At 45.0% G+C, this 57,671-nt stretch carries 62 protein-coding genes (2 of these 62 cut by a window edge); 18 read left to right on the top strand and 44 right to left on the bottom strand.

Going from position 1 to position 57,671, the window contains the following annotated elements; translation table 11 throughout:
* On the top strand, positions 1-305 hold the 3' portion of the coding sequence (locus R8O10_RS14615) for a Cof-type HAD-IIB family hydrolase (RefSeq protein ID WP_017821691.1). It extends 505 nt beyond the left edge of the window; only the last 305 of its 810 coding nucleotides appear in the window; the start codon falls outside the window, past its left edge; it ends in the stop codon at positions 303-305.
* A gap of 160 nt (positions 306-465) precedes the next feature.
* Here R8O10_RS14615 and R8O10_RS14610 read toward each other — a convergent pair whose 3' ends face one another.
* The 10 genes from R8O10_RS14610 to R8O10_RS14565 form a co-directional block, all read right to left on the bottom strand.
* Positions 466-1,911: a bifunctional NUDIX hydrolase/phosphatase PAP2 family protein gene (locus R8O10_RS14610; protein WP_318191506.1), complete on the bottom strand. Its 1,446-nt coding sequence runs from the start codon at positions 1,909-1,911 to the stop codon at positions 466-468.
* 385 nt (positions 1,912-2,296) lie between these two features.
* On the bottom strand, positions 2,297-3,628 hold the full coding sequence (locus R8O10_RS14605; protein WP_042523747.1) for a trypsin-like serine protease: 1,332 nt from the start codon (positions 3,626-3,628) through the stop codon (positions 2,297-2,299).
* Positions 3,629-3,819: 191 nt separating this feature from the next.
* Positions 3,820-4,299, bottom strand: a complete 480-nt coding sequence (locus R8O10_RS14600) for a GNAT family N-acetyltransferase (RefSeq protein ID WP_005377290.1) — start codon at positions 4,297-4,299, stop codon at positions 3,820-3,822.
* 189 nt (positions 4,300-4,488) lie between these two features.
* The gene (locus R8O10_RS14595; RefSeq protein WP_053350355.1) at positions 4,489-6,366 is read right to left on the bottom strand and encodes a propionyl-CoA synthetase; all 1,878 of its coding nucleotides are present in this window, start codon (positions 6,364-6,366) and stop codon (positions 4,489-4,491) included.
* 77 nt (positions 6,367-6,443) lie between these two features.
* Positions 6,444-7,640, bottom strand: a complete 1,197-nt coding sequence (prpF, locus tag R8O10_RS14590) for a 2-methylaconitate cis-trans isomerase PrpF (protein WP_258470552.1) — start codon at positions 7,638-7,640, stop codon at positions 6,444-6,446.
* A gap of 9 nt (positions 7,641-7,649) precedes the next feature.
* Positions 7,650-10,241, bottom strand: a complete 2,592-nt coding sequence (acnD, locus tag R8O10_RS14585) for a Fe/S-dependent 2-methylisocitrate dehydratase AcnD (protein ID WP_017633775.1) — start codon at positions 10,239-10,241, stop codon at positions 7,650-7,652.
* 156 nt (positions 10,242-10,397) lie between these two features.
* Positions 10,398-11,540 (bottom strand): 2-methylcitrate synthase, encoded by a 1,143-nt coding sequence (gene prpC, locus R8O10_RS14580; RefSeq protein ID WP_005377283.1) that lies wholly within the window; start codon positions 11,538-11,540, stop codon positions 10,398-10,400.
* A gap of 132 nt (positions 11,541-11,672) precedes the next feature.
* On the bottom strand, positions 11,673-12,569 hold the full coding sequence (prpB, locus tag R8O10_RS14575; RefSeq protein WP_005388185.1) for a methylisocitrate lyase: 897 nt from the start codon (positions 12,567-12,569) through the stop codon (positions 11,673-11,675).
* A gap of 12 nt (positions 12,570-12,581) precedes the next feature.
* A complete protein-coding gene (locus R8O10_RS14570) occupies positions 12,582-13,295 on the bottom strand; it encodes a GntR family transcriptional regulator (RefSeq protein WP_005377279.1) in 714 nt (237 codons plus the stop codon).
* Between the two features lie 264 nt (positions 13,296-13,559).
* The gene (locus R8O10_RS14565) at positions 13,560-13,958 is read right to left on the bottom strand and encodes a GFA family protein (protein WP_017633774.1); all 399 of its coding nucleotides are present in this window, start codon (positions 13,956-13,958) and stop codon (positions 13,560-13,562) included.
* Positions 13,959-14,223: 265 nt separating this feature from the next.
* Between R8O10_RS14565 and R8O10_RS14560 the strand changes: the two genes are divergently transcribed.
* The 5 genes from R8O10_RS14560 to R8O10_RS14540 all read left to right on the top strand — a co-directional run bounded on the left by R8O10_RS14560 (position 14,224) and on the right by R8O10_RS14540 (position 19,121).
* The gene (locus R8O10_RS14560) at positions 14,224-15,195 is read left to right on the top strand and encodes a tripartite tricarboxylate transporter substrate binding protein (protein ID WP_005388181.1); all 972 of its coding nucleotides are present in this window, start codon (positions 14,224-14,226) and stop codon (positions 15,193-15,195) included.
* 238 nt (positions 15,196-15,433) lie between these two features.
* Positions 15,434-15,928 carry a tripartite tricarboxylate transporter TctB family protein gene (locus R8O10_RS14555; RefSeq protein WP_262660095.1) on the top strand — a complete coding sequence of 165 codons (495 nt, stop codon included), beginning with the start codon at positions 15,434-15,436 and terminating at the stop codon, positions 15,926-15,928.
* Positions 15,929-15,947: 19 nt separating this feature from the next.
* A complete protein-coding gene (locus R8O10_RS14550; protein WP_172563238.1) occupies positions 15,948-17,474 on the top strand; it encodes a tripartite tricarboxylate transporter permease in 1,527 nt (508 codons plus the stop codon).
* A gap of 279 nt (positions 17,475-17,753) precedes the next feature.
* Positions 17,754-18,269: an adenylate kinase gene (locus R8O10_RS14545; RefSeq protein ID WP_262660094.1), complete on the top strand. Its 516-nt coding sequence runs from the start codon at positions 17,754-17,756 to the stop codon at positions 18,267-18,269.
* A gap of 81 nt (positions 18,270-18,350) precedes the next feature.
* Positions 18,351-19,121: a sulfite exporter TauE/SafE family protein gene (locus R8O10_RS14540; RefSeq protein WP_213871873.1), complete on the top strand. Its 771-nt coding sequence runs from the start codon at positions 18,351-18,353 to the stop codon at positions 19,119-19,121.
* 294 nt (positions 19,122-19,415) lie between these two features.
* On the opposite strand, the gene R8O10_RS14535 is transcribed toward R8O10_RS14540, so the two are convergent.
* The 13 genes from R8O10_RS14535 to sctW form a co-directional block, all read right to left on the bottom strand.
* A complete protein-coding gene (locus tag R8O10_RS14535; RefSeq protein WP_005388171.1) occupies positions 19,416-20,387 on the bottom strand; it encodes a TAXI family TRAP transporter solute-binding subunit in 972 nt (323 codons plus the stop codon).
* 205 nt (positions 20,388-20,592) lie between these two features.
* Positions 20,593-21,597, bottom strand: coding sequence for a type III secretion system translocon subunit VopD (gene vopD / locus R8O10_RS14530; protein ID WP_005377262.1), 1,005 nt, complete (start codon positions 21,595-21,597; stop codon positions 20,593-20,595).
* A 10-nt stretch (positions 21,598-21,607) separates the two neighbouring features.
* On the bottom strand, positions 21,608-22,807 hold the full coding sequence (gene vopB, locus R8O10_RS14525; RefSeq protein WP_005377260.1) for a type III secretion system translocon subunit VopB: 1,200 nt from the start codon (positions 22,805-22,807) through the stop codon (positions 21,608-21,610).
* Positions 22,808-22,814: 7 nt separating this feature from the next.
* Entirely contained in the window at positions 22,815-23,300 is a 486-nt protein-coding gene (vcrH, locus tag R8O10_RS14520) for a SycD/LcrH family type III secretion system chaperone VcrH (RefSeq protein WP_005377258.1), read from the bottom strand.
* A gap of 12 nt (positions 23,301-23,312) precedes the next feature.
* Positions 23,313-25,136 (bottom strand): virulence-associated V antigen, encoded by a 1,824-nt coding sequence (locus R8O10_RS14515; RefSeq protein ID WP_272870541.1) that lies wholly within the window; start codon positions 25,134-25,136, stop codon positions 23,313-23,315.
* 10 nt (positions 25,137-25,146) lie between these two features.
* The gene (locus R8O10_RS14510; protein WP_005377254.1) at positions 25,147-25,431 is read right to left on the bottom strand and encodes an LcrG family type III secretion system chaperone; all 285 of its coding nucleotides are present in this window, start codon (positions 25,429-25,431) and stop codon (positions 25,147-25,149) included.
* 60 nt (positions 25,432-25,491) lie between these two features.
* Positions 25,492-25,905, bottom strand: a complete 414-nt coding sequence (locus R8O10_RS14505) for an LcrR family type III secretion system chaperone (RefSeq protein WP_005377252.1) — start codon at positions 25,903-25,905, stop codon at positions 25,492-25,494.
* Positions 25,905-28,031 carry a SctV family type III secretion system export apparatus subunit VcrD gene (gene vcrD / locus R8O10_RS14500; protein WP_318191505.1) on the bottom strand — a complete coding sequence of 709 codons (2,127 nt, stop codon included), beginning with the start codon at positions 28,029-28,031 and terminating at the stop codon, positions 25,905-25,907. The genes R8O10_RS14505 and vcrD overlap by 1 nt, the downstream gene beginning before the upstream one ends.
* A complete protein-coding gene (gene vscY, locus R8O10_RS14495; protein ID WP_005377248.1) occupies positions 28,015-28,356 on the bottom strand; it encodes a type III secretion system chaperone VscY in 342 nt (113 codons plus the stop codon). Before vscY ends, vcrD begins: the two co-directional genes overlap by 17 nt.
* A gap of 5 nt (positions 28,357-28,361) precedes the next feature.
* The gene (vscX, locus tag R8O10_RS14490; RefSeq protein ID WP_005377246.1) at positions 28,362-28,739 is read right to left on the bottom strand and encodes a type III secretion system protein VscX; all 378 of its coding nucleotides are present in this window, start codon (positions 28,737-28,739) and stop codon (positions 28,362-28,364) included.
* Complete coding sequence (sycN, locus tag R8O10_RS14485) at positions 28,736-29,110, bottom strand: type III secretion chaperone SycN (RefSeq protein WP_005388159.1); 375 nt, start codon at positions 29,108-29,110, stop codon at positions 28,736-28,738. Before sycN ends, vscX begins: the two co-directional genes overlap by 4 nt.
* On the bottom strand, positions 29,097-29,381 hold the full coding sequence (locus tag R8O10_RS14480; RefSeq protein WP_005377239.1) for a TyeA family type III secretion system gatekeeper subunit: 285 nt from the start codon (positions 29,379-29,381) through the stop codon (positions 29,097-29,099). Before R8O10_RS14480 ends, sycN begins: the two co-directional genes overlap by 14 nt.
* Positions 29,362-30,255 carry a type III secretion system gatekeeper subunit SctW gene (sctW, locus tag R8O10_RS14475; RefSeq protein WP_005377238.1) on the bottom strand — a complete coding sequence of 298 codons (894 nt, stop codon included), beginning with the start codon at positions 30,253-30,255 and terminating at the stop codon, positions 29,362-29,364. The genes R8O10_RS14480 and sctW overlap by 20 nt, the downstream gene beginning before the upstream one ends.
* A gap of 185 nt (positions 30,256-30,440) precedes the next feature.
* Between sctW and vscN the strand changes: the two genes are divergently transcribed.
* The 10 genes from vscN to R8O10_RS14425 all read left to right on the top strand — a co-directional run bounded on the left by vscN (position 30,441) and on the right by R8O10_RS14425 (position 38,997).
* The gene (gene vscN / locus R8O10_RS14470) at positions 30,441-31,763 is read left to right on the top strand and encodes a SctN family type III secretion system ATPase VscN (protein WP_005377237.1); all 1,323 of its coding nucleotides are present in this window, start codon (positions 30,441-30,443) and stop codon (positions 31,761-31,763) included.
* Positions 31,760-32,221: a type III secretion protein gene (locus tag R8O10_RS14465; RefSeq protein ID WP_005377236.1), complete on the top strand. Its 462-nt coding sequence runs from the start codon at positions 31,760-31,762 to the stop codon at positions 32,219-32,221. The genes vscN and R8O10_RS14465 overlap by 4 nt, the downstream gene beginning before the upstream one ends.
* A gap of 9 nt (positions 32,222-32,230) precedes the next feature.
* A complete protein-coding gene (locus R8O10_RS14460) occupies positions 32,231-33,436 on the top strand; it encodes a type III secretion system needle length determinant (RefSeq protein ID WP_005377235.1) in 1,206 nt (401 codons plus the stop codon).
* On the top strand, positions 33,433-34,401 hold the full coding sequence (gene vscQ, locus R8O10_RS14455) for a SctQ family type III secretion system cytoplasmic ring protein VscQ (RefSeq protein ID WP_182039226.1): 969 nt from the start codon (positions 33,433-33,435) through the stop codon (positions 34,399-34,401). Before R8O10_RS14460 ends, vscQ begins: the two co-directional genes overlap by 4 nt.
* Entirely contained in the window at positions 34,398-35,048 is a 651-nt protein-coding gene (gene vscR / locus R8O10_RS14450; protein WP_005377232.1) for a SctR family type III secretion system export apparatus subunit VscR, read from the top strand. Before vscQ ends, vscR begins: the two co-directional genes overlap by 4 nt.
* A gap of 13 nt (positions 35,049-35,061) precedes the next feature.
* A complete protein-coding gene (vscS, locus tag R8O10_RS14445) occupies positions 35,062-35,328 on the top strand; it encodes a SctS family type III secretion system export apparatus subunit VscS (RefSeq protein ID WP_005377227.1) in 267 nt (88 codons plus the stop codon).
* On the top strand, positions 35,325-36,110 hold the full coding sequence (sctT, locus tag R8O10_RS14440; RefSeq protein ID WP_182039228.1) for a type III secretion system export apparatus subunit SctT: 786 nt from the start codon (positions 35,325-35,327) through the stop codon (positions 36,108-36,110). Before vscS ends, sctT begins: the two co-directional genes overlap by 4 nt.
* A gap of 15 nt (positions 36,111-36,125) precedes the next feature.
* A complete protein-coding gene (gene vscU / locus R8O10_RS14435) occupies positions 36,126-37,175 on the top strand; it encodes a SctU family type III secretion system export apparatus subunit VscU (protein ID WP_318191504.1) in 1,050 nt (349 codons plus the stop codon).
* Between the two features lie 102 nt (positions 37,176-37,277).
* A complete protein-coding gene (locus R8O10_RS14430) occupies positions 37,278-37,988 on the top strand; it encodes a helix-turn-helix domain-containing protein (protein WP_021707757.1) in 711 nt (236 codons plus the stop codon).
* A gap of 106 nt (positions 37,989-38,094) precedes the next feature.
* Positions 38,095-38,997: a DMT family transporter gene (locus R8O10_RS14425; protein WP_373417447.1), complete on the top strand. Its 903-nt coding sequence runs from the start codon at positions 38,095-38,097 to the stop codon at positions 38,995-38,997.
* Positions 38,998-39,086: 89 nt separating this feature from the next.
* On the opposite strand, the gene R8O10_RS14420 is transcribed toward R8O10_RS14425, so the two are convergent.
* The 20 genes from R8O10_RS14420 to R8O10_RS14325 all read right to left on the bottom strand — a co-directional run bounded on the left by R8O10_RS14420 (position 39,087) and on the right by R8O10_RS14325 (position 55,195).
* A complete protein-coding gene (locus tag R8O10_RS14420; protein WP_025768120.1) occupies positions 39,087-40,565 on the bottom strand; it encodes a hypothetical protein in 1,479 nt (492 codons plus the stop codon).
* Between the two features lie 9 nt (positions 40,566-40,574).
* Positions 40,575-41,033 carry a CesT family type III secretion system chaperone gene (locus R8O10_RS14415; protein ID WP_005377211.1) on the bottom strand — a complete coding sequence of 153 codons (459 nt, stop codon included), beginning with the start codon at positions 41,031-41,033 and terminating at the stop codon, positions 40,575-40,577.
* A gap of 230 nt (positions 41,034-41,263) precedes the next feature.
* The gene (gene vopR, locus R8O10_RS14410; protein WP_206958220.1) at positions 41,264-42,241 is read right to left on the bottom strand and encodes a type III secretion system effector VopR; all 978 of its coding nucleotides are present in this window, start codon (positions 42,239-42,241) and stop codon (positions 41,264-41,266) included.
* Between the two features lie 10 nt (positions 42,242-42,251).
* Positions 42,252-42,698 (bottom strand): type III secretion system chaperone, encoded by a 447-nt coding sequence (locus R8O10_RS14405; protein WP_025768119.1) that lies wholly within the window; start codon positions 42,696-42,698, stop codon positions 42,252-42,254.
* Between the two features lie 255 nt (positions 42,699-42,953).
* Positions 42,954-44,117 (bottom strand): VopS family T3SS effector adenosine monophosphate-protein transferase, encoded by a 1,164-nt coding sequence (locus R8O10_RS14400; protein WP_318191503.1) that lies wholly within the window; start codon positions 44,115-44,117, stop codon positions 42,954-42,956.
* A gap of 3 nt (positions 44,118-44,120) precedes the next feature.
* Complete coding sequence (locus R8O10_RS14395) at positions 44,121-44,552, bottom strand: type III secretion system chaperone (RefSeq protein ID WP_206970891.1); 432 nt, start codon at positions 44,550-44,552, stop codon at positions 44,121-44,123.
* 185 nt (positions 44,553-44,737) lie between these two features.
* Positions 44,738-45,376, bottom strand: a complete 639-nt coding sequence (locus tag R8O10_RS14390) for an HrpE/YscL family type III secretion apparatus protein (RefSeq protein ID WP_318191502.1) — start codon at positions 45,374-45,376, stop codon at positions 44,738-44,740.
* The gene (gene vscK, locus R8O10_RS14385) at positions 45,355-46,020 is read right to left on the bottom strand and encodes a SctK family type III secretion system sorting platform protein VscK (protein ID WP_115386029.1); all 666 of its coding nucleotides are present in this window, start codon (positions 46,018-46,020) and stop codon (positions 45,355-45,357) included. Before vscK ends, R8O10_RS14390 begins: the two co-directional genes overlap by 22 nt.
* Positions 46,013-46,759 carry a type III secretion system inner membrane ring lipoprotein SctJ gene (gene sctJ / locus R8O10_RS14380; RefSeq protein WP_086012989.1) on the bottom strand — a complete coding sequence of 249 codons (747 nt, stop codon included), beginning with the start codon at positions 46,757-46,759 and terminating at the stop codon, positions 46,013-46,015. Before sctJ ends, vscK begins: the two co-directional genes overlap by 8 nt.
* The gene (sctI, locus tag R8O10_RS14375; RefSeq protein ID WP_005387149.1) at positions 46,759-47,103 is read right to left on the bottom strand and encodes a type III secretion system inner rod subunit SctI; all 345 of its coding nucleotides are present in this window, start codon (positions 47,101-47,103) and stop codon (positions 46,759-46,761) included. The genes sctJ and sctI overlap by 1 nt, the downstream gene beginning before the upstream one ends.
* 8 nt (positions 47,104-47,111) lie before the next feature.
* On the bottom strand, positions 47,112-47,747 hold the full coding sequence (locus R8O10_RS14370; RefSeq protein WP_025768115.1) for a YopR family T3SS polymerization control protein: 636 nt from the start codon (positions 47,745-47,747) through the stop codon (positions 47,112-47,114).
* A complete protein-coding gene (locus tag R8O10_RS14365) occupies positions 47,744-48,103 on the bottom strand; it encodes a YscG family type III secretion system chaperone (protein ID WP_005377200.1) in 360 nt (119 codons plus the stop codon). The genes R8O10_RS14370 and R8O10_RS14365 overlap by 4 nt, the downstream gene beginning before the upstream one ends.
* A 3-nt stretch (positions 48,104-48,106) precedes the next feature.
* Positions 48,107-48,355 carry a type III secretion system needle filament subunit SctF gene (gene sctF, locus R8O10_RS14360; RefSeq protein WP_005377199.1) on the bottom strand — a complete coding sequence of 83 codons (249 nt, stop codon included), beginning with the start codon at positions 48,353-48,355 and terminating at the stop codon, positions 48,107-48,109.
* 18 nt (positions 48,356-48,373) lie between these two features.
* Positions 48,374-48,577 carry an EscE/YscE/SsaE family type III secretion system needle protein co-chaperone gene (locus tag R8O10_RS14355; RefSeq protein ID WP_005377198.1) on the bottom strand — a complete coding sequence of 68 codons (204 nt, stop codon included), beginning with the start codon at positions 48,575-48,577 and terminating at the stop codon, positions 48,374-48,376.
* Positions 48,564-49,865, bottom strand: coding sequence for a type III secretion system inner membrane ring subunit SctD (gene sctD / locus R8O10_RS14350; protein ID WP_005377197.1), 1,302 nt, complete (start codon positions 49,863-49,865; stop codon positions 48,564-48,566). The genes R8O10_RS14355 and sctD overlap by 14 nt, the downstream gene beginning before the upstream one ends.
* A gap of 5 nt (positions 49,866-49,870) precedes the next feature.
* Positions 49,871-51,745 (bottom strand): type III secretion system outer membrane ring subunit SctC, encoded by a 1,875-nt coding sequence (sctC, locus tag R8O10_RS14345; protein WP_025768114.1) that lies wholly within the window; start codon positions 51,743-51,745, stop codon positions 49,871-49,873.
* On the bottom strand, positions 51,742-52,170 hold the full coding sequence (locus tag R8O10_RS14340) for a YscB family type III secretion system chaperone (protein ID WP_005377195.1): 429 nt from the start codon (positions 52,168-52,170) through the stop codon (positions 51,742-51,744). The genes sctC and R8O10_RS14340 overlap by 4 nt, the downstream gene beginning before the upstream one ends.
* A 12-nt stretch (positions 52,171-52,182) precedes the next feature.
* Positions 52,183-53,163 (bottom strand): T3SS regulon anti-activator ExsD domain-containing protein, encoded by a 981-nt coding sequence (locus R8O10_RS14335; RefSeq protein WP_005377193.1) that lies wholly within the window; start codon positions 53,161-53,163, stop codon positions 52,183-52,185.
* 148 nt (positions 53,164-53,311) lie between these two features.
* Positions 53,312-54,172, bottom strand: coding sequence for an AraC family transcriptional regulator (locus R8O10_RS14330; protein WP_005377191.1), 861 nt, complete (start codon positions 54,170-54,172; stop codon positions 53,312-53,314).
* Between the two features lie 609 nt (positions 54,173-54,781).
* Positions 54,782-55,195, bottom strand: a complete 414-nt coding sequence (locus tag R8O10_RS14325) for a YscW family type III secretion system pilotin (RefSeq protein ID WP_047102708.1) — start codon at positions 55,193-55,195, stop codon at positions 54,782-54,784.
* 388 nt (positions 55,196-55,583) lie between these two features.
* Between R8O10_RS14325 and exsC the strand changes: the two genes are divergently transcribed.
* Complete coding sequence (exsC, locus tag R8O10_RS14320; protein ID WP_017821349.1) at positions 55,584-56,030, top strand: type III secretion system regulatory chaperone ExsC; 447 nt, start codon at positions 55,584-55,586, stop codon at positions 56,028-56,030.
* A gap of 8 nt (positions 56,031-56,038) precedes the next feature.
* The gene (gene exsE2 / locus R8O10_RS14315; protein ID WP_238969906.1) at positions 56,039-56,344 is read left to right on the top strand and encodes a T3SS regulon translocated regulator ExsE2; all 306 of its coding nucleotides are present in this window, start codon (positions 56,039-56,041) and stop codon (positions 56,342-56,344) included.
* 126 nt (positions 56,345-56,470) lie between these two features.
* Here exsE2 and R8O10_RS14310 read toward each other — a convergent pair whose 3' ends face one another.
* On the bottom strand, positions 56,471-57,671 hold the 3' portion of the coding sequence (locus tag R8O10_RS14310; protein WP_318191501.1) for an aldehyde dehydrogenase family protein. It continues 320 nt past the right edge of the window; 1,201 of the gene's 1,521 nt are visible here — the last part of the coding sequence; its start codon lies off the right edge, out of view — the gene reads right to left on this strand; the stop codon is at positions 56,471-56,473.

Below are 57,671 nucleotides of genomic sequence, written 5' to 3'. Positions count from 1 at the left end.
CAGCTGAAATGCGCGAAGCGTTTACGGTTGTTCAAAGCGCTCCGTTTTTCCTTGAGTTTCTTAACCCTGCGAGCAACAAAGGTATTGGTGTTGCCGCAATTGCCGAGTATCTGGGAATTAAACCGGAAGAAGTTATCTGTATGGGTGACGCAGAAAATGACCACCACATGCTGAAATACGCTGGCCTTGGTATCGCGATGGCAAATGCAATGGAAGAAACCAAGCAAATCGCTGACTACATTACGGCAAGTAATGATGAGCACGGTGTCGCTAAAGCTATAGAAAAGTTCGTGCTCAATGCATAGCCCTTTCCGCCATGTCTGTTGCGTTAAGCTTCTTACGTTTAACACCCCTAGCCGTCCAAGATAGGCAAGCGGCGTTGTTCGTGGACTAAACGTGTAAAAGCCTTGCTGTAATGCAAGGCTTTGTTTTTACTCAAATACTAATAGATAACAAATACAGCCATCAATCTAGCAACGTTTTGCTCGGTTGGTTTTCACAAGTCAGCTTCCTTGCAAGCAGCATAAATAACAACATTAATAATGGATAATGTAACGTCGACAAGACTAATGACCACAAACCGCTAAACGATACGATATTAGCCGAGTACAAATAGAGTTGATCAACAAGCAACAATGCCAGCGTCACAAAGATCATCTGCCGAGTATCTAAATGTGCTTTCGACTCTTTAAATGTCATGACCAACGCTGATGCAGTGATTAAAATTGCTAGCCAGCGACCAAACACAGGTAATGGCCAGATGACGGAGATGACCGCTGTTGCCGCAGTCATAATTAACCAGACGCCTTTTGAGCTTAGAACTTGATCAACGTTCACATCTTGATTTGTTTCCAGTCGAAGAACATGCCAAGCCACCAAGCTGCCTAACAGCGCGCCAAATAACATATCTAAAATAAAGGCACTGCCGAGGAAAAACTTACCTAACACCACAGTAAGAGTGATGAACACGAAGACTGCCGTTGTTCCATTCAAACCAAAATACTGGGTTCTATGAAACAAGAACGTCAGCACACAAAACCACACAGCGATAGGCAAGCTAGGAAAACTAAAGCCAAAGCTGTGCGTTAACTCCATCATTGGTATATAGACATGTGGGCGCGGTAGCGAAAAGCCTTGTTGAGCGACAAGCACCATAAGCGACGTTGTACTAATTGCGAAAAAGAGTCGGTACACAAACCGGCTACCAAAGCGCATCATGGCAAAAGGAAATAGACAGAGTAGTACCGTCGGTTCTATCAGATCTATAACGAGTTTCGAGATCTGACTAGCTACCTCGTAACTCGTTTCTGACAACGCCCCTACCCAACTCTGTAAATCTATCAGCCACGCCAATTCAACCTGACGAAATGAAGGCGCGGATTCGATCAACTGAGTCACATAAGATACTGATTGCTTGGTAGCTTGATCAAAAAACTGAGTGGCTTGTGGCCATTGCTCAGGATAACGATATAAAGATGATGGTAATTCAGATGGGCTAAGCAACATCGCTGACGCAACTTCTACTCCATAATGAGGGGCAAACCAAATAGGCAGTTCATTTCCACCTAAAGAATTATTCATAGAAAAAGCGATAATGTCAGAGTCTGATATACAGTCGTAAAAAACCGCAGTGTCCGTTCTGCCAAGCTCCTCTCCAACCGTAACCACTATACCGGTTTCTTCCCACGTTTCTCGTTGAGCAGCAACTTGTGGAGACTCACCATCAATAATGGTTCCGCCAGGTAGAGAAATCTTATCCGTTAATACTTCATGAACTAGCACTAACTTGTCATCAGCGCGAACAATACAGAGCGCTCCTTTAACTTCGCTCGCAGTGGCTTTAGCCGTAGAAATCGGTGAAACAGGTAACAAAATAAAACAAAGGATGAGTAATAACAGCTGTCTCAACACAAAATATGACCTTAAATAAACATAATGATAACCAATGAATCATGGCAGTTAATCTTATCTTTTTCGACAAAAATTAAGTAACGAGTTATGCCAAACTGAGTTGATCGCGTAAAACCTGATCTCAACGCTCACTGGAGAATAATTTAATGCAAACCTGACAAAAATCAGACAAAACATAAAATGTTGATCGCAATTCTGCCAGTTATATAAAGATAACGTCAGGACAAAGTCATACACATTTTGTGGGTTCTCATAGTTGACACAATAAAAAAGGGCTTATTATTCGCAAACAATAAACCCCAGTTATGGTAACTATGTACTGATCGTTGAAACCAAGAATGAATCTTATCTCATGGTCAACGAATCAAATTCACTGGCCCGATCGTTAGTTAGACGTGCAATTCGCATCGCCGACTTTTTGCCAAACACCCCAAGGCCCTGAGTCTGCTGGATTATCACCTTGAGTCCACCACTGCGCTTGCCAAACTTTACCATTCCAAGTAACCGTATCTCCTTTGAGATACACTAAGCTGGCTTGCCATACAGTTTTACAGCTATCTGTGGGAGGCGTTGTCACCGTTTTCGCTTGAGCGGATACTAACGCTTGGTATTGTGTGCTGGTCTTATCAACGTTGAAGTTCAAAGCCACTCTTGCTTCTCCGCTCTGAGTAGCACCAAATTCAACATCAACACGACAACTTGCATTCATTGCTAACGTCGCCTGAGAGCACTGATCATTGGCAATAACAGCTGCATCAGTAACACCCGAAGCAAACGCGCGAACATTTTCCACAGTGAACGTGGTGTTCCCTGAATTCTGGATAACAAAGCTATGTTGCTGTAACTCCCCAACATTAAATGATGCCAGTGTCTGTTCGGTGGTGTATCCAACAGAAACATTTTCTTTTGGTGGTGTTGCTGTTCCGATAACACCATCGACAAAATTGCGCATAGCAGCGATATCGCTATAAACCCCATACATACCAGGACGAGCACAACCTATTCCCCAACTGACCACACCAAGTTGAGTAATTACACCACTGCGATTAATAACGATTGGACCACCACTATCTCCCTGACAAGAATCTATCCCACCTTGAGGAATACCCGCACAGAATGACACTTCTCCAACCGTTGTGTAGTTGCCACCGGCTTGACGGCAAGTCATATCCGACACAAGTGGGACGTCAACCTCCTGCAATCGAGACGGAGAGCTTCCTCCTTCAGAAGTTCGCCCTAAGCCAGCAACACTAAGCCAATCTCCGATGCTCGCGTATTGCGTTAGACTACCATTCGCAATCTCAACTGAAGAAACACCTTGAGGCACAGAGTCGAGCTTCAATACCGCGAGGTCATGAGAAAGCGTCGCGCGGCGATATGCCGGGTGCATATGGATCTCACTGACGTTTGCACGAACACCATCACTACCGTTATAAACAACGCCACCGATTTTAACCGCAATCTGACTCGGAGAATCACCCTCAACACAATGTGCAGCAGTCAGGACGTAACCATTCCCGATATAACTGGCCCCACAATACGATCGGTTACCATAACGACTAACAATTTGGGTGTAGAATTTCCAGTCACGTGGGTCGGCAGTTACTCCGCCTACGATCTGGGGTTGGATAGTGTGATTTTGCGTCTGAGACAAATCATCAGCACTTGCGAACATTGGCAAAACGGCTAAAGCAAGTAACGATTTTGTTAGTTTCAAAATATTGTCCTCTTGTTTTTGTAAGCACGATCCTCGTGCTACTAATAAACAAGCAGACAAAAACGCCGATACCAATGTGGGTGCATATCAATTTGTTAACATTGCGAGCAACTTATAGAGAAAAGTCTATTGACGAACTGAATGATTTCAATTCGATAGAACCTAAATCACAATATTAAAGTTAAATACGATTATTCGTTCAGCGGTTTTCTTAAATAGTGGATATGATGTGCAAATCCTTGTTTTTCATACAAAGATATTGCGCCCTGGTTAAAATGCCATACTTCAACAAACATCTGTTTTGCACCGTAATCAGAGAACGTTGACTCAATTTTATTAATCAATGCCTGCGCCGTACCTTGTTTTCGATATTCAGGCAGCACATAGAGCTCATCCACACTTCCCATCATAACTGGCTGGCTGACGGTAGAAATAAGTTCACAGAAGTGACCAGAGATAAAGCCAATAATTTCATCTCCTTGTTTTGCTACGTAAACAAGGCACTCAGGGTCGTCAATATATCGAGCAATGCTTTTTTCTTGTTCTATCTCCTCTGCCGTTTTGAAAAGCTCAGGAGATTGAAGATGATGCTCATCATGAAGCTCGAACATAAGATCGTTGAGCAACTCTAGGTCGCTAAAACACGCAGGTTTAATCGCAAACGTGGTCATACAAAGGGTCACTAAAAATGGAATGGCTGTAGTTTGTGAGGAAAACGTCGTATTGGCAAGTCACAAATGCTTTCACGATACGTTTGTACTGTTTGAACAACAAAAAGGCCCCTGCACTTAATAAACGTACAGAGGCAGAACCAACCAACATAGTTCGAGGATCAGGGGTTAGTTAGAATTGAGTTTTTCTCAGCGTCGTAGCACTCGCTCAATTTCGTTCAAGCTACTTGGGTCATCAATCGTTGACGGAACGGTGTATTTTTCACCATCAGCTATTTGACGTATAGTTCGACGCAAAATTTTACCTGAACGTGTTTTCGGTAAACGGTCTACAACCAACGCATGCTTGAAGCAAGCAACTGCACCTATCTCACTACGCACTTTGCCAACAAGCTCACCTTCAAGGTCTAGCTCATCCACTTTGACGCCGTCTTTTAGTACCACAAAGCCAAGTGGAAGCTGACCTTTTAGATCATCGTGGATACCGACCACCGCACATTCTGCAATCGCTGGGTGGCCTCCTACTATTTCTTCCATTTCACCTGTCGACAATCGGTGTCCCGCGACATTAATCACGTCATCAATACGTCCCATAATAAACAGGTAACCGTCTTCATCCAGATAGCCACCATCACCTGACACGTAGTAGCCTGGGAATTGGCTAAGATAACCAGTTTCAAAACGGTCATGATTACGCCAAACCGTTGGCAGACAACTTGGTGGTAGCGGACGTTTTAATGCGACAAAGCCTTGTTGGTTAGGCCCGACAGCCTCTCCAAGTTCATTCAGAATCTCGACCTGATAACCCGGAATGGGCTTCGTCGAAGAACCAGCTTTAACTGGCATCATTTCGACACCTGTCGGGTTGCCAGCGATGGCCCAGCCCGTCTCGGTTTGCCACCAGTGGTCAATAACGGGCTTGTCCGCTTTGCTCTGAACCCACTCCAGTGTCGGAGGGTCAAGGCGTTCTCCCGCCATAAAGATGGTTTTCAGATTCGACAAGTCGTGCTGTTTTAAGTGCTCGCCTTCCGGGTCCTCTTTCTTAATCGCACGAAACGCCGTTGGTGCAGAGAACAACGCATCTACTTTATATTCATCACACACTCGCCAAAATGCGCCAGGATCCGGTGTTCGAACAGGCTTGCCTTCGAATAGGATAGTAGTGCAACCGTGAATCAGTGGAGCGTAAACAATGTAAGAGTGCCCTACTACCCAGCCCACATCAGATGCCGCCCAAAAGACGCCATCTTGAGGAATGTTATAGATTGCGCTCATGGAGTACTTCATCGCGACAGCATGGCCACCGTTATCACGCACAACGCCTTTCGGCTTACCTGTCGTGCCCGATGTATAAAGTATGTAGAGCGGATCGGTTGCTAACACCGGAACACAACCATGTGGCAGCGCTTGTTTGTACTCTCGCTGCCAATCTAAGTCTCTTTCTTGGTTTAGCTCAGCGTCGCACTCTGGACGTTGGAAAACAAACACTTTCTCAGGCTTCCAACGGCTGTCCATAATGGCTTTGTCTACCATTGGTTTGTATGGAATGACTTTGTTGATCTCAATCCCGCACGACGCCGTCATGATCACTTTCGGCTCTGCATCTTCAATTCGTACAGCAAGCTCATTAGGTGCAAAACCACCGAATACTACGGAATGAATCGCCCCCAAACGCGCGCAGGCAAGCATCGCCATTGCGGCTTCTGGGATCATCGGCATATAAATAACGACTCGGTCGCCTTTTTCAACACCTTGAGCAGACAGCATGCCAGCAATTTTTGCTACTTGGTCACGTAGGTCGCTATAGGTGTACGTGGCTTTACGACCTGTCACTGGCGAGTCATAAATGAGTGCAGTATTATCACCGCGTCCTTGCTCGCAATGGTAATCTAATGCTAACCAGCACGTATTCATTACACCATCTGGAAACCAACGTTCTATGCCGTTTTCATCAGATTTCAAGATAGTTTTAGGAGATTCAAACCAATCGATATTCTCCGCTTGAGCGCGCCAAAAACTCTCCGGTTCATTCTTCGCCCATAAGTATTCTTTTTCGTATGAAGACATATTGCTTCCTCCAGTATGTCCTGACATTGCTCTCGTTCTACTCAAAGATCGCTCTTTTAATCCAAAGATCGTCTCTTTTAATCGAAGACATAGAAGGGTACACGCACAAATCCCTCCATCAGTATTCTCGCACTTCGGCTCATAATGGCTTTTTGCACCACCCAGCCCTGCTCAGTTTGCTTCGCTTGTGCCCCAACTTTTAACGTTCCTGAGGGGTGGCCAAAAGTCACTGACTCTTTTTCACCGCCACCAGCAGCCAAGTTAACCAACGTACCCGGTACACACGCCGCTGAAGCGATAGCAACAGCTGCTGTTCCCATCATTGCATGGTGAAGTTTGCCCATCGACAACGCACGAACCAACACATCTATGTCCGACTCATTAACGGCTTTACCACTTGAAGACAGGTAACTTTTCGGTTTAGAAACAAACGCAATTTTCGGTGTGTGCTGGCGTGTTTGAGCTTCTTCTAAATCAGAAATCAGGCCCATTTTTAACGCGCCATATGCACGGATAGATTCGAACATCGCCAATGCGGCATCATCGTTGTTGATATCGTCTTGTAGCTCAGTGCCCTGATAACCAACCGATTCAGCATCAATAAAAATGGTTGGAATGCCCGCATTTATAAAGGTGGCGTTAAACGTACCTACGTCCGGTACCACTAAATCATCGACTAAGTTGCCTGTTGGGAACATGCTGCCTTCGCCATCAGAAGGGTCAACGAAATCGACTTGAATCTCAGCGGCTGGAAACGTCACGCCATCGAGCTCAAACTCGCCGGTTTCTTGGACGAAACCATTAACAATTGGAACGTGAATCAAGATGGTTTTGCTGATGTTCACCTGCCAAACACGCACCGTCACAATGCCATTTTCTGGAATGCAATCTTGTGGAATCAGCCCAGCATGAATGGCGAAGGGACCAACTGCCGCAGACAAGTTGCCGCAGTTACCACTCCAATCGACGAATGGTTTGTCGATCGACACTTGTCCAAACAAATAGTCAACGTCATGACCGTCTTGGCTACTGCGCGAAACAATCACTGTTTTACTGGTGCTGGAGGTTGCACCACCCATACCGTCGATTTGCTTCGCGTAAGGATCCGGGCTGCCGATAACACGTAACAACAGCTTGTCACGCGCGGCTCCAGCCATTTGCGCTTCTTGAGGTAAATCCTCTAGGTTGAAAAAGACACCTTTACTCGTGCCGCCACGCATGTACGTCGCGGGCACTTTTATTTGGCTTGTTTGATTCGGAGTATTATTTGCCATACGCACTCCTTATTGTGCCAAGAAATCTTGCGCGAAACGCTGCAGAACACCGCCCGCGTTGTACACGTGAACTTCGTCAGCGGTATCTAAGCGACAAGTAACCGGAACATCGACTTTATCGCCGTTGCTGCGTGTGATAACCAGCGCTAAATCAGCGCCCGGCTTGATTTCTCCAACCACGTCGTAAAGTTCCGTACCATCCAGCTCTAGCGTATTGCGGTTAACGCCCGACTTAAATTGCAGTGGTAGTACGCCCATGCCAACCAAGTTAGTACGGTGAATACGCTCAAAGCCTTCAGCAACAATGGCTTCTACGCCCGCCAGTCGAACGCCTTTTGCTGCCCAGTCACGGGATGACCCCTGACCGTAATCCGCGCCAGCCACCACGATCAATGGTTGTTTACGATTCATGTAGGTTTCAATCGCTTCCCACATACGAACCACCTGCCCTTCTGGCTCTACACGCGCCAGAGATCCCTGCACGACTTCGCCGTTTTCCTTTACCATTTCATTGAACAGCTTTGGGTTAGCGAAGGTCGCGCGTTGCGCCGTTAAGTGGTCACCACGGTGAGTCGCGTAAGAGTTGAAATCTTCTTCTGGCACACCCATTTTCGCTAAGTATTCACCTGCTGCGCTGCTAGCGAGAATCGCGTTGGATGGTGATAAGTGATCAGTGGTGATGTTGTCGCCCAGAATCGCCAATGGACGCATACCAGACAATGTTCTTTCTCCCGCTAGCGCACCTTCCCAGTACGGTGGTCGGCGGATATAGGTACTCATCGGACGCCAGTCGTACAGCGGGTTGGGATTTTGCTCTTGATCATTCAGCTTAAACATCTGAATGTAAACTTGCTTAAACTGCTCAGGTTTAACATGAGTACCGACAACTGCATCGATCTCTTCATCGCTTGGCCACAAATCATTGAGATAAATTGGTTTGCCGTTTTGGTCCGTGCCCAATGCATCGCGCTCGATATCAAAACGAATCGTACCCGCTAGCGCATAAGCGACAACCAATGGTGGTGAAGCCAAAAAAGCTTGTTTGGCGTACGGATGGATTCGACCATCAAAGTTACGGTTACCAGAAAGCACCGCTGTCGCATATAAATCACGGTCGATGATCTCTTGTTGGATTTTTGGATCCAGCGCACCACTCATACCGTTACAAGTTGTACATGCGTAACCAACAATGCCAAAGCCAAGCTTCTCTAGCTCTGGTAATAAGCCCGCTTCTTCCAGATACAAGCGTGCAACTTTAGAACCCGGAGCAAAAGACGATTTCACCCAAGGTTTACGTACAAGACCAAGTTCGTTGGCTTTCTTCGCCACAAGGCCTGCAGCAACCACGTTTCTTGGGTTACTAGTATTCGTACATGAGGTAATAGCAGCGATGATCACTGCACCATCTGGCAACTCGCCTTCTTTCTCTTCCCACGCTCCAGAAATACCGCGCTGTGCCAACTCAGAAGTTGGTAAACGACGATGAGGGTTTGACGGACCAGCCAAGTTACGGCTAACTGATGATAAATCGAACTCAAGTACGCGCTCGTAAACGGCGCTATCAAGATCGTCTGCCCAAAGACCGGTTTGTTTTGCGTAATTTTCTACTAGAGCAACTTGTTCTTCATCTCGACCAGTTAGTTTCAAGTAATTGATGGTCTGCTCATCAATATAAAACATGCCAGCTGTTGCGCCGTATTCTGGTGTCATGTTTGAAATCGTTGCGCGGTCTCCGATCGTTAGATCACGTGCGCCTTCTCCGAAGAATTCAAGATATGAAGATACCACACGCTCATTACGCAGAAACTCAGTAATCGCAAGGACAATATCCGTTGCGGTAATGCCCGGTTGACGTTTACCCGTCAGTTTGACACCGACAATATCTGGTAGACGCATCATTGATGGTCGGCCAAGCATGACGGTTTCTGCTTCCAGACCACCGACACCTATCGCAATAACACCAAGAGCGTCTACGTGAGGCGTGTGACTGTCCGTACCCACACAGGTGTCTGGGTAGGCAATGCCCTGCTTTGCTTGTACCACAGGAGACATTTTTTCCAAGTTGATTTGGTGCATGATGCCATTCCCAGCTGGAATCACGCTGACGTTTTCAAACGCTGTTTTACACCACTCAATAAAGTGGAATCGGTCTTCATTACGGCGCTCTTCAATCGCGCGGTTTTTGTCGAAGGCATCAGGGTCAAAGCCCGCATGTTCAACCGCTAAAGAGTGGTCAACGATCAATTGTGTCTCAACCACTGGGTTCACTTTTGCAGGATCACCGCCCTGATCTGAAATGGCATCGCGCAGACCCGCTAAATCGACTAGAGCGGTCTGACCAAGAATGTCATGACAAACAACGCGTGCTGGATACCAAGGAAAATCAAGATCGCGTTTGCGTTCAATTAACTGTTTCAGGCTATCTGTCAATGTGTTCGGGTCACAGCGGCGGACCAGTTGCTCAGCTAGCACGCGAGAGGTATAAGGGAGTGTTTCATAGGCTCCAGGAGAAATGGCATTGACGGCTTCGCGTGCATCAAAATAATCCAGTTGAGTTCCCGGAAGCGGCTTACGATATTGAGTATTAATATTTGTGTTCATGGTTTGCTTCCATTCAGTCTTTACATCTTGCCTTCATCAAGGTTTTCCATTGCTCCAGAAACACAGTGATGAGAGGATCTCCTTCCTCTGTTAGAGAGAATGACAAAGGAAGGAGGTGGTCAACCAAAGCATATAATGCCCTCGTTGACCTTCGCGCTAGCGATTCTCGATAGGCACCCATTCTTGATGATCTGGGCCCGTATAATCGGCACTTGGGCGAATAATACGGTTATTGGCACGCTGTTCATAAACGTGTGCAGCCCAGCCCGTTAAACGACTCATCACAAAGATTGGGGTAAATAGTTTGGTTGGAATGTCCATGAAGTGGTAAGCCGATGCATGGAAGAAGTCCGCATTACAGAACAGACCTTTCTCTCGCTTCATCACTGATTCAACACGCTCAGAAACCGCATATAGATGAGTATCACCAACTTGTTTCGATAGCTCTTTGGACCATCGTTTTATTAAGGCGTTGCGAGGGTCACTTTCACGATAAATCGCGTGACCGAAGCCCATGATCTTGTCTTTATTGGCTAGCATTTTCATGATGTTCGCTTCCGCCTCGTCGGGCGTTTGCCAATCTTCAATCATTTCCATCGCCGCTTCGTTCGCACCACCGTGAAGTGGCCCACGAAGCGTACCGATTGCTGCCGTGATACAAGAATGGATGTCTGACAACGTTGATGCACAAACGCGAGCTGCGAATGTAGAAGCATTAAACTCATGTTCAGCATAAAGAATGAGCGAGCAATGCATCACTTGTTTGTGCAGCGCAGATGGCGCTTTGTCTGTAAGTAATCGCAAGAAGTAACCACCGATGCAATCTTCAGTCTGATCCTCGGTGTTGATACGCACGCCATCATGACTAAAGCGGTACCAGTAACAGATGATGGCAGGGAACAAGGCTAGCATACGTTCGGTTGCTTTCAGTTGCTCCTCGAAGCTCATTTCCTGCTCTAGGTTACCCAATACAGAACAACCCGTGCGCATTACGTCCATTGGGTGTGCGCTTGCAGGAATCAACTCTAAAGCTTGTTTTAACTCGGCTGGCAAACCTCTAAGGCTGAGTAGGTGTGTCTTGTACGCATCAAGTTCTTGTTGATTCGGCAAGTGACCGCGTAACAGAAGGTGAGCCACTTCTTCAAACTGTGCGTTGTTCGCAAGATCAGTAATATCGTATCCACGATAAGTTAAACCAGTTCCCGTTTTTCCGACAGTACATAAAGCTGTGCTTCCTGCGCTTTGACCACGAAGGCCTGCGCCACCTAATTCTGCTTTCTTTTCTGCAGTTTGAGACATTGTTTGAACTCCTTTTCTGTCTGACTTTTCCCTCTCTGGGGTGTTTTTAGCCAAACGAATTTCACGTTATTAGATGAGATAAATTCCGATTATCTTTTTCTTGGGCTTCCGTTTATTTTTGCTTTTCCCCCGCTATTTCCCTTCAGAGAATAACTGGTCAAGTTTGTCTTCATAGTCGTGGTAATTCAGGTGCTGATACAACTCTTTACGTGTTTGCATCGAATCAACCAGTGCTTCCTGATTACCCACTTCTAGCAAATGTTTGTAGACCGTTTCAGCAGCTTTGTTCATGGCACGGAACGCACTTAATGGATAAAGCACCATGTCCACTTTTGCTTTCGCTAGCTCATCGCAGCCATACAGCGGTGTCGCGCCAAATTCTGTAATATTCGCCAGAATAGGAACGTGCTTTCCGGTCGCTTGCTCAAGCGCATTTGAGAACTGAAGGTACTGGTCCAGCTTGTTCATCGCTTCGGGGAAGATCATGTCTGCGCCAGCTTCCACACACGCAATCGCGCGCTCGATTGCGCTGTCCATGCCTTCAACAGCTAACGCGTCAGTACGAGCCATAATCACGAAACTTTCATCATTGCGTGCATCAACCGCGGCTTTTACACGATCAACCATCTCTTGCTGGCTGACTATTGCTTTGTTCGGACGATGACCACAACGTTTCTGTGCGACTTGGTCTTCCATGTGCACCGCTGCCGCGCCCGCTTTTTCCATCGCTTTGATCGTGCGAGCAATGTTAAATGCACCGCCAAAGCCCGTGTCGATATCAACCAAAAGAGGCAAATCACATGCGTTAGTAATACGGTCAACATCAACCAAAACGTCGTTTAATGTTGTGATACCGAGATCCGGCAATCCGTATGAAGCATTTGCGATACCGCCACCAGACAAGTAAATCGCTTGGTGACCCAAGTTTTTTGCCATCATGGCGCAATACGGGTTTATAGTGCCGACAATTTGTAGTGGATTATTTTGTTCAATGGCGAGTCTGAATTTCGCTCCCGGTGTTAAGCTCATGACGAATTCCTTCTAGTCTTTGTCTAAACTTTCTGTATGTATAATTTGAGATTGGATGAGCTTTCGACTTCCTGATATGTGTCTTCTCATCAACATTTCTGCAAGCTCTTCATCGCGATTGCGAATGGCTTCCAAAATGAATTTGTGTTCGGTGAGCGCCTCATTCGGGCGAGATTGCGCACGTGGCGACTGGTAACGATACATCCGTAATAAGTGATAGAGTTCATCACACAGCAGAGATATTAACTTACTGTTTCTGCTCGCTTGGATGATGCGATAGTGAAAATCAAAGTCACCATGTTGATGGAAGTAAGACGCGCCTTCCATTTGGTCTATATGCTTGGAATGTGTCGACAATAGCATTTCCAAGCTTAAGAGCTCTTCTTGCGTAATGTGTCGCGCAGCTAACCTTGCCGCCATGCCTTCCAATGCTTCTCGAACGGCATAAAGTTCTATCAGCTTTTCCGGAGAAAAAGTGGTCACTCTAGCCCCAACATGAGGAATTCGCTCGATGAGCCCTAGCCCCTCTAAGCGCATCAATGCTTCACGCAAAGGCCCACGACTGACTTGATATTTCTTTGCTAGCTCAGGCTCTGATATCTTATGGCCAGGCTTCACGTCGCCATTAACAATGACTTCAATGAGTGTTTCGGTCAGCGTTTCGGATTTGGTGTGTTCTTTCTCAGAACCCAGCACTTTATAACGAGCTTTCAACTCAGAGTTCATATTCAGATACTCTTGTTACCGACATCGAAATGTCTACAATTTCTTAACCTGAATATAAAGTAGTCGATCAAAGTGTCGACAATCAAGTAAATTGTCGACAATCTAGACTAAGGTCGTAATTTAAATGGGCCTAAAATGCCCATTAAGTGCCTTTTTTAGCAGAAATAAAGAATGGTGAGTTCATATTGTCGACAACTTATAAACCTTTAAGCTTATGATCTAAAAACTAAAAGCTCAGCTGTCGAACAATAATCGGATAAAAACCTATTCTTTAGGTACAAATTGATCAAAGACTTGTTGCGAAGTCATCTTTTGTGAAGCGGAATTGAGGTCATAATAAGCTGGCTTTTCATCGGTAAAAATCTCTAAAGTGAGTTTGAAATCTGGGTTATCGAACAAACCAGCGGAAAGAATGTACTCACCTGTCGGCAACAAATGGTAGAAAAGGTTTGTGCCACACTCACCGCAAAACCCCCTCACTCCCCAGTCTGACGACTGATAACGTTTAGGTTCGCCACCTTTAAACGTCACGTTAGGCCCACAATGCACCGCATGAAGTGCGCCACTCGACCATTTTCGACACATAGAGCAATGGCACAGGCTAACCTCATTTTTAACCTCAGCGATGACTTCAATTGCGCCGCACAAACACGTCCCTTTCATTCTCTTTTCCTCGTTCATTTCCGTCATTTTATTATGGCCTACCAAAGCGTAAAGCCGCGTGACCTAACACCAACTTCTCGCCGTGAACTTTATGAACAAAATAACCGAAATGCTCAATATTCTCTTTATATCTCTTTTACAGACAGATATTTAACACTTAATTAACCTTTACACCAAGTTCAGCTTTAACGCTTACAAGGCATGACAACTGAGCAAAAACAATAAGGCTCAACTAAATAGAGTCGCTAACATAAGGAACGTGAACATGTTAAAGGTACTCAAACCAACGCTCGCCGCTTCAATCATCGCAGCTTCATTTTCATTCAACGCTCTTGCTGCAGATATTGAAAAAATGCACTTTCTTATCCCTGGAGGTGCCGGTGGCGGTTGGGACATGACCGCCCGAGGTACTGGTGATGTATTAATAAAGTCGGACATCGTTGAAACCGTATCATTTCAAAACCTATCTGGTGGTGGCGGTGGCAAAGCAATCGCACATTTGATTGAAACGGCTGATCGTCAAGAAGATACACTCATGGTGAACTCAACACCGATCGTCGTTCGCTCGCTCAGTGGGATCTTCCCACAATCTTTCCGCGACTTGACTCCTGTTGCCGCAACGGTTGCCGATTATGGCGCCATTGTTACATCAGCCGATTCTCCTTACAGCTCTTGGGAAGATGTCGTTAAAGCTTTTAAAGAAAACCCTCGTAAAGTGAAGGTTGCTGGTGGCTCTGCTCGTGGTTCTATGGATCATTTGGTTATAGCAGCGGCTTTCAAAGGTGAAGGTTTTGATGCGCGCAAAGTTCGTTACATTGCCTATGATGCAGGTGGAAAAGCCATGGCTGCCCTACTTTCAGGCGAAACACAACTGCTCTCTACAGGGTTAGGTGAAGTACTCGAAATGTCTAAGTCTGGGCAAGTGAAAGTGTTAGCGATTACAGCACCAAAACGTTTAGAAGCTGCGCCTAACATTCCAACTCTCACCGAATACGGTAATGAAACTGTCTTTGCTAACTGGCGTGGATTCTTTGCAGCACCAGGCACAAGCCAAGAAAAGCTAGATGAATGGAATGCCGCATTTACTAAAATGTATAACACCGACGAATGGCAAGTCGTTCGAGACCGCAATGGTTGGATCGACAACTATAAAGCGGATAAAGCATTCTTCGCGTTTCTTGAAGATCAAGAGCAACAGATGGGTGACTTAATGCGCGAGTTAGGCTTCCTGAAGTAACTGTCGAATTGGGGTCTCTCAGATACCAACCTCAATGAATAACGTAGGTTGGTATTTCCCCATTGTATTTGCACTCTAAGTTTCACCGCATATGGACATTGTCGACAATCGGCATGCACACTCCTTTGTTTATATACCCAAAGCGGCTCGACTAGCAGCGAAATGCTTAATTGTTAATGGTTTAGTTTATTCATTGACGTCCATATGCGGTCTTTTTTACTTTTGTTAGGAGTTGAATATGCCTCGTTCAACCAACTTTTTCACCAAAGAGTATTTGCTCTGTCGTGACCGCGTCGGCGCAATGATCTTTCTACTCTTCTGTCTTTGCTACGGTTATCAAACCTCGCAGATTCCATTGTTTCCAGGTGATGAGTATGAACCATTCACCGCACGTACTCTGCCAACCATCCTGACTTACGTTGGTGTCGGCCTTTCTTTGCTACTGCTGGTGACAGGACAACCAGATAAACAAAGTGGCGCAGTGCTGACCTTCAATTGGAAGTTACTGATTGCCTTTTTAATTTTAATGGCGCTCTACGGCGTGGGCCTGACTTATCTAGGTTTTGTGATAGCTACTGGCTTCTTTTTATTGGCTGGCTTTTATCTGCTCGGGGAAAGACGTAAACCCGTTCTGTTTGGCGCGTCGTTTCCATTCGTGATCGCGTTCTACTTATTACTCACTCAAGGTTTGGACATCTATCTCGAACCGGGTTTGATTTTCACCACCTGGTAGTCAAAGAAAGGACTGAATTATGTTAGATGGAATTCTACAAGGTTTATCCACCGCAGTAATGCCAATGAACATTATGATGGTGATCGTTGGTTGCTTCGTCGGTACATTTATCGGCATGTTACCTGGACTTGGGCCGATCTCAGCCATTGCTTTGATGATCCCAATTACTTATGGCCTAGAGCCCTCCTCTGGCCTTATTTTAATGGCGGGTGTTTATTACGGTGCGGTATTTGGTGGTTCTACATCGTCGATTTTAATTAACGCGCCGGGTTGTTCTTCAACCGTGGTCACAGCATTCGACGGCTACCCAATGGCTCAAAAAGGCCAGGCAGGTAAAGCATTAGCTTTGGCAGCTTATTCATCTTTCACTGGCGGTACGCTATCTGCCATTATGTTGCTTGTTGCCGCACCAGCATTGGCTAGCGTCTCCCTTAGCTTCCAATCGTCGGACTATTTTGCGTTGATGCTACTTGGGTTATCAGCAGTCGCGGCTTTTGCGGGGAAAGGTCAGGTAATCAAAGCGTGGATGATGACCATTCTTGGTTTGATGCTATCTACAGTTGGTATCGATAAAGGCGTAGGCGTTGAACGCTTTACCTTCGGTTTAACGGATTTAATGGATGGCTTTAGCTTCTTGTTGCTTGCAATGGCGACATTCGCACTGGGTGAAACATTGATGGGCATTCTTAAACCACCAAAAGACACCAGCGATGAAGAACAAGAAAAGCTGAGCAACATTGGCTCAATGAAAGTGACCAAGGAAGAAATCAAAGATGTTGCGCCTGTTTCAATTCGCTCTTCAATATTAGGTTTCTTCACTGGCGTCCTTCCTGGCGCAGGGGCAACCATTGCTGCTTTTTTAAGCTATGGTATGGAGCGCAACCTCGCACCTAAAGAGAAAAAGGATGAGTTCGGTAAAGGCAGTATCCGTGGTTTGGTTGCGCCAGAGTCTGCGAACAATGCAGCATCTAGTGGTTCATTTGTACCGCTATTAACGCTTGGTATTCCGGGGTCTGGTACAACAGCAATAATGCTCGGCGCTCTGATCGCTTATGGTATTCAACCTGGCCCTCGCCTGTTTGTTGAACACCCAGATGTGTTCTGGTCAGTGATCATTTCCATGTACTTCGGCAACATCGTACTTGTGATCCTGAACTTACCGTTGATTCCGTATATTTCAAAGCTTTTGGCGGTTCCAAGAACGGTGCTTCTACCGATGATTTTATTCTTCTCAATCACCGGGGTTTATTTGGTCTCCTTTAACACTATGGATGTGTTCGTGATGCTGATTGTGGCTATGGCTGCCATTGCACTTCGGCTCGCTAACTTCCCGCTCGCACCTTTATTGCTGGGCTTCATCCTTGGAGGATTAATGGAAGAGAACTTACGCCGCGCATTAATGATTTCAGATGGAGAACTGAGTTTCCTATGGGAGCGTCCTATTACCCTTACCTTTACTGTTTTAGCTGTATTGGTATTGGCAAGTCCACTAATCGTAAAGCTGATTCAAAAGTTTAAAGCACAGCCAGTCAGCGTTGAGCAGTAATCGCTGTCTCTTTCAACCTAGATAAAGCCATCCATCGTGATGGCTTTATCTTCCGCCCTCCAAATCGTTCGCTTATTGTGCAGATGGTATTGACAAATCACTGTCGTTATATGAAGGTGATTGTATGAACACACACTTAGCGCAACTTAACCAACGAATTATCATCATTCCATAGGAATGGTGGGATTTTTTGATGCGCTCAGTATTTATCGAACCCACCCATAGCGGTGGGTTTTCTGTCTCTACCGTATGGGAAAAGCTCTCTTGGAGGCGGTCACTATGCAAAAAATAGCAGTTTTTGGTAAACCCGGCAGTGGAAAATCGACGGTAAGTAAAGCAATCGCGTCGGCTACCGGTCTTCCTCTTCATCAATTAGATTCAATAGTATATAAACCAAACGGTGATCCCGTTGAGCGTAGCGTTTTTGATGAAGCCCATAGCAATATACTAAGCTCAGATCGTTGGATTATAGATGGCCTTGGACCGATCAGCTCTTTCAACGCTCGTTTAGATGCAGCCGATACTCTCATTTATATTGATCTACCATACTCAGTAAGCTATTGGTTTGTGACGAAACGTCTCCTTAAAGGACTATTCATTAAACCTGAAGGTTGGCCTGATGGTAGTTCGGTACTGAAAGGAACGTTACAAAGCTACAAAGTTCTTCAGCAATGCCCTGCATTCTGGAATGATGACTTTATGTCTCGCCTCGAGGGGTACTCTCAAAGTAAAGCCGTTCATGTCATCAAAAACGTTACAGAACTGAACAATTTTGTTTTAGAGCGGGTAAAGTAAACCTCATATCAGAACATTAGAGCATGTGGGTTAGATCATCTGAAGCTCTAACAATGAAAAAGAACATAACAAGGATTGTTTATGCTTTTAGAACTAGCACTTTTATTCGTTGCTGGCGTAATTGGTGGGATCATTAACTCCATAGCAGGAGGCGGAAGCTTTATTACTTTTCCGGCTCTATTGGCAGTTGGTGTTCCTCCTATTATGGCTAACGCAACAAACACATATGCTTCATGTGCGGGTTACATTAGCGGAGCCGTCGGGTTCAGAGAAGAGATCATGAAGAACAAGCATGAACTGCTGTTCACAGTCTCATTCAGTTTAGTCGGCGGCGCTGTCGGAGCATATCTGTTGCTCAACACGCCAGAATCGCTATTTATGGAAGCTATCCCTTGGTTACTTTTATTTGCCACCGTGCTCTTTCTCACCGGTTCTCGTTTAACAATGCTAATCAAAACTGTCGCGAAAGAGCACAAACATGCTGGCATACTCGGAGCAATCGCGTTGGGTTTACTACTTGTTGGTGTCTCTGCTTACGGTGGTTTTTTCAACGCAGGTTTAGGGGTTATTGTTCTGAGCTATCTGGTAGTAGCTGGCCACCAAGACATTAATTTAATGAACGGTTTGAAATTGCTCGTATCTACGTGTGTTTCACTCATTGCTATCGTGATTTTTGTTGCCAATGGCTCCATTGACTGGCGCACAGGTAGTGTTGTTTTGGTCGGTACGTTGGTAGGTGGGTATCTTGCAGCTCGTGTATCTCGTCAACTGAATCCCAATCATGTTAAAGGGTTTGTTGCTCTTTCTTCTATTCTCATCACTATCTACTTTTTCATTGATGTTTATGTTTAAGCAAAACTTGTACAAGTGGATAACACTCCTACAAAAAACGCTAGCGCGAAAGATTAATGCAGATAGCTTAACGATTTTTTGTGTCACTCCAGCGAGGTTAGGAATCTAATAGCACTACACTGAGCGGCTAATGAAACCATTTTGATCACAAAGTGCTCGGATGGAAGATCCTGTATCACGCTCCTTCGTCGCTGTACAGGATGACGAGAGATAGAAATATGCCACTCGCAGTTAAACGAGTGGCATTGATCGAGAAAGATGGCGTTTTACATCAATAATAAGAGAGGGTAACGCTTACTTAATCAGCCCTACTTCTTTGTAGTATTTGAGCGCACCTGGGTGAAGAGGCGCAGATAAACCGTCTTTTACCATTTCCTCTTTCTTCAAGTTTGCAAACGCTGGGTGGAGACGGCGGAAATCATCGAAGTTTTCAAATACCGCTTTAACCACGTTATAAACCACATCTTCTGGTACCGCAGTAGAAGAAACAAACGTCGCGCCCACACCAAAGGTTTGAACATCACTATCTGTGCCACGATACATACCACCCGGGACATTTGCGACACGATAGAAGCTGTTGTCTGCAACCAGTTTTTCTACATTAGGTCCAGCTACCGTTACGATATTGCTATCACACGACGTAGTGGCTTCTTTAATCGCTCCACTTGGGTGACCAACGGTATAAATCATCGCATCAATTTTGTTATCACAAAGTGCTTTTGATTGCTCTGCTGCTTTTAACTCAGAGACAAGCTTAAAGTCGTCGTTACTCCAACCATACTGGTTCATTAGCACTTCCATAGTACCTCGCTGACCAGAACCAGGATTACCAATGTTAACGCGCTTACCTTTCAAATCATCAAAAGTTTTGATGTTCGCGTCTTTACGTGCAACGACAGTAAACGGTTCTGGATGAACGGAGAATACGGCGCGTAGCTCTTTAAAAGGCCCGCTTTCTTCAAACTTACTGGTTCCTTTGTAAGCATGATACTGCCAGTCTGATTGCGCGATACCGAGGTCCAATTCACCAGCACGAATAGTGTTGATGTTATAAATCGATCCCCCAGTACTTTCTACCGAACAACGGATACCGTGATCTTCTCGCGATTTGTTAACCAAGCGACAAATAGCGCCACCAGTCGGATAATAAACCCCTGTTACGCCACCGGTACCAATCGTGACAAACGTTTCCTCCGCAGACGCAGAAAAGCCTGTTGTGAGTGCAGCCAAAGAAGCCGCAAGTGCGATTTGCTTAAACTTAAACATTGAACATCCCTAGTACTTGTGTTAATGACCGTTTAAGTATAGCAATCGTTAACAATTTGATAACGTTTGAGTTCTCATCCTTGGAGGTTGATTTATAGATATATACTTTTTTATCAACTTAACCTACTGATAAATAACATTTAGACTTGAATGCCATAAAAAAAGCGTTGTATAAACAACGCTTTGTAGTTAGTGAAACGGATGGTTACACCGTTGGGACTGATGCTCGCCACGCTTGGTTCTGGCTATCTGAGATAGATCGGAACAAGTCACGTAGCTCTTTCAATAAGCCTTCTTGGAAACCAATGTTTTCATCGGCTTTCTGTTTGGCTGCTTGTGCGCGAGTCGCTTGTACTTCATCATCTTTGCTGCGCGCTTGCGCTTTGGTTTGCTCTACATTCGATGCTGAGTTTGCCATCTGACCCAAAGCTTGAAGAATCGCGTTCTTCGCTTGGTTTGAGCTCATCAACTTATCGAACTTACGGCCACCACTTGTCAGCTGCGCTGTCGTGTCTGCGATATTGTCTTTCGCTAGTGAGTGCGCACGCTTAACCTGATCTTGCTGCGTTTTAGACAAGCTATTGTTATTTAATAACTCTTCTGCTTGATCGAAGCCAGCTTTTTGCGTTTTAAGTACATTATTGCTCGCCATTTCATTCTTGATTTCTTTCCCTGCTTTGAAAGAACCAAGGGCACCAATAATTGCGGTAGCACCCGCTAGTACACCCGAAACGACTGCCATCGCGATCATCGCGCTTGCCGAGTTGTTGAGTTCTGCCGCTTGGCTTTCTAAACTCGCGACGTTTGCTTCAACAGCAATTTCACGTTGTAGCACTTGCTGCTCACGGCTCAGCTTTGATACTTGATACAACAATGTTAATAGCGTCAACGATTGTGATACCGCATCTGATGGTGACTTGATCACCTCCTCACCGTTAAGCGCTTTCATCGTTGTGCTCATTAATGAGCTCACCGTCGGTGCAAGAGCGCTCATTAGGTTTGCAACAACTTGAGCTTGGTTACTCACTGTAGGAGCTTTAGGTGTCTCTAACTGGTAGCGTGCTGCACCAGAAACACCTGACTCACTTTGGCTTTTAACGGCGCCCGCTTCAAGCTTTGTTTCCGGCGCTTTTTCTGCTTTGTTGGTTTTAATGGTGTCGCCTAAACCGTATAGTTCACCACGACCCGTTCCGCCTACTTTATCTAGCATAATAAACTCCTTATACCGTTGCAGGACGGCTTAACACCGTTTGCATAGTTTCACTTTTCGCTTGAATCATTTGCATGATGAGACTCATCAGCTCTTGGAAGTCTTCCATCAACTTACCAATCTCTTCTTTGAGCTTATCAATGACAGCCTGGCTTAACGTCATTTTGGCTCGAAGGTCTGTGATATCAGCCTGAATCTCTGTCACGTGAGCATTGTTAGCAGCGTGGACACTGTCCGTTGCGCCTTTACCCACGTTGACGGCAAGATCGACGGTTTCTGCGCCATAACGAATCGCTTTCGCTGTTGTTGTCGCAGCTTTTGTGCCCATATCCGCCACTTTCGCCATGTTTGCAGCGGCTTTCGTAGCGATTTCCGTGACCTTTTGAGCTACCTTACCAGCACCTTTCGCTGCAAGTTTCGCGATACCGCCAGCTGCTGCACCACCAAACGTCACAACAGCTCCGATAACCGCGACGGCGATTTCTAATGCCATTACGACTTTGTTTAACACATCGACATTTACGCCCGCTTCTTTTAGCGCATCTTGAACGGCTGGCTCTTGCAACGCCATGCTCACTGCTCCCATGACGCCACCAGCGATCATAAGTGCACCGGCTGCTGCACCAACACCCGTTGCCACCATTACGGCACCAACAACAATAGAAACCACCGCACTGATCCAACCAAAGATCTTCGCTGCTAAGCCTGATTTTTGGGCTTCTTTTGCAGCGGCTTCCGATTCTTTGATTTTGTCTTGGTTTTCCACCATCTCTTTTTCGTGCTTAGCTTTTGCGACCTTCACTTCCTGAATTTTCAGCTCGTTTTGAGCACTTTTCAGTTTATCCGTGATAGCAGCAAGCTCTACTTCAAAATCATCAGCAGATCCTGCGATGATTTTGACGGCAATCGAACCTGTTTGGTCTGCAACTGCATGGAGAGATTTTGCAATGGTATCGACGATCTTTTGCAGCTGTGCCATGGCTTTTAGCGTCAAATCATTTACTTTGTCACTAACAGCTGCGTTAGGTGCATCTAACTGAACTTTTACTTTTCCGGTGTTCAGTACATCTGCATCTTTACTCTTCACGTTTTCTACCGTCACAGAAGGCGTCGCTGTAGACGCCGTTTTCTGCACGTTATCTAACGTGGCTTGGCCAGACTCAGGGCTATAAACCTGTGTCTGGATGCGGTCAAGTGCAATAGAACTCATAGTCTAATTACTCCTTTTTATTTCTCACCGCTTCTAACATGATGCCTGCACGCTCATGCAAATCTGCATATTGTGATTTTCCGGCAGACATCTCCTTCGCGCTGTAAAACCCACTCTCTGCTTCTGTCAGTTGTTCCAGTTTAAGGTGACATTCAGCAGAGTGAAAAGGTGGGCGTGGATCATTTACGTCCACTAGCGCTGCGTAGCTGTAGGCGTCTATTGCCTGCAGATACTCACCCAACTCCTGACGAGCCGCGCCAAGGCCAATGAAAAATCGCGCCTGATAATGATCAAGCATGCTGAGTAATTGAAATACTTTCGCTGCTTGCTCAATCTTTCCCGATTGAAAAAAGTTGTAACCTACGGCATAAATGTGTTCGATGGTGTCCTGAGACACATCGTGCAACATTTTTAGCGTGCCTCCCTCTTCCAGAAAAGACAACAGCTCTTCTGCTTGCATTTGGGATGGATCGGTCGCGTTTGTTTTAGTCATGGTTGGTTATCCTTAAATGGCTCGTAGGATTTCTTGTAAAATACTGTGGTACTTCTGAACAAACTTGTTCATCGCTTCAACGGTCGAGTTGTATTGAGAACTGGTGTCGTTCAGCTCAGTGGTTTTGATTTGCACTTCATCGTTAAGCAACTTGGATTTAGCACTGACAGAACTAGAAAAATTAGACAGTTTTTTCGACTTCTCTTCGTCTTGGTACGACGCACCATCACCGATAGTAATACCTTGTGTTTGAAGGAAGTCTCGATGGTTTGTTATCTTATTATCCGTCAAATACTTGTACTCAGGTGAAGCTTCAAAATCCGTTTGATTACTGTAGTTAAAGTCACTCGCTTTGAAGTTACTTTCTGGATATCCCGGTTTATAAACCCCATCAACACTTTGCGTAGAGTGAATTTTTGATTGCACAACACCAAAAACTTTAAGCTGTATTGTGAGATCCTCTAATGCCTCTTTCTGGTCATTACGTTTCTCTAAACGGTTAACACGACGCTCATTTAGTGCAAGCAGCACTTGCTCATCAAAACGGTCTCCAATGCTGGACTCAACAACGGCCAACAAATCACGAGCCGTTAGAGAGTGCTCTGCTCTCACCTCGCGATCCGCTTTCTCTTTATCGGTGATATTGAGTAGACGCTCTTTCAATGCCCCTAAGTTTTTGCGCAATGCCTCGTATCGCTCAGTAAATGAAGCCCCGGTAGATTCACCTTTTACTATTTTTTCAAACTGTAATCGGATATCTCGTTCGGTGTTTTCTTTGATCAAATTAACTTGAGCTGCCGTTATTTGTGTCTTTTGGACATCGGCTATCGCGCTGTCCTGGTAAAAGTCATCGATTTCTATATTTGTTAAACTCACCGCGAAGTTGGCGAACAGACTAGAAAGGGTCAAAGGCTCAGTTCCACCAATGACAGTATTAAGTGTTGCTTTTAGATTGTTCGTTCCACTCGCCTCACCATAAGCTGCGCTATATTGGCCTTTCACTTGAGCGGCCATTTCATCTAACGCTTCTTTAAGCTGCTGTTTAGAAATACCAGGAGTCCAGGTAATTCTGCTAGCTAGCGCACTTGCGTCATCGGTGCTTAAAGTAATACCAATGCCTTGAAAACTACTTTTTAATTGAGCTGAGACTTGAAGGGCGAAACTCTCTTTAGTCAACAGAAAGTCCGAGCTCTTCAGTTGCGCGAGATTAACGGAACCTAAGCTACTAAAGGCATTGCGAAGAAAAGAAATAGAAGCATCTCTCACTTCACGGGAGCCCATTTGATTAGCAAGCTCTGCAACAAAAAGAGAAATTTCTTTGGTGGCATTAGCCAGTTCTGTCTCGGAGAGGTTGGCGATCTGCTCCGCTTGGTTACTCTGGGTGCCCAGATTAAATTGACTAACAAACTCAGTAGATAACGAGCTATCTACGTTTTCCGTCAGTAGCTTACTAAACCAAGCCTGAAACTGATTTGATAGCGTTTGGTTTGTTTGAGCATTAAACTCGGCTGCGGTTAATTCGCCATCTGAGTTAGCACTTTGTAGCGACTTTATCCAAACAGATGCGGTGTCGGTCAATGATATACCAGCAAACGCGTTATTTTTCGCTTTTAGGTTTTCAAGCGTATCAACATAAAGCGCGATGCTTTGTGATTCCGTTTGTCCCGAGATAGTTGGCAATGAAGAGATTATCGAGGCAAGTTGCTGAGTCTCTGCTTCACCCAGTACAGGGGTAAATGCCTCTATCAAGTTTTGTTGGAAAGTGGGTAATGGTGCACTACTCGCAGCTGTGTCTGTTGCTCCTGTCGTAGAGCCAGTCGTTTTCATATTCGTCATTTCCAAACCTCTAAATCATCATGCCGCGCATCACTGTGGGACGCTTTCTGCGTTTACCTGACGTACCTTGTAGCTGAGTTTGTTGCTGCCGGCGGCGCTGGACTTCGTCTATTAGCTCTTGCTCTGCACGTTTCATGGTATCTACTGGCGCTTTTATGCCGCCAAGTAAAACATCCCCCGCAACAGGACCAACACCTAAGCCTTCCAATAGCTCGTTAAAAATATCGGTTCTGTCTTCAGCTTTTCTAATGGCAAGCTCAGCGTTCTCAATCGCATCGGTAAACGGTTGCTTCATCTTGATTCCTATCTTAAAGCGGGTCATCTCATCGGTGCTGTCAGTAACAGTCGTGAGTTTTTACTTTTTCAACTTTTTCAAAGGTCTATAATCTGCTAGGCGTAAACAGTACCAGTCTTCTAGCTCATCATGGCTTGCACCGCATGCTTTTAGATAGAACTGTGCCAATCGCTGGCTGCTCATGTTGCTACCACGTAACACATCGACGTTGCCGCGAATGACCCAATCGGAGGGATAAAGTTGAATGGCATGTTCAGCCAAGAGAAATAAGCCGGCAAAGGGGTTACTCAACCCCAATTTTGGACGAACGCGTTTCAGAAGAACGATGATGATTTCACCGTCCTCCACCCGAAAAACGAGCTCTAAGCCCTCAACTTCAATTCGATAACCAAGTTGAATTTCACTTTGTTGCCAAAAGTATGGCGTCACTTCGATCCCCGCTTGCGCCAGCGAGAGTATTAGTTTTGTTTTCATTACATCCCCACCCTTCCAAGTGGCTGAATATTGATTTGCTGGGTTAGTTCTTGAAATGACAAAACGGGCAGATCGTAGTATTCCGATTCAATAAGCTTTCGCACATATCGGCGTACATCCATAGACACAACTAGCACAGGTTTATTCGGCATGCGGCTTAAGTCACCAATGGTCTGTTTCACATCACTGACAAATTGTTGCGTTACTGACGGATCTAACGCCAAGTAACTCCCTGCTGAGGTTTGACGAATACCGCTGCGTATTGTGTCTTCGAGATTTTGATCCAATAAGTAAGCGGGCAACATGTTTTGTCCGCTCGCGTATTTGTAGCAAATGTAACGTTTTAAGCTGGAACGAATGTACTCCGTCAGCTGTACAACATCTTTCTCTTTTTGGCCCCACTCAACCATCGCTTCCAAGATCACGCGAAGGTTTCGGATAGAAATGTCTTCAGAAACCAAGCGTTGCAAGATTTCCGTCATTTTTTGCAACGGAACAATACGCTGGGCCTCTTTGACTAGCTCCGAATAACTGCCTTCCATCTGCTCCAACAGATAACGCGTCTCCTGAATACCAATAAAGTCTTGTGCGTACTCCTTAAGAACATGAGACAAGTGGTACGTTAAAATCCTGTCGGGTGTGAGAAAACCGACATGACTGGCTACGAGTTTTTGCTCATAACTCTGTGCCACCCAAATGCTAGAAATACCGGGTAGAAAATCTTCATCTTGCTCATAAGGCACGCCTAATAAATCGATCTGTTCATTCCCTTCTGTCACCAAGAGTTGATCTTTAACAATTCGTCCTCGTGCAACCGGGACTTCTTGTAACTGAATTAAGTACTCGCCATTTTGCATCCCCTCGTTAAAGCGCAGGTGGATGCCTGGGAAAGGCACGCCTAGGTCGAGATATAGTGCGCGTCTAACCCTTGCTAGCTCTTCATTTAATGCGACCGCTTCCAAGCTTTCCTGAAGGCTCTCGTCAAGATCGATCAAGAGTGGGACCGTCATGGCAAACTCTTCTTGCTCACCTAATTTGCCTTTACTGTTTCTAGATGGAGTGGGTTTGTTTGGCTTCGCTGCTGGCGAACCGGCCCCTTGCGAAACAAAGCTTGATAAGTCGGTGCTATCTGATTCAGCTTGTTTTTTCTGTTGATAGAAAAGGAAGAAACCACCACCACCAACCACGGCGGCCAAGACCAGAAAAGTGATTTTTGGAAACCCAGGGATGAGTGCGAACAGCACCAAAAGCACACCACCAATAAGAAGCGCACGTGGCTGAGCAATGACCTGCCCACCAATGTCCGACCCAAGATCAGAAGAATCTTCATGAGAAACACGCGTCACGATAATACCGGCGGTAATCGCGATAAAGAGTGCCGGGATCTGCGATACCAAACCATCGCCAACGGTCAAAATCGCAAACAATTCAAGTGCTTCAGAAGCACTCATGCCTTTTTGCGTTACCCCGATCGTGACGCCACCTAAGATGTTGACCACAATGATGACCAGACCCGCAATGGAGTCGCCTTTAACGAACTTCATCGCGCCATCCATCGAGCCATACATTTGGCTTTCTTTTTCAATCAGTGATCGTCGGTGCCTAGCTTCGTGTACGTCAATTACTCCGGCACGCATGTCACCGTCAACACTCATCTGCTTACCAGGCATCGCATCGAGTGAGAAGCGCGCACTAACTTCTGCTACCCTTTCTGAGCCTTTGGTGATCACCATAAACTGAACAATGGTAATGATCAGGAACACAACGATACCGACCACTAAGTTACCGCCCACAACGAAGTTACCGAATGTATAAACGATTTGACCAGCATCGCCTTGTAGCAAGATCAAGCGGGTTGTCGTGATAGATAAAGACAGACGAAACAATGTCGTGATCAATAGCACCGCAGGAAATGCAGAGAACTCAAGTGGCGTGGTGATGTAAATCGCTAACATAAGCAGCACCACCGCAATGCTCATGTTGGTGCCAATCAGCACATCCACCAGTGCGGTAGGAAGTGGCAATATCATCATAAAGACGATCGCGAGTAACATCACCGCAAGCATGATGTCTTTGCGTTGCCCTACTTTGTTTAGAATATCGATCAACTTATTCATGTGATTCACTATTTAAAGATTGCAGATAGCGTCGGTGCGCTTGGCGTGCCCCATCGACGTCATTTTGTTTCCAACGCGCTTGGCTTAAACAAAACCAGAGTCCTGCCGAGTCAGGATGAAGGTCAGATTTTAATAAGTGCTCACACACCTCAATCGCCCGGGTATATCGACCACTTTGTAAACACGCCACAGCAAGTGTTTGCATCGCCTCTTTGTGCTGCGGTTCTATTTCTAGAACCGCATCGAGAATAGAAATGGCATGCTCTGGCTTTTGGTATTGAACTTGTAGCGCAGCGTGAACAAGTAAGAGTTCAATGTCTTTGGATCTCAACATGTTGGTTAGACCTGAATAAGGAGATTGAGCGCCATAGTGAGGTAACGCTGATCTAGTTGCGTACTTTGTAGCGTTTCAGATGCTTTGATAAAAGAAGCGGAGCCTGAATCCTGTGCAAGAACTTGCAGCTGAGCTAACGTTTCATCAAATTGTTGACGGTATTTTTCTGGACGCAACAACTCTGAGTGCAGCAGCTTGGGCTTAGTTAACGCGATGAGATATTGGTCTGAAGGCCTGAGATCATAGAGCTTCTCTAAATGTGTAGCGACCGCCTGACCATCAGGAAGCAATTGAAATCGCTCTGGGAAATCGGCCTTAACTTCACTATGAGTAACATGCGTAAAGGCTTCGATGCCTACGTTTAAAGTGCTGACTCGAGTCATGAGCCTGCCACATCGTTATGTAGACGAGCCAAAAGCGTAAACGCTTGCTCTAAGGTCGGAAGTGTTACTTCTTCTCCTTTTAGCCTTGCTGAAAAAACCAGAGTTTGTTCATCTAACAAGCCGGTTTTAATTTCGAAAGGCCAGCCTTGATCGGCATGACACAAACACAGTGCACTTTGAATCATGTCACTGGTTTGATGCCAAGATAACGCTCGAGACAACATCAAGAATAACTGCTCACCCTGTCGCTCAATATGCAGCGTACCACTTTGCTCAAAATCCAGCTGCACCCGTCCAGCTGATGAGAAATCGACGGCATCGAGCCCCATTCCTCGGCAAAATTCATCGACGGATGCATCAATCCAACTCATCTTCCCACGCTTCCTCTTCTTCTATATCAATGGCTTCGTCTAGCGCCTTTTGTACCGCTTGGATTAAATTCTGTCGTTGTTCTTCATCGGCGAATACGTCAATTGGGATTGCGCGAACTAACTTATGGAACTCTCGAAAAAAATCGATTTTTTGTTCTACCGCCGTCAATTCCATTGCGTTGGCGACTTTCCATATCTCATCACTGCTTACCCATCGCTGCTCTACCAACGCAATCACATCAGCCATCAAATTAGAAACTTGATAAGCCATAATTCGTCCTTTCCGGTTTAAACATTTGGAACAGCTGACTCACACGATCTTGCAACGTATTTAGAGTTTTGAGTTTTTGCATATCGGACATCAACCACTTCAACTTAACCGAATCGATACTGCTACCTTGAACACTAAGATCTGCACTCATGCCTTGCAGCATAAAGTCAACAGCGGTCGATACCTCCTGCTCACCAAAGCGCGCCACAACATCTTGATAAGCCGCGCCGAGCCCTTGATAACTATGAACGGTATCGCGGTAGAAGCCGCGCAGCTGATGCAAAGAGCTAAACTCTTGCTCTTGGCTGTATTCATCAGCAAAATTTGAGACACGGATTTCCGTATCAATTTGAGACCATGTATCTGGGTTTTGCTCGATTCTTAGAAGTGCTTGGTCAATCAGCGCTAGTAGGTGTTTACTTTCTGGACTCGCACTCAAAAACTTTTTAACGGCTTTTAGGGCTAGGTATTGATGGCTTTTCTCATCGGAAAACCCATTCAAGTAGGCTTGTAATTGCGCGATGGTCGAGATATTTCCTCCCGCCATTTTTGTAGCCAAATCTTTGATTTTTTGATTCTTTTCAAGATCAGGGACTTTTCTTAAGTAGTCCGAAACGAGTTCATGTGCTTCATTAACTCGAACACCACTGTCTTTCACTTTGCGCTTGGTCAGATCTTTCTCTGCTTTTTCGGAACCGAGTGAAGTGAGTTCTTCCATCGCATCAAAAAGTGATTGTGTGGCATTGTGAACACGGACGGTTTCACCGCGATAATTGCCTTTTTGTGAAACGTCGGGACGAGACGATTCCAACCCGTTTTGGATAGACGCATCAAACTTTGGATTTGTTGCGATATGATTGTTGATAATACTCATTCACTTGCACTCCTTCCGCACAATACAGGCGAATTATAGGAAGTGCGCTTTGTTGAAGCTGTCAAAATCAGACGTGTTTTTTTAGTGCGCTTTCAGTTTTCTAAAAACTCCCGACTGATATTCACTATAAATTGATTCTTATACTTTCTATCCTCTCAGCATCAATCATTGCGCATATTTTTACCTTGAACGATTTCTCATACATCACTGATATCCAACAATCTGCGATTAAACACACGCGTTTGATCCAAATTCGCGGGCGCGTTACACAAGTCACCGGCACCATTATCAAAGCTGTCGTCCCTGGCGTTCGTGTAGGTGAACTGTGTGAGTTGCGTAATCCCGATCAAACTCTGTCTTTGTTAGCGGAAGTGGTTGGCTTCCAGCAGCATCACGCTCTGCTCACCCCATTAGGAAATATGTTTGGGATTTCCTCAAATACAGAAGTAAGCCCAATGGGCAAAATGCACGAAGTGGGTGTTGGCGACCACCTGTTAGGTACAACGCTTGACGGGCTTGGGCGTCCTTTCGATGGTACGCAAAGTCAGGAACCAAGTGCTTGGTATCCTGTTTATCGCGATGCGCCACCACCAATGCAACGTAAACTGATTGAAAAGCCAATCTCTCTTGGCGTTCGATCCATTGATGGGCTACTGACCTGTGGTGAAGGTCAGCGCATGGGTATTTTTGCAGCAGCTGGCGGGGGTAAAAGTACCCTACTGGCAAAACTGATTCGCTCCGCAGAAGTTGACGTGACCGTTCTCGCCTTAATTGGTGAACGCGGACGCGAAGTGCGCGAGTTTATTGAGCATGACCTAGGCGAAGAAGGAATGGCCAAATCGGTTTTAGTGGTCGCTACCTCTGATCGCCCAGCAATGGAGCGCGCCAAAGCCGCTTTTGTTGCCACTTCTATCGCAGAATATTTTCGTGACCAAGGTAAACGCGTGCTACTGCTGATGGATTCTGTAACGCGTTTCGCCCGCGCACAGAGGGAGATTGGACTAGCCGCAGGCGAGCCACCAACACGACGTGGCTATCCGCCTTCCGTTTTTGCCGCTTTGCCAAAGCTGATGGAACGAGCTGGACAATCAGACAAAGGATCAATTACAGCACTGTACACCGTGTTGGTGGAAGGTGACGACATGACAGAGCCTGTCGCGGATGAAACTCGCTCCATTTTAGATGGGCACATCATTCTCTCGCGCAAGCTTGCGGCAATGAACCATTACCCCGCCATTGATGTACTTCGGTCAGCAAGCCGAGTGATGAATCAAATCGTTGAACCCGATCATCAGGCGTCTGCTGCTCATATTCGCGAAATGTTAGCTAAGTATGAAGAAGTTGAGCTGCTAATCAAAATTGGCGAATACCAACATGGCGCAGATAGCCTAGCAGATATGGCCATTGCACAAAGTGATGATATACGCGCCTTTTTACGCCAAGGCACTCATGAACCAAGCGATCTTGATGGCGCTATCGCTCAACTTAAAGGGATGGCGAAACAATGATAGAACGTTTATTAGAAATCAAAAAAATTCGCGCTGACCGTGCGGATAAAGCCGTCAAGCGTCAAGAATACCGAGTGTCAAACGCCGCAGCACAGGTTCAAAAGGCCGAACGTTCTGTCGCGGACTATCACGTTTGGCGCCAGGAAGAAGAAGAGCGACGTTTTGCTAAAGCAAAACAACAAACGCTCGTTCTCAAAGAGCTGGAAACATTAAGACAAGAAATCGCGTTGTTAAGAGAGAGAGAAGCCGAACTTAAACAACGTGTGGCCGAGTCAAAAAAAGCGCTTGAAATCGAACGCTCGGCACTTAAAGAAAAGCAAAAAGAGGCGCGACAAGCCCATAAAACCAAAGAAAAATTCGTTCAGTTGCAGCAACAAGAAGTCGCGGAAAAATCGCGAGAAAGGCAATACCAAGAAGAACTCGAACAGGAAGAGTTTCGCACTGTCGACATTATCTAAAGGTTCACTATGCGCATTACCCCAACAACTGAAGCATCGAATACGCTGCACAAATCAACGCCAGAACAAGCGCCTCTCGAGAAGGAGGCCGAGCTTCAATCACAATTCGAGCATGCAATGACGAAGAAGCCTAGCAAGGGAAAGGAGTCTATCGTTGGGAATCCCCAAAAAAATCATACTGGCGAAAAAGACATACCGCTAAGGCATAAGACATCTCAAGGTCTAGATAAGAAACATAACCTATCGAACCAAGAAGCCAACGCTGACAAAAACATCTCCACCTTAAACGGTCAAAGTGACGTCGTCACTAAGAGAGACGTAGAGAAATCGCAAGACGACGCAGCAAATAGCGAAGAAATAATTAGCGAAAACAATAAACTGCTTAAAAATGACGGAAAAAGCGATGGCGACACAGTTCTAAGCTCCCCTTCTACCGAGCTTGTTGATCCTCACTTTCAAGCTCATTTGAAAGATGACAAACCGACGCCGATGGATAAACGTATCTCACCGGATTGTCTCTCTACGCTTGAATCTGGCTTGCTCCCCCAAAGTGCGACAGCGACAGAGCTCGCTCAAGATGGGATTAACATTGTTGGCCTAACGAAAAAGCAAACTGAAAAAACGCACAATAAGCGTGCAACTCCGCCGCTACAGAATACAGGCAAACGATCAGACCAAACTGATGGCCTGCCTGAAACCAAGCCTCTTGAAAAAATCGAGACGAAAAGCGCACTATTCGCCGTTAAAACGGATGAAGAAAAAGTGCCTTCTCAGCCCTTTGCAAGTGCGGTAACACAAGGCGATGTCATCCTAAAAAGTGTTGCTTCGCAGGCTCAACCAAGCCCAACGCGAGACGTAAACCAATTACTCCAGCAATTGGTGGACAAAATCTATGTTGCTCTGCCAACCGCATCGGACAACAAAGAGGTTCGGCTGTTTCTAAGTGAAGGGCAATTAAAAGGTGGTGAAATCCACATCAAGTTGGACGCTCAAGGGTATAGCGTGACGATTCGACAAGAGCATGCCCTTTCCATTATTAGCCAGCAAGCTAGACAAGATCTTGCTGAACGGCTAAACCGATTCGGCGGTGAGCAGCCACTTCGCTTAGCGATCAGCGAACAAACTCAACAGCTCGATCAACAACAACATGAACAACAACACTCACGCCAACAACGCAGCGTGTATGAAGAATGGCAAGCGGAGAATGACCTATGACGCCGTTAATAATCCCCAAAGTGGATGCAGAAAGTATCGCGCTCAGCAATCAACTTTGTGCAAAACAGTGCCACTTCCAAGGGACTGATGGTCAGAGCGTATCGATTACTGTTGCTCAAATCCCTTCATTTGAAGGGTTCCGTTTAACCACGTTGATTGGAGGGCAAACCCTACAAGTAGACTTTTCTCGTGCGCAGCTCCAACATTGGCTGAAATCGACCTTAAATGCTACTGCGTTTGAGTCCCTGCCTAACTCCCTCCAGTTAGCACTTTTGAGCTCACAGATAGAACCGCATAGTGAGGCAATCAAAGCGCTATTTGGTCAGTTACCCATTCTTAGTCAACTACAGCCGTTAGAGGCGAGCCAGGCCCAAGAGCATACTTTAATGTTAACCCTCAATAAGCCTAACGGCTCTCTTTGTTTGTGGGTTAGCGAAGGATCAGACGTGTTGTTGGATGCGCTACCAAACAGCGCTGCTCTACAAGCTCGACACCTCGCTTTACCTGTGTGGTTAAGTCTTGGAAGGACCCATTTGACGTTAAGCGAATTTAATTCGCTCGAGCTGGGAGATGTCATCTTTTTTGACGATGGTTACATCGCCAAGCAACAAACCATTTTTCAAGTATCTAACCAGAATCTCTGGCGCTGCCAACTGGATGACCAAACTCTTCACATTATGGAAAAAGAAACCAATATGAATGACGTAAACACTTCAGAAATGTTAACCGACCACCAGCAACTACCTGTGGAACTCACGTTTGATATCGGCCATCAAACCATCACGCTAGAGCAGCTTAACCAGCTCCAGCCAGGGTACGTATTCGAGCTAAACCAGCCTGTATCTAAGCCGGTAACATTGCGTGCCAACGGCAAAATCATTGGTGAGTGTGAACTGGTTAATGTTAACGAACATTTAGGTGTGCGCGTAGTGGAGCTGTTCGGTGGCACGCAGGAGCCAGCATGATCCAGTTACCCGACGAGCTCAATCTCATTGTCAGCTTAGCACTGCTGGCACTGATCCCATTTATCGCCATGATGGCGACGTCATTTGTGAAACTCGCCGTTGTATTCTCACTGCTGCGTAACGCTCTCGGTGTACAGCAAATTCCGCCGAATATGGCGCTTTACGGATTGGCCATCATTCTGTCAATTTTCATCATGGCTCCCGTCGGGTTTGAAACCTACGACTACGTAAAGCAGCATGATATCTCCCTTGAAGATTCTGCAAGTGTAGAAGGCCTCATTGAAAGCGGTTTACAGCCTTATCGAGAATTTTTGAAAAAGCATATTCGGGAAACCGAAGCCATATTCTTCACTGATGCTGCACGCACATTGTGGCCACAGAAGTACGTAGACCGTTTAGAGTCGGACAGTTTATTGCTCTTACTGCCCGCATTTACCGTCAGCGAGCTTACTCGCGCTTTTGAAATTGGCTTTCTGTTGTACTTACCGTTCATCGCTATTGACCTAATTGTGTCGAATATCCTACTCGCGATGGGGATGATGATGGTATCGCCAATGACGATTTCCCTCCCCTTCAAATTGTTGCTTTTTGTCTTGCTTGACGGCTGGACAAAGCTCACCCACGGCTTAGTGTTGAGTTACGGTTAATCACGGAGAAAGTATGCATTCTGCTGAAATCATTCATTTCACGACTCAAGCATTAACCCTAGTGTTGTACTTGTCATTACCGCCGATTTTAGTCGCAGCATTGGTTGGTACATTGGTGTCGCTTATTCAGGCGTTAACTCAGGTCCAAGAACAAACGTTAGGCTTTGTGGTCAAGCTTATCGCGGTCATTATTACACTGTTCGTCACAACGCAATGGCTAGGGGCAGAGCTCCACGCCTTCGCCTCGCTTGCTATGGATAAAATTCCTCAAATACGATGAGTTATCACGACTTACACCAGGTTTTATTTTTGTACAGTCTGACGTTACCTCGGTTAATGGCATGCTTCATCTTTTTGCCTATTTTGAGCAAGCAAATGCTAGGCGGCACCATGGTGAGAAATGGTGTGCTTTGCTCACTCGCGCTGTTTATATTTCCGATGATTAATCAGCAAAGCTTGCCCGCAGAAACCGACGGCATTTGGCTGATAGTGATTTTGGGTAAGGAGGTATTAATTGGGCTATTGATAGGGTTTGTTGCTGCTATCCCCTTTTGGGCGATAGAAGCGGCCGGTTTTCTGGTCGACAACCAACGTGGTGCTGCCATGGCAAGTATGTTTAACCCAACGCTAGGCTCACAATCCACACCAACAGCCGTGTTGCTGACCCAAACGTTGATTACCCTGTTCTTCTCTGGCGGGGGCTTTGTCACTTTTATCTATGCGTTATTCAAAAGCTATACATCTTGGCCGATCGTGGACTTTTTCCCAACCGTTAGCGACGCATGGGTTAGCTTCTTCTACGCGCAATTTGAACAGCTTATGTGTCTTGGTGTGTTGATGTCCGCTCCACTAGTGTTGGCAATGTTTCTTGCTGAGTTTGGTCTGGCGCTTATCAGTCGTTTTGCACCGCAATTGAATGTTTTTTTCCTTGCCATGCCAATAAAAAGTGCCATCGCGAGTGTTTTACTGATCGTGTATCTCGGAATAATGATGGATCACTTTGAAGTACAGTTTTACGGCATTACCCGATTCGCAGAACAACTCAATACCATTTGGCAATAACGCTTAGGATTCTTTATGAGTGCAGAAAAAACTGAGCAACCCACCGCAAAAAAGTTACGCGATGCTCGACAGAAAGGTCAGGTTGCCAAAAGCCAAGAAATCGTATCGTCTGCATTAATTTTGGCGCTCATAATTGTACTGTTTGCGTTCGCCGATTATTACATGTCGCACATCTCAGCGCTTATTCTCCTACCAAGTAAGCTTGCTTATCAGGGTTTCCAAGATGCGCTAGTCGATGTCGCTATCGCCATCGCAAAAGAAATTGCCTATCTACTCGCTCCGATTATTCTGGTTGCTGCACTCGTCGCCATCTTTTCCAATATGGGGCAGTTCGGGTTCCCATTTAGTGGTGAATCCGTTAAACCCGACATCAAAAAGATCAATCCCGTCGAAGGTGCCAAACGCATTTTTTCCCTCAAGAGTGTGATTGAGTTTATCAAGTCGATCCTTAAAGTCTCTCTTCTTTCCTGCATTATCTGGGTGACATTACGCGGTAACATCAACACTTTAATGCAAATTCCAACTTGTGGGCTAGAATGTGTCCCGACCATTACTGGCGTCATGATTAAACAATTAATGATTATCTCTTCGGTAGGCTTCATCGTCATCGCTGCCGCAGATTTTGCGTACCAGAAGTTTGATCACACGAAAAAGCTCAAAATGAGCAAGGACGAAGTGAAGCGCGAATACAAAGAGATGGAAGGCAGTCCAGAAATAAAAAGCAAACGTCGTCAGTTACACCAAGAGCTACAAGCCTCTAATCAACGTGAAAACGTTAAACGTTCTAATGTATTAGTTACAAACCCAACACATATCGCGGTTGGCCTTTATTACAAGAAAGGCGAAACGCCCCTGCCCGTCATCACTTTGATGGAAACCGATGCGGTAGCCAAACGTATGGTCGCAATCGCTAAAGAGGAAGGCGTGCCTGTGATGCAAAAAGTCCCTCTTGCTCGTGCACTATACGCCGACGGTAACGTCGACCAGTACATCCCAAGCGATCTTATTGAGGCAACTGCGGAAGTGCTTCGTTGGTTGGCTTCGTTAGAGTCCGAGGCGGACTAACAAACCACATCCCATTCAAGATCTGGGCTTACAACTGCCCAGCTTTCAACCTCGATACTTTCAACGCTATAATGCGGTATCCTTTAACTGTATGTTGTTTTTATGAAATCTAGCTTAAGCATTCGCTCCTACACGAAACGTATGAGCCGACATACTCATAGTGATTATCATCAACTGGTGCTTCCTCTCCAGGGCAACATACATATTGATATGGATAGCTATGTCGGAAAGGTGGCGGTTGGCGACTGCATAGTCATCCCCAAAAGTTGTGCTCACGGGTTTAATGCCGAAGAGTCATCACGCTTTATTGTTGCGGATATGACCACTTTGCCCACTCATTTGATGGATAATAGTGTGGCTGTGTTTTCGATTAGCCCGCCTCTACTGAGCTTTATCCAGTTTGTCGAAAAGCAACTTGAGTATCAGGTTAATGATGAAATTGAAAACTCAATGGTTGCAACCTTCTATCTGTTGCTGGAGCAGCAAAAGCGGTCTCGCTCCGTGGATTTGCGTATTCGAGATGTACAGGTTGTGATCGCGGAGCAGCTTGATCAGCCACTCACCATTGCCTCATTAGCGAATGCCGCTTGCTTGAGTCCGACGCAGTTTAAAAAGCTTTTTAAAGAGCAGCTAAAAGTGAGCGTCCATAAGTACATTACACTACAACGTATGGAAAAAGCCAAAGCACTACTGACTCATACAGACCTTCCAGTTCAGTTGATAGCTGAACGAGTTGGTTATAGTGACCTTTCCGCGTTTAGTCGACGGTTTTCAATGCATTTTGGTATGTCTCCTAGAGAGTTTTCCCGATAGTCACTAAAATAGTCTTCTGGAACAAGTATTCCGTCTTTTCAGCACAAAAATCTCTATCGCTTTCTTTTATTCTTTCTACCCTAAAACAGCCATTCACTAGGTAGAAATTACAGTGTTAAAAAAACATTTCACCGACTATCAATTAGGAACTTTATCCATACTTTTTGCTTCAACCCTGTGGGGAACGACGGGCACCGCTGCCAGCTTGGCACCGGATGTCAGTGCTCTCGCCATTGGCGCATTTTCTATGGGTATTGGTGGGTTTATGCAAGCATGTCTATCTGCGAAGTCACTGAAGAGAGATTTTCGAAAAGTCGTACATAAGAAGAAAACGTTACTGATTAGTATTATCGCCTTAGCCACCTACCCACTGGCTTTTTATTCATCAATGCGATTCGCTGGTGTGGCTATTGGTACGGTTATTTCTATCTCCACTGCTCCTTTCTTTTCTGCTTTGTTAGAGTGTCTCTTTAGCCGAAATCAGACCATAACCAAGCGCTGGATGATGAGTTTCGCAATCGGGGTCATTGGCATTACCTTGTTGCTGGCTTCTGAGTCATCCGCAAATAGCTTATTTGATCAGGATATGAAGCATTGGGGTGTATTACTTGGCCTATTGGCAGGTTTGACGTACGCCATTTACTCATGGGGAGTAAAGGCTATGATTGACCACGGCATTGAATCGCAAACGGCCATGGGAAGTGTTTTTGGTATTGGTGGAGTTTTGCTTCTACCAACACTTTTCATCACGGGTGATAATCTATTTGCATCGTCAACTAATACGGCGGTCATGCTCTACATGGCCTTGATTCCAATGGGGTTAGGTTACGTCGCTTTTGGGTTTGGGCTACGGTTTGTTACAGCCAGTGGAGCTAGCATACTCACGCTATTTGAACCTGTTATCGCAGCAGCACTAGCAGTTGCGATTGTTGGGGAAGAAATTTCTTTCATTGGTTGGGTTGGTATAACGTTGACACTTGTGTGTTTGTTTCTTCAGTCGAAAAGTTAAATTAAACCGATATTAGCCAGCCCCAAAAAGGAACGCTGACGGTAGATAAAGTAAGGAGCAGCACCTACTCCCTACTTTACCATTTGAAATTACACCCAGCCTTCTGCCAAGTACATCAATCGCAATTGACTTGGTGAGCCTAGTTTTTCTAGCGCATCTAATTGGACGTCACTCAGGTTTGGGCATTTATCAAGATAAACTCGTCCGTTTGCTGCATCTAGGGGGAGCTTGTAGGTGAGCTTTTCGTTTATTTTACTTGCTTCCCCTTTATCAATCGCTCGAACAGCTGGCATGAGCCAATCCCAATCTTCTCCTAACAGTTTTTTAAACGCCCCGTTAGCAATAGACTCGGTTTTACTTGGTGCATCCTCTGGGCTTAGCTTCAAGATAGAGTCTACGTCAGGAACCAAGTGCTCACTTGGCTCTGAACCCAACATCTTTTTCAGTGTTAATCGAGCGGTTTCCATCTCTTGTGCCTCTTTAGGCGCTTGAGGAGAAGTCATTGCAGTATTCTCCTTAGGACCAAGGTACGCCATTAATGCGCGGACAGAAGCCGGATCTTGCATACTGAAGGTAAAGTCTCCTTTGGCATTAGAAACTTCAAGCCTTGGTAAAACACCAGACATCTCACCTTGCATGAGTTGTTCTTTGACTTCTGTATTTAGTCCGTATGCTCCAGCTTGGTTCGCCACAAAACCACCGCCGCTCATGATAGCAGTCGTTGCCGCAGAACCGATTGCCTCTTTTGCTATCGGTGTGACGCCCACCGTTGCTACAGAGCTAACACCGAACGTGCCCAGGCTCCCCGTCGCCATACCTAACGTAGCTCCAATGCCACCTTCAGCCGACAGTATCGCATGACCTTGAGCCAAGGTTTGCTGCATCGGCATAGAAAGACGTTGATCTCGCCCTGGCAGCTGTGAAATTTGTTCTAACTGATGATGGTAAGCCTCAGCATCACCATTTACGGCCGCTTTGTGCAACTCTCTACCTGTAGAAATCAATAAGCCAACGCCAGGTAATGCCAAGTTAATAACGGCGTTCACACCAGAACCTTTTAGCTTTTCTTTGCCCATCTGCAGCAGTTCAGCAGCGAAGCCATCCATTTTTCCTGGATACTGGGCTTCTAAACTCACCTGCATACGCGGATCTTTGCTGATCGCATCAAACGTATTTTTAAGCTGCTGGTACGTATCGCTGCTCACTTTTATTTCATCCAATAGGCTGACAACTTCTAAGATTTTACGCTCAGTAAGTGGCTCACCGCGATAGCCTGAAGGACTCACTAGGGAGTAAGCCAACAGCGCAACCTCAGGTTTTTCTTGCTTAAGTAGCGCCTGCTTTAAATCAAGGTGAGTTTTGATGTTTTCTTGGAAAAACTTAGTGTATTTGCTTCTCAATACGCCTTCGTGAATAGAAGCAAACTTGTGACCTTTGTGGAATGTGGAAGGCTCTTTTACTTCACCTCTTTTGCTGATCACTCGGTCATCTTTTTGCGCAGCAACTGCACGAAACTGTTCTAGATCAGGTACTGGGCTTTGGCTGATTTTTTGTGTTGTATTAACCATTTTTCTCTCCTACACACGAAGTGATTGAACATGAGCTTGTTCATGATTAGAGGTGGTTGGAATCGCTTGATCCAACATTGCGAAACGCGCTTGCCACAGCTCGGCCTGTTCAATAACTTCGTGAAACCAAGCGGTAAGGTTCGTCGTATTTAGATGCTCAACGGGTTTACGTCCTGCTAAGACAAGCTGTCGACCATTTGGAGCTAAAGCAAGTGCGAGGTTGCCACTACCAATTCCTTGATAGTTAGCATGAGCAAGAAGCTCTAAACCTTTTAGTCGTTGTTCACCGGATTTTTCTAACCCTCCGAACGTTACAGACAACATCAAATCATCCGTATCTGTCGCGATGAAATACAACATGTAGCGATCATCGACCAGTAGCTGACAACGTTCATTTTCTTCAAAATTCAGTTCGGGCAACTCATTGAGTTGGCAAAACTCCAAGAGCAGTTGTTGAATCGTGTTCATAACTTTTTCCTTTTGTTTCAATAACTCTATTGAACAACGATTGCAGATTGAACGATGTCGGTAATGGCTTTATTTTTGTCACTTTTTCGCCTTCATTGTGAGGTTTTCCGCAGAAATCTCGCTCTAAAATCGAGTTGCCAGAGTAATAAAAAAGAGCAGCTCAGAGCTGCTCTTTCAATAAAGGTTAGATGCTTAGCATGGTGTATTTGCTCACTTCTTTTGCAGATTGACTAACCCAGTTTATGGCTATCAAAAATGACTTCTGTTGGCGGGAACATATTCGAAACAGGTGGTCGTTGTGCATCTCCAAACATTGGTGCACCGAATGCAGATGTCGCCCACGGGTCAACAATTTTCACATCCTTACTCCACGTTGATGGATCTTTTATGTCGCTCCCCTCTTGTCGACCAACCAATACATAAAGGTGTGTACCTGAATGACCCTTTTTAAACGCAACCACTTCTACTTTGGGTTCACTTTCAGGTGTTCCTGACATGCCTTGAATCATCTCAGCGGCGGCAGCAAAGGCAAATGTAGTACAGCAGCCGGCTTTCGCGGTTTGTACTGCCTTAGCAATGTTCTGTAAAGTGCTTAATTGCGGTGCGGTTCCTCTTTGTGCTGCAGCTTGAACTCCGTTTGCGGACATCGTCGCTCTGTGATCTTGCATGATTCGCGCTTGATCCGCGTGAAGCTCTTTTAGTCGTGGCTTTCCTTTTGTTTCATAAAACTGTGACCCCTTAACACCGAACGTATTTAAGTCCGTACAGGCAAAATCACCAAGCTTTTGAAGGTTGGCTTTATGTTCGTTGATAAGCGCGGCACTCGATGAAGCTTTATTGGTTTTGGAAGATGAGGCTGCCGTTTGTGCAGTGGGCCAATTTGAGCTAGGACCAGACGACAATCTCTCAAGATTTTTCAGGCTCCCAAGCGTTAACTTGTTTTCACCGTTCAACACATTTTTCAGCATGAGCTTCGCAACATCTTTAGGAATACCCTGCTTAGTAAGCAGGTTCACTACAATATCTTTCGCTTTATTCTGGTGGCTAATACGCGCGCTGATACTTTTATTTTTTGGTGCGCCCTCTTTAACAAAAATATCTTTACCGTTGTGTGCTCGAACCTCTTTGTCGTCAGCTTGATTTTGTGTCGCCAAATGTGACGTTAACTGACTCAACGAGTGCATTTGCGATGTATTAATATTGACCATGTGTGATGCCTTAAACTTGAATAAATGCGTGTACGTCTGTTTGGCTAAAATCTACAACCGTGTTGTTTTGAAATAACTGTCCCCAAGTATCAACTAATTCGTTCAACTGAATGATTAAGTTAGCAATGTTGGTGAGTTCACTTCCAGTCGCGATAGCAACTTGAAGAACAACGTCTTTGCGTGTTGGATTCACACAAAACTGCACACCACCTGTTTCTCGATACAAAAAGTTGTATTCAAGTAAAACTTGAAGTTTATCTAGCGTAATATCATCTTGTTCTATAAGCAGGTTTTTGGAAATCAATAACTCGCCTTTTTCCTCTACGAGCAGAACATCGACACTGTTGTTTTCAGCAAAATGCAGTGACCACATTTGATCGTCATACGCTGTCACGCGCTCAAGGTTCAGCACTTCTCCTAGCTCAGAGAGAAGCATATTAATCTTTCCTGTATCCATGTTGTGTCCTGTCTAATTTATTATAACTAAGTGACATCGATATATTTATTTCAGCGAAGCCACTTGGGTATAACGGCTCATTTAAATAAGCGAATAAGGATAAAAGAGATTTTATGGCGAGATAGAAACCGACACTTTATTTCAACGTCTCATTTTTATTGCTATTAGCCGTTTTATTGAGAAGAAAAATTAAGGTTAAGCTGGAAAATAAAAGAGCGGCAATCGCCGCTCCAAAAATTAAATAGAAGTAGAAAATCACTTAATACCGTGAAGGCTATTTTCTGCATCCATAACTAAAGGATTGAACGAGTCGTTACGAAGTTCTGCTATCGCGTATAGCATGCGCCCCATGCGACCATTTCCATCGGTAAAGCCATGGTACCCGATAACTCCGGCGAACAAATGTTTACCTAAGTCTTTATCTTCTACAGGGTTCTCTTTCAAAAAGCCTTCAATGTGCTGCTTTAACATGCCCTCACCGCCAATACTTGACGGCAAAGTGCCACCCGAAATATTTGGCCCTCGGTAATCACGCTCAACATTAGGCACCAATCGAGCGTGTAGCTCTTTTAGGTTTTCCATATTCAATAAGTCTTTACCATTAGACGCGTATTCTTTCAGTAAAGACGTAATATTTTCGGCATCGTTTCCTTTAGAGTTAGAAGCATTAATGATCCACGCCGCAGCTCTTTCAACATTATTGGTTACGCCACTTTTGTTAAACGCATCCTCCGCCAGTCCTTCAGCGTATACACCTTGGCTTAGATCGGTGCTTGCTAGACCTTCGATATGACGTTGCGCCGATTTAAGATGCATCACCTCCATATCAAACACCGCTTGCATTTGATTAATGCTACCTGCCGGGTTTTTCTGCGCTGCAGATACACCACCGCCGTAGTCTTTTACTACACGTCCAGCAAGCGACTTCGCTGCACTTTCGCCAATCAGTGATGCGAGGTTTTTACCAGAATCGGTTTCTAACATTGCCTCTGTCATCGCTCGCTCTGCTAACTGGTTTAGCTCAGCAGAGTTCGACTGAACTGATTTACTGTCTAACTTCGCAAAGGCATTTAAGACATCTGATGCGGTTTTTATGCTTCCATCCTTGAAGAACATTTGTCCATGCTCAACAGAAGAAGCAGCTTGTAAACGCTGAGCTTGTCCTTGCTCATTATCAAATACGGCTTTTGTAAGGGCTTTCGCTACCGATTGTGGGCTACCTTCGCGAAACAGTTTTCCTGTCGCTTCAAAAAATCGCGCTACTGCACCATTCGTAGGATTGGCGCGAGTAAATTCTTGGGTCGCTGCGTTGATTTGGTATTCTTTGCCACCAATACTCAGCTTACCTTCGTTAAGTATCTCGTTACGAGCTTGCGGCATGGCGGCCTGCAACGCGCTAACACTTCCAAAACTGATCATGTTTTAAACCCTTAATGTGGAAAAATGAGTGGTATTCGTTTCCGGTACTTCGGTTGTTTTATTGGTTACTTCTTGTGTATTCGCACTTTTTAACCACTCGATGAAATTCGCAAATGACTCATCGAAAAAAGATACAGTTAGCAGTTGCTGAGGCAGGTGTATGAAACCGATATATCCGGTCTCTTCCTCCCAGCATACCGCTGGAGAGCCTTGCGTTAAGGCATCTTTCATATGTTGATGCAAAATATCAGCACTCGGTTTATCACCTGAAATCAGCCCGATAAGCGTCACACGATCTTCTTGTGCACGAATTGTGATTGCTGTGTTTTGCTCAACGAGTAGATGGCAACAATCATCCTCATCAAAAACCAACGGCTCCAATTGGCAGCGGCTGGCAAAATCCGTCAGTAAAGAAGTTATAAATCCATTAGCCATTCGACTAAATAATCCTATTTTTGTTGTTTTAGAGGCGCTGCTTGGTTGCAACACTTATCAACTAAGCAGCTTTCTTAGGTGTATTCTTAAGGATTTATGGCAGTGAATATTTTAGAAATGGTCGGATTTTTTTTGTTTAAAGGCATTAAAATGAAAAAACTCAGCAAGTGCTGAGTTTTTGAGGTTTATTCATGAATCGTAATTTTACGCTCGCTGAGCTGCTTCACCATGGCTTGCTTTAATGCATGCAGCTGTCCATCAATACTGGCGTCGATGATCCCAACTTCTGTTTCCAAAATGCAGCCTCCATTTTTCAAGCGCGCATCTGCTACCACGTCAACGTAACCGACTTCAGGGAAATCACTTAATACACCAGCCACCTTTTCTCTCACCTCAACAACCTGCTCTGGGTGGACATGTAAAATGACCTGCTTTTGGTTACTCACCAGTTGCAACGCTTCTCGAACTACACTCACCGTGGTATCGACATCATCGAAGGTATCGATGATCTTACGTACTGCTTCTAACACCACATCTGTCATTTTTTCTTCGACTTGCTGATAGTAGTCATTACAACGTGCTAAAGTTTCAACCATCGTTTGCGCATTTTCAATCTTGGCTTGTGCAAGGCCATCTTGATAACCACGTTGTTTTACGGTTTCGTAGGCTTGCTGGGCATTAGCAATGATGCTTTCAGCTTTGGAGTTCGCGGCTTCAACTAAGTGTTGCGAATCCAGATAACTGGCATAATCTTTCGCTTTCAGCACCTTTAAGCCAGGTGCCAGCTGCAAATTGTCTGTTTTTATTTCAACAAATGAAACCATTGAGGAATAACCTGTTTTGCGATTTTTTTTGTGAGTCGATACGCCAGATCTCGTTGATCCGCTTCCAACCAGTTAGCTGTTTCCGCGTTTTCGCTAAGTTGCTTTTCTAATTTGAATTGCCAACGAAGAACAACATCTTCTGGTGAGTTAATCAAAATAAACCTCATCCAAAAATATCCCAGCGCCCTCATGCTTGCTTCAACAGACCTTTCATCCAATAGTTCTGGTAACGAACGCTGCCAGCCTTGCGGCCAGCTGGATAACAGCATCGGCCCGTTTTGAATTAAGAACCGAGCGCCTTCCAAACCAAATACGTTGTTCAGAACCTGTTTAGGATGTTTTAAGACAACGCTTCGCATCGCAACGCAATGCAAAGCTCCACCCACCATCAATACGAGTTGATTCAACGCGTCTGTCGGGAGCAATGCCAAACTATGACAAGGTCTGTTAAAAGCCATCTCAGGAACGGGAGATAACGCCCACTCATTGATACACCATTGGTTGAACATGGGGTTATCTCTCCAGCCTTCGATATTTAGTAACCAAGGCTGCTTTTGCTCTATCCAACTTCTATGGATGTACTGGCAAGGCGCATAGTTAAACTGGTGTTGTACCTGCGCGAGTGGTGTTTCTGGTTTAACCACGCTTCGTGTTCCTACGACACCATGTAAAAGTAGCGATATTCGAGCCGATGAGTGCCGCTACCAAGAACACCAAAATGGCGATAAGATTATTCGCCGTCTCTTTGGTGACCTGAACCGACAAAATGCTTTTAAATTGATTGTTTTGAGTAGCAACTCGAACCTCTGATGAGGGTACCATCACTACGCTGATTCGATCGTAGTTCAACCCCTCAATACTGTTGTTCACTAATAATTTGATCTGCGGAACATATGAATCAAGCGCAATATCTGCCGCGTGTTTAATAAATACGGAGGCAGAAGCTGGAGTTGGACGCTCTCCTGGACGCAGATCTTGATCTTCCAAAACAACATGAACACGTGCCACTAGCACGCCATCAATCTGAGATAAGGTTGAGGAGAGCTCTTGAGATTTCGCGTATACCAAACGTGCTCGTTCTGCTAATGGTGACGAGATCAAATCGTCTTTGGGAAACACTTCTTTCAGTGTGGAAAACTGCTCTCTTGGATAACCTTTTCGCTTTAGCGCGTCTACCGCGAAGGCGATTTGGGAACTGTCTACCATTAACTTGACGGTGTTGTCTTTGTCAGGCTCTTTTGTTGCAACGACACCTTCGGATAGTAAGATCGACAACATCTCATTACCCTCTTTCTGAGTAACGTTTGTGTATAACTCGGTCTGACAACCTACCAGAAACAACGTGAGCATGATGAAAACTGCTCTCATTTTATTCATCATCACTATTGTGCCTTCAATAAGGTTTCTACGTTTTGTGTGGTTTTACCCACGGTTTTCGCGATCAGCTCTTCTTGAAAAGTAATGCGTGTCAGCGCCCACTGCATTTGCAGTAATTGCGCCGGATCATCACCCACCATCTTCATGTTGTCTTGCAGGTTACTTTTCGCGTTATCGATAGTGTTTTTCAACTCGCTGATGTTTTCTAGCAAACCTCCCTCCAGGCCATTACTTGCCTCGGGAACCGACATGGCTTGCTCAAAACGTTCGCTTAAACCGTCTTCGACTTGCGCATCCTGTAACTTATCAATGTTGGTTTGCATCACCTCGGTGTACTGCGTGTTTATCATATGTACTCCTAAGATAAATCTAACTTGTGACTGTGAGTCATGATGTTTTTCACCATCGCATTTTTTTGGATCATGAAGCTAAGTTCATCACGAACCATGTCCAGTGTTGATGCCATATCAGGTAACGACTTCAACTCTGCCCAGCAATGCCATAAGGCTTGTTCTTTCTGGGCACCCAGTGGAAAATGCTGCGCTAGCATTGCTTTTAGTGCTGTTTTATCAGCAGGTGGTTCGGCAATAAGCTGTCCCGAAAAATTCCCTAGTAACTCCTGCTTCAACACCTTTAACAAATCAGATTGTGGCTGCTCGTTGCCTTTTGCACTCTTCGCCTCATGAAAGGCGTACCACATTGCCTCTCGTTTAACTTGAGGGTCGGAAAACGCTTCATTTAACGATGATAAGACACTTTGTTTACTGACAACCTCTGCGTCTTTTAATGATTCGTACCACGCTTTAATCTCCGCCAGTTTCGCTTCTGTTTTCTCTAGCGTCTCTTTTGGAGAAACATGTGAAACTTGCTCTTGCTTGTCACTTCGCTCCATGAGTGCTTTCATCTTGTCTTCATCGCTCCGCTCATAATGGCGCGACTCCGACTGACGCAAAGATTGGTGTTGAAGACTTAGGTTACTTGAATCAATGATCATCCAAGATTCCTAATGTCCTGAGAAAAGCTCGCAGCAAATGCTTGGCTTTCTTCGCTTCCTTGTGACGCAAGTTCTACCCAGCTTTCCGCTTTGCTCAGTAAACCGGCTTTGGCAGAAGCAAGAGCCGCTAAGCTGATCAGATCTGGATAGGCGTTACAAAGTGGTTCGAGTAATTGATGAGCCTCTTCATACAAGCCTTTATTCATGAGGCTCATTGCACGAATCATCGCAACGGTCTCTTCAGAACCTGAGCTTGCTTCAAGGCCATCTGCAATCGTGTTGGCTTCTTGATGACGATGCATACCTGTTGCCATCAGCGCGATTTCAGCCAGCAGTTGGCGCGTTTCTCGTTCCATGCTTTACACCTTCTGGAGAATCGACTGCATCACATCTTTAATCGCACGAGTAGTGGTCGCATTGATATTGTAAACAACAGACCATTTGTTGATCGCGTGCTGAAGCTCGGCAAGCTTTGATGGATCATCGGCATTGGTTTCTAGATTCTTGATGGCTGCCGTCACTTCTGTGTTGGCATCTTTCGCTTGTTGTTCTAACTTAGCTTTAACATCATCAAGGTTTACACTGTTACTAGCATCGTAAAATGACATAAGACTCCCTCGTATTTTTTAGTTAGCTTCGTATGATTCAACGACCGCATGGGCGGCGGTGTAAGCTTCATACTGTTTGAGTAGCAATTGGTACTGCTGTGGTGAGCACCCTAAATCCAACTGACGTTTCACCACCGCTTGTGCTTCTAAGAGCTTGCTCTTAATCTTGTGCACTTCCGCACCGTTTGTGTCGTTATTTAAAATTTGTTCAAGATTTGTCATTGTTCGTCTCGCCTTCATATCCAAGTTCTATTGTTATCACCCGCCCGCCTTTAACCAACTCAATACCAGCAGGTGTAACACTGGATATTCGGTAGCCCTGAGGCGTTCTTGCACCGACCATATAGCGAACGTTATCGGTTAGAATCACATATGGAACCTGGCCAAAGTTAACGCTACGAAACGGGAAATCGATGTTGGTGCCTTTACTCACCTTAGGTATGGATTTCAAAACTAAGTACGGTTTCTCACCATATTGTTCCCGGAAGTCTCGGGTCACACCGTAAAATCGAGTCGTTTCGATATCATCAAGCTCACCACGAACTTCAATGCGATCACCGCTGGTGACCAACTGGACTTTTTTCAGTAGCTCCGCATCCGTCAATAACGCTTTTAGCGTATCCATGTAGGCACCAGCTCGCTGCAGTTCAACCTTCCACGCAATAAGACCCGGCACGTCTCGCTCCAAAATTTGTTCAACTTGGTTCCAGCGGCTGGCATCATCGATATAGCCCGTCAGCAGCAGTGTGCCGGTCTCATCGCCATTTTCGACTTTCACTTGGTGATAGCCGAGGTTGCGCAAAATAAATCGAACCCCGCGACGGATTTCTTCCATCGTTCTTAAGTCACTTTTGTAATTGATGCCCAATACATCAATTCGACCAAGCAGATCGAGTTTCTGTGTTCGGTCTTCAACATAGCCCTCTAAGACTGCTTGGCGTGCGGCGGCATTCCATTCCACGCGAACGTCGCTAAGTTTGAGCTCGCCTAAGATGTTACGTACCAAAACAATGGGTTCTGCTTCTGTAACAATTTCATTGTTGTTTCCGTTAGCTTGGCTGTACCACATACCGGCAAAAATGACACTCGGGACAAAACTACAAAGCAAAGCGATGAGCGTTGTTTTTTTCCAGCTAGAGCGTTGCACAGCAACCACAGGTGTATTCTGTTGGCTAGATTCGTCGCTGACGTTACTCACAATTAACGCATCTTCCGCGTATCCCAGAGCGAACTTCACAACGCCGACCGAGACAACAGCATGGCGTGACAACTCGATACCATCACCTGCAACAGCGATGTCTTCACTGTTAATATTTGCCTCTTCGCAGCCTCGTAAAATGACCGAGTCTTGCTGGCAAACGAGGGTGAAATGGTTCGCTTCGACCCCAGCATCAGACAGTACAAGATCAGCAATAAAGTCGTCACTGCCAAGCACGAGAGCACCTTCAGGTAAGGTGACTTCTACTCCGGTATGCACGCCTGATAAAATACGAATTTTCCATTGCTGCATCGCGGTTAAGACTCCTCTGAAGGGCGCACACACTCACTTTGTGAGTCATCACATTCCAATACTTTCACCCGCCAACCCTTTTGCCCTGTTGGTAATCGGCACTGCGTTAATTGAGACGACTTTTGCTGTGACAATAAGTCTTGTTGATAGCGCTCGGCTTGAACCCTCGATGTGCAGCTATATACTTCCACTACCGATTTAAATTCAGCGCTATTGTTGGAGATGTTGTTAAGCTTGCCGATACTTGGTCGCAAGTCATATTCGTTGCCAATCAACACACTATCGCCAATACCATCCACAACAATTCGAGGTTCTAAAATAAACATTCGTACTGTGCGGCGCTTAGTATTGGTATTACTTCTAAACAGCGCGCCTAAATATGGGATGTCTCCTAGCAATGGCACTTTACGTAACTGATGGCTCACTTCATCTCGGTACACACCACCGATAAGTAAGCTTTGCCCTTGTTTAACCGTCGCTAAGGTGCTGATTTCAGTTTTACGAACGGAAGGAAGGTCATCGACGCCACCATCAGCGATCTTTGCACCGTCTTCGAGATGAAGGCTCAGGTTAATTTCAGGTCGTGCAGCAAATCTATCACCAACGATACGTGGGACAATTCTCAGTAACGTGCCATACGTGACCTCTTCCAGCGCTGCGGTTTCTTTACCAACCAGCTTGACGTAAAACGTGCTGCTGTTGTTCAGTACCGCTTCGACATTTTCCTGAGTTAACAATGTTGGTCTTGAAACCACTTGAGCACTGCCTTTGGATTCCAATAAACGAATTTGAGCCAGCAAGTAATTTAGGTTGGTTGAATCAAGCAAGGACTTAAAGTTCTGTCCACTGCCGAGCGTCACATCCCCCGAATTCACATCACCTGTTGTTTTGATATCGACAATGCGGTTGTTTCCGACAGACACTCCCGCTCGCCAATCCACTCCTAACTGACTTAAATCGTTGGCACTGATATCGACAATCGATAGCGCGACTTCAATTCTTGATTGCGGCTGGTCTAATTGCGCGACCAGTTTACGATAGAGCGGTAATCGTGCTTGAGTATCACGAACGATAATAGCATTAAGGCCCGGCTCTGCTTCAACTGTTGCGCCACCATGAACTGAGGCGGTTTTATTACTTTTTACAGGCTTATCTGGACTGGTAACTTCTTTGCTAGACGCACTCGCCACTTGCGTTTGAACACCAGACACGACCCGTTTTAACACCGATGCGATGCCCGGGACCGTAATTGTCTGATCTCGATATGCAATTTCTCTATCCGTTGCAGAAGCGTACTTCAAAGGAATTATCTCAACGAATAATTCGTCGGTTGAATTCGATTTCTGCAGCAAGCGCGTTTCCAATGCCTCCGCCGTTTGTACCACTAAGTCGACATAACGTGGAGGACCAGCAAGATAGACTAACCCTTTGCTCTCAGCAGCTCTCCAACCATAACGAGAATCCCAAACGCCGGTGGAAATTAACGTACTGCGTAGCTCTCTAGCCGTAAGTAATTCCAATTGAAGTAAACGTGAGCGAGTTTCTGTCGCCTTATAGACATGTAAGACGGCTCCATCGAAATACCACATCAAGTTGTACACTTGCGATAAGTAATCGAGGAATTCCGCCGGATCTTCAGGGGTAAAACGCCCATTCACTCGATCGTTGACTTTGTCACTAACAGAAACCGAGACACGATAATTTGCACCGAAGTTATTCAACAACTCTTTTAATGAGTCATTATCTGCATAGTAGCGGAACGGTTGTTCGGGCCAGTGTAAGTCTGTTGCTTGCGCGTATCCCAAAGGAACAACACTCACTGCGCATAACAATGCCTTTGTTGCAGCACGCCTAATGTTGGGAAAGATTTTTAGCATCATGGTAACCACACTGTATGGTTGATTGTGTGGTTCACGCGTTCTTGTTCCAATAATGCAATGTAACGCTCACATAGATTGACGTGCTTAGAAAGCAAAGCAGAGAACCGTTCCACCGAACAGTCCTCAACCCGTACTTTACTTTGCAAAATCAATTGCTGATCATCATTGGTTGTCAGTACGCCGCCATCCTCACGAATGGTTTTTAATGAGAGCTGCATGCAACGTTGTAACGCTTGTTCTTGTTGATAATCTAGATGCTCTTTAAACTGGAAGGGTAACGTCGCTTCCCATAAAATCCATGACGCATGTTGCTTGATGGTCAGTGATAACTGGTCAACCTCGATGTTGTAAGAACCATTTTCTGAGGCAATAAAATCCCCTACCTTTAGCGCTTCCGCTAAAGATTTCATCATCTTATCTAACATTTAACGCCCTATTTAGATCTGGCTGAGGTGATTGCAAGCCTGGCCGCACTGACCACTTTGAGTATCAAAATAGTAGTGATCGATATCACCAACAGTTTGCATGTTCTTGAACCATTGCCATACTTTCGCAACCGCATTTTGGTCGTTGTAAACCACATCGCATGCATCCCAAACTTCGTTCAGCTCAGGGGCTTCAAGTCGCACTTCCGAACACCAATTTTTCCACTCAGAAATAAATTGTTCGGTTGTAGAGGTGTACTCCGCGAACCCTTTCAGCTCGTCTAAAGACGGTTGCCACTTCTCAATTAACAAACGATGACATTCAATCACTTGCAACTGTTGTTCGCTTAACGTCCCAAGTTGCTTTTTAAGTTGATGCTGCTGGCTCTTAATAAGATCGAGTTGCTGTTGAACAAAGACGGCACTGGTGTCTTCCCCTGATAGCTTCGACCAATATTCCTTCTGAATATCGAGTTGATTGATAAGTTGTTCAACTTTAATCGAAGCATGAAGAGCACTTTGATCGACTTGTCGGTTAATCCACTCGTTGAGTGATAAATGGAAACAAAGCATCAACGTTTTTGGGACAGCCAAATTAAAGCGAAAGCCCAGACGAGAGTTGATGTAGTCCAGCCTTTGTTCGAACGTTGTGATTGTGCTGCTATCACTGAGCTGCGATCCAATTTCCAAAAATAAACGCATGGCAAACCGGTCTATCGAAGCACCAAGTTTTTGATACGTTTTAACTAACTGGCTAGCGCATAGGCTATCGACGACATTTCTATCCAACAAGCGTTGAAGTAAAGATAACTGCTCATAATTTATGACGCCTTCACTCAACAATTGTCGGTGATTGACGTGCACAACATTGAGATCCTGCGTAGGTTTCGAGGCGCTTTCATAACGAGCTCCTCTTTGTAAAACAGTCACTTTCCGCTGTGTCACTATGCTGTCTGGAAAAAGCGAACGGCGTCGCCAATGCTGCTTTTTCATTTATGTTCGTCTCCGCACCCCTTTCGAACAATCCAGAAAGAAAGAGATGTAATAATTTTTAATCGTTCGTTGTTACACGATACATAATAGAATTTACACTGGTGAGTGACTTTCAAAATTAGTCAGAAAATTTTAGTCCCAAGTCATTTCATTTCGCGATAGCCACTTGATCGTCTCCCGAACGTACGCGGCTTGGGGTCGTTCCAAAACGACGACGGTAACTCTGCGTAAAGTAAGACTGACTGGAAAACCCTGCCTCCATCGCCACATCTACGATGCTCATCTTGCTCGTCAACAGCAGTTTATGAGCATGCAGTAGTCGACGCTCACTGATCCAAGCTCTTGGAGAAATGCCATAGTGCTCATTAAAAAGCTCTTTAAAAGTGGTTAAGCTGGCACCAAACTCCTGCGCGTAGTCTGTCAACTTCCATTCTTTTAAGTAATGCTGTTCCATAAATCGACGTAACCGTTCCGACGTACGGTTTGTTTGTTGTGACAGCAACGCATACAGTGATTCTCCTCCTTTGCTGTGTAGCAAGAGAATGAGTAGTTCTTCGTATTTTAGGCACATAATGGCATCAGGGTACGCTTGTTGCTCAAGCGTCTGCATGCTAGAAAGCACTTGTTCAACGAGTATGTTCAAACCAAAAGTAAACAAACCAGAACAAACTTTGTCTACCTTAGGCAGCATCATCAAGAGATCACTGTGTTTTTGCAGCAACTGACTAACGAGTTCATTGTCGTAGGCAATAATCGACGCTTTGTATGCCCCATCTAGCGGAGAGTACTCTAACAAGTAATCCCCTTGGGATAGAAATACCCCATTTTCTGCAGCAACATCGATTGTGCAATCACCTGTTTGAACTCGAAGCTGACCATTGTGAACGACAACAATGTGAGACTGGTCTGAGTGAAATACTTCGTCAGATTTTTCATAGCAGGAAAAACTACGAATTTTTCGTGAACTCGAGTCGACCCTTTCTGAGTTTAGTTGGCCTGACACATCCATTTTCTACCCTTCATTATTTTGAGTTTCTCAGTGCAAATGTTGAGAAACTTTCAAAGCACTACTTTGATTGTTGTTATTTCTAAGTACTGCTGTATGAATTAAAGAAGCAAAGAAAAGAGCATAGAAGTTCTATCACTTACCATACCCCCCGAATAATTAGCAAATAACCCAAGCATTACCTTTACCTAAAGGTAAAGGTTTGACTTAGTAAATTTCTGCTGTCCGTCTTTATTATTTTTATCAGATAGCGTTTATCATTAGCCAAAACTTAAATATCATTTCGTTATTTAAGTTTGGTTGTTTTGTTATACATTAGAATACAATTAAATAGATTTCTGCATCGTTTCTAGAACAAAATTAAATTTCCAAAATCATAAAAATGTATGTTTTATAGCCTAAAACGCCAAGCCAACGTGTTCAAGGAGCGAGATATAATCATAAAAAATACTGTTTTTGCAACAAGTATGAGTCTAAAAAACAACTGACCCGATGACTTCAAAGTCATGTAATTAATGTTTATAAAAGACAACAAATCTTTCACAACAGGAAAGGTATAGTCTTTATTTTTATAAATTAGAAAATTCTAATAAAAATGTAGTACTTAAAATTTTATCTGTTTATTTTTGGAACAAGAATCAAGTTTTCTTGTTTATTTCCCTCAAAAAATAAATAGTTCTTTTCTTTTTCCGCAACGAGATCACCGTTTGAATAAAGCTTTCCAATAATCTTCATTTTTCCTTCACCAGCTTGAATTGGTGCAATTAAAAACGAATACTGCACAGGCAACTGAACACCTTGGTAGCTCTGAGATGCCGATTTAAAGCATTGATTATCAATAATTTTACATATTTCCACTTCAAGAGAAGTAATCGAAGGTGGAAAGTAGCCGTCGACAGAAACCCAACCATAGACTGATGCCTGACTCTGTGTATCAAAGCCATCCACCCCATTAACGGACACAGTCTGACTGCACCCACTCAGTATGAATAACCCAATAAAACCAGCCCATATAGAATTGTTCATTATGGCCCCATAAACTTATTTTATATAATCTAGCTCATTTGAAATTCACACAATTCTTTATGTAAAAATATAAAAGATCAACTTATATTTATACTACAAGCGGACAATAAATCGCATTTTTCAACAACACGTAGTTAACATGGACTGTAATTTCAAAAGCAGTTTCTGTTCTCTTTCATTCCTTCCTTAATTGAAGTTTATTAGAGAAAAGTGATATTCATATATATCATTACCATCGAGATATGCATCTGAACACATTTACTTTTGCCTTTCTATTTCTCTCAACACATTTAAAAGCCAAAATATAATAACAATCGACTAATATTGATAAACATGAAGAGATACATCTAATATTTTCCTTGATAAAATTTCAAAAGGGACTATTCCTATGTCAGCACGCCAAACTATCGATGAGATTTTGCTAAAGTTTGCTCATCAAATAGGCTTGCCTGCACTGCATCTAACGGAAAATGAAGTAAGCTTAGCCTTTGATGATAATCTAAGGGTGCATATCATCTTTCATCCTGAATCGACAACTCTGCAGCTCGAAGCTGAGATTGTTGGCCTTCAAATTGTAAATTCCGATCTTTATCGCTCTTTCTTGGCCTTTAATTATCACTGGCCTGAGCACCAGTTATTTTTTAGTTTAGATAACCACCGACATGTCCTATGTTTAAACCGACTCATTAACATTAGGCGACTGGATTACGAATATTTTGAAACAGCTTTAGCAGAATTGCTGACGCACAGCGAGTCGTGGGAAGCGTTATTGTCTTCTCATGTAACTATTGATAAGGCACCACCGATGCCACAAACTTTAGACTTGAGAGTTTAGGTGTCTTTATGTCCAATGACATCCAATCCACATACGCCAATTCATCGGTTCATGACGTTCAACAAGCGCAGCAAAGTGATGCAGTGCCGCAAGGAACGTTTCATGGCCGTAAAGTCACCCTACTCTCCTCATCAGAAAGCAGTCTGATGCGAACAAGCTCTAAAAGAGAGCTTGGTGAATGTTTAAATCAATTTGCCAGTCTCGAATCTTGCAATCGCGTTTTGGACTTTGATCCACAACTCAATATTGACAAGCAAAACGCCGCCGTAGAAAAGCTTATGGAACGAAAAGTGGCGATAATTCAACGTTCCTGATATCACAATATAAGCAGGTTAAACATCTAAGTTAACCTTCAGCCGACAAGCTCACGCTAATACAAAACCCCGAAGATTCGGGGTTTTGATTCATACTGCTTTTTCTCTATTAATTACTTAGTTTCACTAGAAGAAGCCTAACGGGTCGATGCTGTAGCTAATCAGCAAGTTCTTAGTATTCTGGTAGTGATCCAGCATCATCTTGTGCGTTTCGCGCCCGATACCCGATTTTTTGTAACCACCGAACGCTGCGTGTGCAGGGTAAGCGTGGTAACAGTTAATCCAGATTCGACCAGCTTCAATATTACGGCCCATACGATATGCGACGTTCGCATCACGTGTCCAAACACCTGCGCCTAAGCCATATTCGGTGTCGTTTGCGATTTCCAACGCTTCAGCCTCATCTTTAAATTTGGTGATAGCAATCACTGGGCCAAAGATTTCTTCTTGGAAGATTCGCATCTTGTTGTGGCCTTCCAACATGGTTGGCTGAATGTAGTACCCCTGGTTGATAGACTCTGGCTGTTCTGACACTCCACCACCAAAGACCACTTTTGCGCCTTCTTCACGGCCGATTTCCAGGTAACTTAAAATCTTATCAAACTGTTCTTGAGAAGCCTGAGCACCAACTTGAGTATCGGTATCGAGCGGATTACCTTGTTTAATCAGCTGTGCACGTTCCGTCAGTTTCTCTACAAACTTGTCATAAATCGCTTCATGAACCAGTACGCGAGATGGACAAGTACAAACTTCACCTTGGTTGAAGAAACCAAGTAACGTACCTTCGATACACTTATCAAGATACTCATCTTCGTAATCGAAGATATCTGAGAAGTAGATGTTTGGAGATTTACCACCTAACTCAACTGTCGATGGGATCAAGTTGTCTGCTGCACATTTCAGAATGTGGTTGCCAACTTGCGTAGACCCGGTAAACGCGAGTTTCGCAATGCGGTTGCTGGTTGCTAATGCTTGACCCGCTTCAGAACCATATCCGTTTACAACGTTGATGACACCAGGAGGAAGAAGGTCACCGATTTTTTCCATCAGAACCAGAATGGATGTTGGGGTTTGCTCTGCTGGCTTCAATACCACACAGCAACCCGCCGCTAGTGCCGGTGCTAGTTTCCAAGCCGCCATCAACATTGGGAAGTTCCACGGAATAATTTGACCAACCACACCAATCGGTTCTGGGAAGTGGTAGCTTGCGGTGTGCTCATCCAGTTCTGCCGCACTGCCTTCTTGTGCGCGAATACAGCCAGCGAAGTAACGGAAGTGATCCACTACTAAAGGTAAATCTGCCGCCAAGGTTTCGCGAACTGGTTTG

The organism is Vibrio sp. 1727 (genome assembly GCF_033344415.1).
GTDB lineage: Bacteria > Pseudomonadota > Gammaproteobacteria > Enterobacterales > Vibrionaceae > Vibrio > Vibrio alginolyticus.
Note: the sequence above shows the minus strand (reverse complement) of the source record. Positions and strands in the feature narration are given on the sequence as shown.

Coding starts and splice junctions, on each gene's coding strand:
- R8O10_RS14510 (WP_005377254.1), bottom strand. CDS start 25,431: ATGAAGCAACCGTTTACCGATGCGATTGAGAACGCTGAGCTTGCCATT.
- R8O10_RS14505 (WP_005377252.1), bottom strand. CDS start 25,905: ATGAAAACAAAACTAATACTCTCGCTGGCGCAAGCGGGGATCGAAGTG.
- sctD (WP_005377197.1), bottom strand. CDS start 49,865: ATGCAGCAATGGAAAATTCGTATTTTATCAGGCGTGCATACCGGAGTA.
- R8O10_RS14540 (WP_213871873.1), top strand. CDS start 18,351: ATGCTTTTAGAACTAGCACTTTTATTCGTTGCTGGCGTAATTGGTGGG.
- R8O10_RS14560 (WP_005388181.1), top strand. CDS start 14,224: ATGTTAAAGGTACTCAAACCAACGCTCGCCGCTTCAATCATCGCAGCT.
- R8O10_RS14415 (WP_005377211.1), bottom strand. CDS start 41,033: ATGAACACGATTCAACAACTGCTCTTGGAGTTTTGCCAACTCAATGAG.
- prpC (WP_005377283.1), bottom strand. CDS start 11,540: ATGTCTCAAACTGCAGAAAAGAAAGCAGAATTAGGTGGCGCAGGCCTT.
- R8O10_RS14535 (WP_005388171.1), bottom strand. CDS start 20,387: ATGTTTAAGTTTAAGCAAATCGCACTTGCGGCTTCTTTGGCTGCACTC.
- R8O10_RS14370 (WP_025768115.1), bottom strand. CDS start 47,747: ATGATCATTGATTCAAGTAACCTAAGTCTTCAACACCAATCTTTGCGT.
- vscY (WP_005377248.1), bottom strand. CDS start 28,356: ATGTTGAGATCCAAAGACATTGAACTCTTACTTGTTCACGCTGCGCTA.
- R8O10_RS14515 (WP_272870541.1), bottom strand. CDS start 25,136: ATGACGAATATGAAAACGACTGGCTCTACGACAGGAGCAACAGACACA.
- vopB (WP_005377260.1), bottom strand. CDS start 22,807: ATGAGTTCTATTGCACTTGACCGCATCCAGACACAGGTTTATAGCCCT.
- R8O10_RS14565 (WP_017633774.1), bottom strand. CDS start 13,958: ATGAAAGGGACGTGTTTGTGCGGCGCAATTGAAGTCATCGCTGAGGTT.
- vscR (WP_005377232.1), top strand. CDS start 34,398: ATGATCCAGTTACCCGACGAGCTCAATCTCATTGTCAGCTTAGCACTG.
- prpB (WP_005388185.1), bottom strand. CDS start 12,569: ATGAGCTTAACACCGGGAGCGAAATTCAGACTCGCCATTGAACAAAAT.
- R8O10_RS14460 (WP_005377235.1), top strand. CDS start 32,231: ATGCGCATTACCCCAACAACTGAAGCATCGAATACGCTGCACAAATCA.
- sctF (WP_005377199.1), bottom strand. CDS start 48,355: ATGTCATTTTACGATGCTAGTAACAGTGTAAACCTTGATGATGTTAAA.
- R8O10_RS14330 (WP_005377191.1), bottom strand. CDS start 54,172: ATGGATGTGTCAGGCCAACTAAACTCAGAAAGGGTCGACTCGAGTTCA.
- R8O10_RS14390 (WP_318191502.1), bottom strand. CDS start 45,376: ATGGTTTCATTTGTTGAAATAAAAACAGACAATTTGCAGCTGGCACCT.
- R8O10_RS14340 (WP_005377195.1), bottom strand. CDS start 52,170: ATGTTAGATAAGATGATGAAATCTTTAGCGGAAGCGCTAAAGGTAGGG.
- sctT (WP_182039228.1), top strand. CDS start 35,325: ATGAGTTATCACGACTTACACCAGGTTTTATTTTTGTACAGTCTGACG.
- R8O10_RS14600 (WP_005377290.1), bottom strand. CDS start 4,299: ATGACCACGTTTGCGATTAAACCTGCGTGTTTTAGCGACCTAGAGTTG.
- R8O10_RS14595 (WP_053350355.1), bottom strand. CDS start 6,366: ATGTCTTCATACGAAAAAGAATACTTATGGGCGAAGAATGAACCGGAG.
- R8O10_RS14550 (WP_172563238.1), top strand. CDS start 15,948: ATGTTAGATGGAATTCTACAAGGTTTATCCACCGCAGTAATGCCAATG.
- vscS (WP_005377227.1), top strand. CDS start 35,062: ATGCATTCTGCTGAAATCATTCATTTCACGACTCAAGCATTAACCCTA.
- vscQ (WP_182039226.1), top strand. CDS start 33,433: ATGACGCCGTTAATAATCCCCAAAGTGGATGCAGAAAGTATCGCGCTC.
- sctC (WP_025768114.1), bottom strand. CDS start 51,745: ATGATGCTAAAAATCTTTCCCAACATTAGGCGTGCTGCAACAAAGGCA.
- acnD (WP_017633775.1), bottom strand. CDS start 10,241: ATGAACACAAATATTAATACTCAATATCGTAAGCCGCTTCCGGGAACT.
- prpF (WP_258470552.1), bottom strand. CDS start 7,640: ATGGCAAATAATACTCCGAATCAAACAAGCCAAATAAAAGTGCCCGCG.
- exsE2 (WP_238969906.1), top strand. CDS start 56,039: ATGTCCAATGACATCCAATCCACATACGCCAATTCATCGGTTCATGAC.
- sctI (WP_005387149.1), bottom strand. CDS start 47,103: ATGATAAACACGCAGTACACCGAGGTGATGCAAACCAACATTGATAAG.
- R8O10_RS14355 (WP_005377198.1), bottom strand. CDS start 48,577: ATGACAAATCTTGAACAAATTTTAAATAACGACACAAACGGTGCGGAA.
- vopR (WP_206958220.1), bottom strand. CDS start 42,241: ATGGTCAATATTAATACATCGCAAATGCACTCGTTGAGTCAGTTAACG.
- sctW (WP_005377238.1), bottom strand. CDS start 30,255: ATGAGTATTATCAACAATCATATCGCAACAAATCCAAAGTTTGATGCG.
- R8O10_RS14400 (WP_318191503.1), bottom strand. CDS start 44,117: ATGATCAGTTTTGGAAGTGTTAGCGCGTTGCAGGCCGCCATGCCGCAA.
- R8O10_RS14430 (WP_021707757.1), top strand. CDS start 37,278: ATGAAATCTAGCTTAAGCATTCGCTCCTACACGAAACGTATGAGCCGA.
- vcrH (WP_005377258.1), bottom strand. CDS start 23,300: ATGACTAAAACAAACGCGACCGATCCATCCCAAATGCAAGCAGAAGAG.
- sycN (WP_005388159.1), bottom strand. CDS start 29,110: ATGAGTTGGATTGATGCATCCGTCGATGAATTTTGCCGAGGAATGGGG.
- R8O10_RS14480 (WP_005377239.1), bottom strand. CDS start 29,381: ATGGCTTATCAAGTTTCTAATTTGATGGCTGATGTGATTGCGTTGGTA.
- vopD (WP_005377262.1), bottom strand. CDS start 21,597: ATGCTAGATAAAGTAGGCGGAACGGGTCGTGGTGAACTATACGGTTTA.
- exsC (WP_017821349.1), top strand. CDS start 55,584: ATGTCAGCACGCCAAACTATCGATGAGATTTTGCTAAAGTTTGCTCAT.
- vscU (WP_318191504.1), top strand. CDS start 36,126: ATGAGTGCAGAAAAAACTGAGCAACCCACCGCAAAAAAGTTACGCGAT.
- R8O10_RS14405 (WP_025768119.1), bottom strand. CDS start 42,698: ATGGATACAGGAAAGATTAATATGCTTCTCTCTGAGCTAGGAGAAGTG.
- R8O10_RS14545 (WP_262660094.1), top strand. CDS start 17,754: ATGCAAAAAATAGCAGTTTTTGGTAAACCCGGCAGTGGAAAATCGACG.
- vscX (WP_005377246.1), bottom strand. CDS start 28,739: ATGACTCGAGTCAGCACTTTAAACGTAGGCATCGAAGCCTTTACGCAT.
- R8O10_RS14420 (WP_025768120.1), bottom strand. CDS start 40,565: ATGGTTAATACAACACAAAAAATCAGCCAAAGCCCAGTACCTGATCTA.
- R8O10_RS14335 (WP_005377193.1), bottom strand. CDS start 53,163: ATGAAAAAGCAGCATTGGCGACGCCGTTCGCTTTTTCCAGACAGCATA.
- R8O10_RS14570 (WP_005377279.1), bottom strand. CDS start 13,295: ATGAACTCTGAGTTGAAAGCTCGTTATAAAGTGCTGGGTTCTGAGAAA.
- R8O10_RS14555 (WP_262660095.1), top strand. CDS start 15,434: ATGCCTCGTTCAACCAACTTTTTCACCAAAGAGTATTTGCTCTGTCGT.
- R8O10_RS14325 (WP_047102708.1), bottom strand. CDS start 55,195: ATGAACAATTCTATATGGGCTGGTTTTATTGGGTTATTCATACTGAGT.
- R8O10_RS14395 (WP_206970891.1), bottom strand. CDS start 44,552: ATGGCTAATGGATTTATAACTTCTTTACTGACGGATTTTGCCAGCCGC.
- R8O10_RS14465 (WP_005377236.1), top strand. CDS start 31,760: ATGATAGAACGTTTATTAGAAATCAAAAAAATTCGCGCTGACCGTGCG.
- R8O10_RS14365 (WP_005377200.1), bottom strand. CDS start 48,103: ATGGAACGAGAAACGCGCCAACTGCTGGCTGAAATCGCGCTGATGGCA.